Source organism: Geobacillus sp. FSL W8-1251 (assembly GCF_038005945.1).
GTDB classification, from domain to species: Bacteria; Bacillota; Bacilli; order Bacillales; family Anoxybacillaceae; genus Geobacillus; species Geobacillus stearothermophilus.
Map to the genome: position 1 here is coordinate 1,460,172 of NZ_JBBOUF010000001.1, position 55,793 is coordinate 1,515,964.

Genomic DNA, 55,793 nt, shown 5'->3' on the forward strand with positions numbered 1-55,793 from the left:
ATTAGGATAATTCTTTAGGCTCTTCAAGGTAAAAGGGCTAACATTATAAAACGGCGCATTCGCTACACGGTATAAAATCCTTTGATTAAACAAGGTTAAAGGTTCTTGCATCGTTTTATATTTTTCTAATACTGCATCCTTAGTAGGCTCAAGAACACAATCTAATCGACGAATGACCGTAAGCGGTAAAATGACTTTACCATAATCGGATTGTTTATAATCACCACGTAATAATTCGGCAGTATTCCAAATTAAACTTACTTTATCAGAAAAATTCATAACACCCTCACTCCCTTTATATCAGCATAATCCTTTTAAATGCTTCTTCGTTTTTAGTATAGACCCCTTCATTTTGGGTTTCCATATGAATTTAACCGATTTATTTTAAAAAACAATAAAAGTGTTGGCAATGCTTTATTGCCAACACTTTTATCTTGGTTACCAACTTTATTTTTCAGTTACCATCTTTATTTTCTAGTTACCAACTTTATTTTCCGCGGACAACAGCCTTTCCGACCAACGAACCGCTCACTCCACCGTCACGCTCTTCGCCAAGTTGCGCGGTTTGTCGACGTCGCAGCCGCGGTGCAAGGCGGCATAGTATGCGATCAGCTGCAACGGCACGACGGACACAAGCGGCGTAAGATCCGGATGGACAGCCGGGATGATGAAGCGGTCGCCGTCGCCTTCCAGGCCGCGCATCGAGATGACGCACGGGTTCGCGCCGCGGGCGACGACTTCTTTTACGTTGCCGCGAATGCTTAAGTTGACGTGCTCTTGGGTGGCGAGGGCAATCACCGGCGTGCCGTCCTCAATCAAGGCGATCGTGCCGTGTTTCAGCTCGCCGCCGGCGAACCCTTCCGCTTGGATGTAAGAGATCTCCTTCAGTTTCAGCGCGCCTTCTAGGCAGACATAGTAGTCAACGGCGCGGCCGATGAAGAAGCAGTTGCGCGTCAGGGTCAAGTAGTCGCTCGCGATTTTCTCCATTTCCTCTTTCGCATCGCACAGCATTTCCATCACATTGGCGACGATGGCAAGCTCTTTCGTCAAGTCAAAGTCCAGCTCAAAGCCTTTCGCTTTTGCCGCCGCGGCGGCCAAAATCGCAAGCACAGCAATTTGCGCCGTATAGGCTTTTGTCGAGGCAACGGCGATTTCCGGGCCGGCGTGCAACAGGAGCGTATAATCGGCTTCCCGCGACAGCGTCGAACCTGGGACGTTCGTGATCGTAATCGCTTTATAGCCGAGTTTGTTCGTTTGCACGAGCACGGCGCGGCTGTCGGCCGTTTCGCCGCTTTGCGAGATAAAGATGAAGAGCGGCTTTTCCGACAACAGCGGCATGTTGTACGAAAATTCGCTGGCGATATGCACTTCCACCGGAATTTTCGCCCACGATTCGATCAACTGCTTGCCGACGAGACCTGCATGGTAGCTCGTTCCGCACGCGACAATGTACAGGCGGTCAGCGTTCAGCACTTCGTTGATGATCGCTTGGTCAATCGTCAATCCGCCGTTTTCGTCTTGGTATTTTTGAATGATGCGGCGGATGACGAACGGCTGCTCGTCAATTTCTTTCAACATGTAATGCGGATACGTTCCTTTTTCAATGTCGCTTGCATCGAGCTCGGCCGTAAACGACTTCCGTTCGACTGTCTCGCCGTTGAGCGTTTGAATCGTGACGTTCTCGCTCGTGACGATAACGAGCTCCCCATCCATCAGTTCGACGAATTGATTCGTCACTTGAAGCATCGCCATCGCGTCGCTCGCCACGACGTTAAACCCATCGCCCAAGCCGACGAGAAGCGGGCTTTTGTTTTTCGCCGCATAGATGGTGTTTTCGTCTTGCGCATCGATCATGGCGATGGCGTACGATCCTTTTAGCAGCGAGAGCGTTTTTCGGAACGCCTCTTCCGTTGTCAGCCCGTCACGGACGAATTTTTCCACGAGCTGGACGATGACTTCCGTGTCCGTGTCGCTTTGAAACGTAACATCGGCTAAATAATCGCGCTTGACCATTTCATAGTTTTCAATGACACCGTTATGCACAAGCGTAAAACGGCCTGAAGCGCTTTGATGCGGGTGGGCGTTCACTCGGCTTGGCGCCCCGTGTGTCGCCCAGCGTGTATGGCCAATGCCGACCGTCGCGTTGACGTTCGGGTCGACGATGCGGCGCAAATCAGCAATCCGTCCTTTTTCCTTAAACACATGCACGCCGCTTTCGTTCAACACAGCGATCCCCGCCGAATCGTAGCCGCGATACTCGAGTTTTTCCAATCCGCGCAATAAAATTTCCTTCACATCTTGATTACCGATATAGCCAACAATGCCGCACATGGCAAATGTTCCTCCTTTTCATCTTGGAGGCTGCCGCTAATGAGATCCTTCCATGTTCAGTTGTCAAAGAACAACGGGGCCTCGCCGATCCACGGGCGGCAGACTCCCTTCTTCGTTTCGCGCGATGACATCCTCCCCTTTGTGCAAAGGGTCACCCCTTTGTTTTAAGAGAGGACTTGCGGCTGTCATCGCTCCAGCCGGGAGGCATCCGCCGAAAACCTCGATAAACCTCCTCCTCGTCAACTAAGCGTTCTTCCGTCCAACGCTTAGTCCAGGCGCTTTTGTCGTCAAAACGATTGCAACAACCAACCGGTTTTTCTTTTTGAAACGTTCCATCCGCTGGAACAACTGCTGTTCCTGATCTCCTTGTTCCGCCCTGCCATCGCCTCCTTTCAAGAAAAAAGCAACAATGTTAATATTACAGGACATTCCCAGCGGCGTCAACTATCATCTATCCATCCCTTTATATAAAATAACCTATGCATAAACGGAAGCGAACGTTCCGTCTATGCATAGGGTGGTTGTCCAAGCGGTCGGTTATTCCACTCCCATTTCACGGCGAACGACATCCGCGATCCGCTCCACGTAGGCGCGGCACGCTTCTTCGGTCGGGGCCTCCGCCATAATGCGCACAAGCGGCTCAGTCCCCGATGGGCGGACAAGAACGCGGCCGTTGCCGTTCATCTCTGCCTCCACTTCCTGGATCACTTTTTTCACTTGCTCATTTTCCATCGCTTTTTCTTTATCTTTTACCCGGACGTTCACAAGCAGCTGCGGGTATTTTTTCATTTCCCCCGCCAATTCGGAAAGCGGCTTGCCTTTGATTTTCATGATGTTGACAAGCTGGAGCGCCGTCAACATTCCGTCCCCCGTCGTGTTGTAGTCAAGGAAAATGATGTGTCCGGACTGCTCGCCGCCGAGATTATAGCCGTTCTTCTTCATTTCCTCGACGACATAGCGGTCGCCAACGGCCGTTTGTACACTTTTGATTCCCTGCGCCTCAAGCGCCTTGTAAAACCCAAGGTTGCTCATGACGGTTGAGACGACGGTTTGGTGCTTGAGGCGGCCGGTTTCTTTTAAATATTTGGCGCAAATGTACATAATTTGGTCGCCATCGACGATGTTGCCGTTCTCATCGACGGCAATGAGACGGTCGCCGTCGCCGTCAAAGGCGAGCCCGACATCCGCTCCTTTTTCTTTGACAAATGCGGCGAGCGCTTCCGGATGGGTGGACCCGACCCCTTCGTTAATGTTGAGCCCATTGGGCGAAGCCCCCATTGTCACGACATCCGCATCCAAATCGGCAAATAAGTACGTCGCAAGCGATGACGTCGCCCCGTGCGCGCAGTCGAGGGCGATTTTCATCCCGGAAAAATCTTCTTCATCAATCGTTTGTTTTAAATACTGCAAGTACTTTTGCCCGCCTTCGAAATAGTCGTTTACTTGCCCAAGCCCAGCCCCGATCGGCCGCGGCAGCATATCCTCCGCGCTGTCGATCAGCGCCTCAATTTCCGCTTCCTGCTCATCCGACAGCTTGAACCCGTCCGGACCGAAAAATTTAATGCCGTTATCTTGCACCGGGTTGTGGGAGGCGGAAATCATAATGCCGGCCTGCGCTCCAAGCGCCTTCGTCAAATAGGCGACGCCTGGCGTGGAAATGACACCAAGGCGCATCACTTCCGCCCCGATCGACAAAAGCCCGGCGACAAGGGCGCCTTCCAACATATGGCCGGAAATGCGGGTGTCGCGCCCGATCAGTACTTTCGGGCGCTCAGCGCTTTTGGTCAGCACGTATCCGCCGCAGCGGCCGATTTGAAACGCCAACTCTGGCGTCAATTCACGATTTGCGACTCCTCGTACACCATCAGTGCCAAAATATTTGCCCATTCGTTCACTCTCTCCTTACTATGCAGTTTATTGTGCAGTTGCTTTGTCGCGAATATGGACCATCGCCGTTTCCGCCGACGGTTGCCATTGGACTTGTTTAGGGTGGTTCCATTGAATGGGAACTTGATGTTCGCCGGTGTCAAGTCCACCGACATCGACATACAAACGAATATCGTCTTTTGTCAACCCGCGGACGACATCGGGCGGACCGACAAGGCGGACCGTAATTTTGCCTTCAAGCGGTTTGACAAATTCAGCTTTGTATGAATCCGGCAAGCCGACGACAGCGATCGGCACGTCTTTCCACGTTTGCGTGACGTCTTTTTCCACATCAATATGGACCTTGATTTTGTCTGGGTTGACGCTTTTTGCGCCATCAGGGAGCGGAGCGTCAAGTTCTACCGTCGCATCATCCGTAATATCGTCCAAATCAACGGTCAATCCTTCCAGCTTGTCAATATGGTTCAACACTTCCTTCGGTCCATAAATCGTCACTCGATCCGGCTCCGGCGTGATGCTGACAAGATGCACACCATCCGGCAACTCCCCAGTTGTTCGCACTTGAACCGGCACCGTCTTGCTCGGGCTTTTCACCGGCACGGTTACTTCCACCGACGATGGCTCTGGCTCAATATCCAACTCATTTCCCCGTCGATCGTACACCCGAACGCGCGCTTCTCTCGTCAGCGTTTCCGTCGCCCCATCTAAGTCGACGATGGCTTTGACAAACGCAATCTCGTCGATTAGTTCCTTCGCCCCGGTAATCGTCACGGCATCTGGTTTCACAGTCGGTTCTCCAACGGAATAGCCATCCGGCATTTTGTTTCGATTGAAAAATTCAACACCGACAGGAAACCGTTTCGACACTTTTTCACGAATCGTCACTTTGGCCGAGGAAGGCTGAATCGTCACTTTCAACTTGTCAGAGATGTCCCTGTATTTGATCGGCACCGTGTATGTCCCTAACGGCAATTCCGTTAAATCGACATACACCTCGAAATTTCGCTGCAGAGCCGTCGGTTTGACAATGCTGGCCGGCCCTTGGAGCGTAACGTTCACGTATTTCGGGACGCCAGATACGACCAAGTTGTCTTCATCATAGTAAGCGACCACCGGAATATCGATCAACGTTTCCGTATCTTCCTGGCCAAACGTGTTGCGCGTTTCACCGGTTTTCGCCCCGACATTGGCTGACATATACAGCATAATCGCCAGCAATAAGGAGACAACGCGAATAAACCAAGGATGGTCCATCAACTTATCCATGTTTCTTCCCCCTCCATTGCCAACGGGAAGAAGCGGGCGCCTTCGTCGCTGGAGCAAGTTCGCCGGTCAACAGCTCCCGAAACTCATCGATCGTTAAATCGCGGTGCAGCTCGCCGTTTTTCGTCAACGATACTGCTCCCGTCTCTTCCGACACGACGACGGTGACGCTGTCCGTCACTTCGCTGATGCCGAGCGCCGCCCGATGGCGTGTTCCGAGCTCTTTCGAAATAAACGGACTTTCCGATAATGGTAAATAACAGGCCGCCGCAGCGATTTGGTTTTTTTGAATAATGACCGCCCCGTCATGAAGCGGCGTGTTCGGAATGAAAATATTAATGAGCAGTTCCGACGACACATGAGCGTTTAACATAATGCCGGTTTCGATATAATCGTTCATTCCGGTTTCCCGCTCAATGGAAATCAGCGCGCCGATGCGTCGCTTCGCCATATACTCGGTCGCTTTGACAATGGCTTCCACCATTCGCATCCGCTCTTCATCTTCATTGACCGTATTGCGGGTGAACAGCCGTCCGCGGCCGAGCTGCTCCAGGGCGCGCCGCAATTCTGGTTGGAAAATGATGATGATCGCGAGAAATCCCCAAATGATCGCCTGATCCATCAGCCATTGCAACGTCGTCAATCCGAGGTAATTGCTCACGAAACGAACCAAAATAATTAAAAAAATGCCTTTTAACAGCTGAATGGCCTTCGTCCCGCGAATCATCATGATCAACTTGTAAATCACATACCAAACGACAAGGATATCAACCACTTTTAACAAATATGACACGATGGGGAGCTCTCCGAAGGACATCTTCACACTTCCTTTATCTCTAATTCCAATCTGTTGATGGCCACGGAAAAAGCCATCGAACGATGGCTGCCATCATTCAATCGATTGGAGCGCACGATTGAACCTTTCTTTAATATTATACCAAATCCATTCAAACACTTGATTAATTTCCTCCACTTCCCCTGTCACTTGCCCGGCGGACGCCATATATTTCTTTCCATGGATCACAGTCACGTCCCCATCAACCGTTCCTTCAATCCGAATCGAGCCATTGCGGACGACAATATCCCCTTTGACCGTTTCTCCTTTCGGCACGATGACAGTATGATCGCGGATGATGACATGTTCATCAGCTGAGACGGAAAACGCGCCTCTTTCCCCCCATGAAGAAGCTAAGCTGCCGAAAGTGAGCGCTAAAAACAACGAGGCAGCCGTAAGCAGCGGGTGGCGATGCAGGAAGCGGCGCAGCCGCGCGGTCTTTCTCTCTTTCGGCATCGCCTCCATAACCTTGGCTGCAAACGACGACGGCGGCGCAACGTGGGCGGCATATTGGAGGAAAGCAACCGTCTTTTTCAGCTCGTGAAAATGGGCAGCGCACGCAGCGCACGAACGCAAATGTTCTTTCAGCTGCTGCTCTCCTTCTGGCTGGAGATCTCCATCAAAATAGCTGTGCATGAGCAACACGATTTCTTTCGGACATTCCATAGTCTCCCACCCTCTTATAAATGACCCAATTGCCTGCGCAACGCTTCGCGGCCGCGATGCAGCCGCGTTTTCACCGTGCCGACCGGCAACCCTAAAATCTCGCTGATTTCTTGCAACGACAAATCTTCCATATATTTCAACACGATCACGCTCCGGTATTTTTCCGGCAACTGCTCAATCGCTCGCTGCACCGTCTCTTGCAGCTCCAGGCTTTCCACTGCCTCCTCCGGGGATGTTTCGAGGGAAGGAAGCTGAGCCTGCATCGTCAACCCGTCCGTGCCTCCGACCTCTTCATCTAAATACACGTCCGGCTTCCGTTTCCGCAATTTATCGATCGTCAAGTTCGTCGCGATCCGGTACAGCCAAGTGGAAAACTTCATTTCAGGATTGTACGTATCAATATGGATGTAGGCGCGGATGAACGCCTCCTGCGCCGCATCTTCCGCCTCATGCCGATTGCCCAACATTCGATAGCAAAGGCGGTAAATCTTGTCCTTATACAAATCGACAAGATCCGCGTATGCGTTTTGATCCCCTTTTTGGATCGCCTTAATTCTCTTTTTAATAAATAGATCCATAAAATACAATACCCCCGCCTCACGGCTTACTGTATATTACGGCGCTCGATCAAGAAAAGTTTCATGCAACATATTTATTGTATCATACAACTGAAAAAGAGGAGACACCAAACAAATGGCAGCCCCTCTTTCACAAACAGCGGGAACAAATCATCATCAGGCGTGTTGATTATCCAATAAAATCCAAAGGGTATAGAAAAAAGAGCACCTTTCCTGTAGAATGTGAGTAGCAACACAAACAAACCCAGGAGGTGCTCTCTATGAACAAGCATACCACACTCCCGAATTTGATGCAAAAACTTGTTTCGGATGAAGAGATTCAACTGATTGCCGAAGCGGTTGGGTATCGTGATTCGTCTCGAACCTTTACGTTGCGCGAGTTGATTCACTTCTTCCTGCTGGCCGCCATGCATCAATGGAAAAGCTTTCGCCACGGAGCCGATGTGGGGCCTCTGTATGGATTGCCGCGATTCCATTATTCCACAGTATCCAAGAAAGCGAAAGAAGTTCCCTATGACATCATGAAACGCTTGTTGGCGTTGATCATTTCCAAGTGCAACCGCCAAACCCGCCGTTCGCTTCGGTTTCCCAAACCGCTTCGGGTGGTGGATTCGACGACCGTCACGGTCGGGAAAAACCGCCTCCCATGGGCTCCGTATCACGGCGAACGCGCCGGAGTGAAGCTGCACGTCGCGTATTCGCCGGAATCCTCGTTGCCGGCAGACGTGGTGGAAACCATCGGACTGCGTCATGATGGCCCGGTGGGAGAACAGTTGACGAACGCTCAACAAGTGCTCGTGGAAGACCGGGCGTATTTCAAAATCGAACGCCTCGATCGATTTGTGGAGCAGCATCAGCTCTTTGTCATTCGGATGAAGGACAACATCGAACTTCATCAGAAAAAAAGCTTGAACCGCCTTCCGAGCGCATCTTCATCGGTTCAAGCCGACTTCACGTGCCAGTTGGGAACGAAACAATACCGCTCCACCAAGCGTCACCGGGTAGTGATCTTTCGAGATGCGAATGGCCGCGACATTCGGGTCGTGACGAACCTCTTCCATGCGTCTGCGGAAACCATTGCCGACATGTACCAACAACGTTGGACTGTTGAGATCTTTTTCCGTTGGGTGAAGCAATATCTGAATGTCCCGACCTTGTTTGGCACGACGGAAAATGCGGTATACAACCAACTGTTTGCGGCGTTCATCGCGTATGTGTTGCTGCGATGGCTGTATGATCAAACCAAAAAACGGACGAACGTCTCTCTTTCCTTCATTTCGTTTGTTCGCCGTTTTTTCTCTGGGCAGCTTCCTCTCGATTGGAAATCCGGGATGGCCGCTGCTTTGTTTGAGTATGCCCAAATTTATGGAAGGCGTATGTCTAATTTTGGATAATCAACACTCGTGAATCATCATCATATCCGTAAATCCCGCAACCAACCCTCTTTGCTCACATGCATTAAATGAGTTTTTCACCAAACAACGACCCCATCAGCGCTACAGCCACTGATGCTGTTTTGTTCCGCTCATCCAAGATCGGGTTCACTTCGACAAATTCCGCTGAAGTGATGATTTGTGCTTCGGCCAGCATCTCCATCGCCAAATGGCTTTCGCGGTATGTCAATCCTCCAATGACAGGCGTTCCGACTCCTGGTGCGTCGCTTGGGTCAAGGCCATCCAAGTCAAGCGACAAATGAACGCCATCCGTTCGTTCTTTTAAATAGGTGATCGTTTCTTCCATCACCCTTGTCATTCCGAGCCGATCAACCTCATGCATCGTGTAAATTTTGATTCCTTTTTCGCGAATAAACTTCTTCTCCCCTTCATCAAGGGAACGGACGCCGATCAACACGACATGTTCCGGCTTGATTTTGGGGCTGTATCCGCCGATTTGCGTCAGCGCCGGATGGCCAAACCCGAGGCTCGCCGCCAGCGGCATGCCATGAATGTTTCCAGACGGCGACGTTTCCTCGGTGTTGACGTCGCCGTGCGCGTCATACCAGATCACTCCAAGCCGCTCATAATGTTTCGCCACCCCGGCAAGCGTGCCAATGGCGATGCTATGGTCGCCGCCCAGCACAAGTGGGAAGCGCCCCCGCTGAACGACTTGGTCAACCGCCGCCGCGAGTTTCTCATTCGCATCCGCAACCGCTTTCAAATTGCGCAACCGTGAATCTCCTTGCTCGTGCAACCGCTCTGCTTTCCCAATTGGAATATCTCCCAAATCTTCAATATCGTAATGAAGACGTTCCAGACGTTCGATGATGCCTGCATAACGCATTGCGCTCGGCCCCATATCAACGCCGCGGCGTGTCTGCCCTAAATCCATCGGAACCCCGATAATTGAAATTGGCTTCATGCTGTCTCCCACTCCTTTCGTTACGTCTTTATTGTAGAGGAAAGAAAGGGGATGACTCAACTTGACAAAATTTTGAATATTTATACCGATATAACAAAAAAGAGCAGACTGCTTGTGGTTGTCAAGCAGTCTGCTCTTGATGGAGCCTATCGGGATCGAACCGATGACCTCCTGCGTGCAAAGCAGGCGCTCTCCCAGCTGAGCTAAGGCCCCGCCCAAGCGGAAGACGGGACTCGAACCCGCGACCCCCACCTTGGCAAGGTGGTGTTCTACCACTGAACTACTTCCGCGCTATGGTGAGCCATGGAGGACTCGAACCTCCGACCCTCTGATTAAAAGTCAGATGCTCTACCTACTGAGCTAATGGCTCATGGTTAGGTATACACTCACAGTGAACGATGCCCCTTCCTCTACAAGCTTATTCGAAGATGTCAGATGCGTCGGGACAACTCGTAGCCAACTCGATGATGCAACGCTCGTTGCTCTACCTACTGAGCTAATGGCTCATGGGTTCAATAACACTCCGAGACAACGATGCCCCTTCCTCTACTAGCATATTCGAAGATGTCAGATGCGTCGGGGCAACTCGAAGCCAACTCGATGATGTAACGCTCGTTGCTGAACTAATGACCCATAGCATGTAAATTTTATGTACAAAAAATAATGGCTGGGCTAGCTGGATTCGAACCAGCGCATCACGGAGTCAAAGTCCGTTGCCTTACCGCTTGGCTATAGCCCAACGCTGTGAAACGATTCGATATCCGGTAATTATTATGTCACTGTTGCCATGTGGCTATACATTTTCAAATCAACCGCCCTTCGAAGGGCGGTTGATTTGAACGAAAGTGACCCGTACGGGATTCGAACCCGTGTTACCGCCGTGAAAGGGCGGTGTCTTAACCACTTGACCAACGGGCCAGTGAGAAATGGAGCTTCCAACCGGGCTCGAACCGGTGACCTCTTCCTTACCATGGAAGTGCTCTACCTACTGAGCTATGGAAGCATAAAAATGGCTCCGCAAGTAGGATTCGAACCTACGACCTACCGGTTAACAGCCGGTTGCTCTACCGCTGAGCTATTGCGGAATGATGAATAAACTATATGTCATGCACATCTTCTCAATGTGCTTGTTGCCTCTTCCTCTGCCAGCCAATTCATAAGGAGTCAGATACATCGGGACAACTCAAAGTAAATTCAACGATGCTAAAGCTCGTCGCTGAGCTATTGCGAAGTGAATAACATTGCCTAGCAGCGACCTACTCTTGCAGGGGCGCTGGCCCCAACTACCATCGGCGCTGGAGGGCTTAACTTCCGTGTTCGGGATGGGAACGGGTGTTTCCCCTCCGCTATCACCACTAGGCAATGGATGATCGATTTGCTTTAGACAATAATTATTATATCCACCTTGCTTTATTTGTCAACAGGAAGTTCATTCCTTCAAAACTAGATAACCGTTTCAGGAAGAAGCCGGGGCGCTTTCACTTTTCATTGTCTAGCTCCGGCTCGCCGCCGCTCGCCTGCGCTTTTCGCTGTCTAGTTCCGGCCGCCATCGGCTCGCGACGCTTCGGTCCTGCTGCGGCGGGCTAAGCCCGCTCGCAGGCCCTCCAGCGCGCCTCGCCGATAAGCAGGCGGCCTCCACTTTTCTTGTTAGGTTAAGCCCTCGATCGATTAGTATCCGTCAGCTCCACGTGTCGCCACGCTTCCACCTCGGACCTATCGACCTCGTCATCTTCGAGGGATCTTACCCGCCTGACGCGGTGGGAAATCTCATCTTGAGGGGGGCTTCACGCTTAGATGCTTTCAGCGCTTATCCCGTCCGCACATAGCTACCCAGCGGTGCCCCTGGCGGGACAACTGGTACACCAGCGGTGCGTCCATCCCGGTCCTCTCGTACTAAGGACAGCTCCTCTCAAATTTCCTGCGCCCGCGACGGATAGGGACCGAACTGTCTCACGACGTTCTGAACCCAGCTCGCGTACCGCTTTAATGGGCGAACAGCCCAACCCTTGGGACCGACTACAGCCCCAGGATGCGATGAGCCGACATCGAGGTGCCAAACCTCCCCGTCGATGTGGACTCTTGGGGGAGATCAGCCTGTTATCCCCGGGGTAGCTTTTATCCGTTGAGCGATGGCCCTTCCATGCGGAACCACCGGATCACTAAGCCCGACTTTCGTCCCTGCTCGACCTGTCCGTCTCGCAGTCAAGCTCCCTTGTGCCTTTGCACTCTCCGAATGATTTCCAACCATTCTGAGGGAACCTTTGGGCGCCTCCGTTACCTTTTGGGAGGCGACCGCCCCAGTCAAACTGCCCGCCTGACACTGTCTCCCACCCCGCTAAGGGGTGCGGGTTAGAACTTCAATACCGCCAGGGTGGTATCCCACCGCCGCCTCCACCGAAGCTGGCGCTCCGGCTTCCCAGGCTCCCACCTATCCTGTACAAGCGATACCAAAATTCCATATCAGGCTGCAGTAAAGCTCCACGGGGTCTTTCCGTCCTGTCGCGGGTAACCTGCATCTTCACAGGTAGTATAATTTCACCGGGTCTCTCGTTGAGACAGCGCCCAAGTCGTTACACCTTTCGTGCGGGTCGGAACTTACCCGACAAGGAATTTCGCTACCTTAGGACCGTTATAGTTACGGCCGCCGTTTACTGGGGCTTCGGTTCGCACCTTCGCTTCCGCTAAGCGCTCCCCTTAACCTTCCAGCACCGGGCAGGTGTCAGCCCCTATACGTCGCCTTTCGGCTTCGCAGAGACCTGTGTTTTTGATAAACAGTCGCTTGGGCCTTTTCACTGCGGCTCGTTCGGGCTCTTCACCCAAACGAGCACCCCTTCTCCCGAAGTTACGGGGTCATTTTGCCGAGTTCCTTAACGAGAGTTCTCCCGCGCGCCTTAGGATTCTCTCCTCGCCTACCTGTGTCGGTTTGCGGTACGGGCACCTCTTCCCTCGCTAGAGGCTTTTCTTGGCAGTGTGAAATCGGGGACTTCCGGATGACTCCGTCGCCATCACCGCTTGGCCTTACAATCCGCGGATTTGCCTACGGATCAGCCTTGCGGCTTGGACAGGCTCTTCCAGCCGCCTGCTCGCCCTATCCTCCTGCGTCCCCCCATCGCTCAAACGGGAAGGAGGTGGTACAGGAATCTCAACCTGTTGTCCATCACCTACGCCTTTCGGCCTCGGCTTAGGTCCCGACTAACCCTGAGCGGACGAACCTTCCTCAGGAACCCTTAGGCTTTCGGCGCAGAGGATTCTCACCTCTGTTTTCGCTACTCATACCGGCATTCTCACTTCTAAGCGCTCCACCAGTCCTTCCGGTCTGGCTTCAACGCCCTTAGAACGCTCCCCTACCGATGACCAACGGTCATCCCGCAGCTTCGGCGGCACGTTTAGCCCCGGTACATTTTCGGCGCAGAGTCACTCGACCAGTGAGCTATTACGCACTCTTTAAATGGTGGCTGCTTCTAAGCCAACATCCTGGTTGTCTTTGCAACTCCACATCCTTTTCCACTGAACGTGCACTTTGGGGCCTTAGCTGGCGATCTGGGCTGTTTCCCTCTCGACCACGGATCTTATCACTCGCAGTCTGACTCCCGGGCATAAGTCGTTGGCATTCGGAGTTTGACTGGGTTCGGTAACCCGATGAGGGCCCCTAGCCCAATCAGTGCTCTACCTCCAACACTCTCCATCCCGAGGCTAGCCCTAAAGCTATTTCGGGGAGAACCAGCTATCTCCAAGTTCGATTGGCATTTCACCCCTACCCACACCTCATCCCCGCACTTTTCAACGTGCGTGGGTTCGGGCCTCCAGCCGGTGTTACCCGGCCTTCACCCTGGACATGGGTAGATCACCTGGTTTCGGGTCGACGACGACGTACTTTTCGCCCTGTTCAGACTCGCTTTCGCTGCGGCTCCGCCTCTTCGGCTTAACCTCGCACGCCATCGTCACTCGCCGGTTCATTCTACAAAAGGCACGCCATCACGCATGAACGCGCTCTGACTACTTGTAGGCACACGGTTTCAGGTTCTCTTTCACTCCCCTTCCGGGGTGCTTTTCACCTTTCCCTCACGGTACTGGTGCACTATCGGTCACTAGGGAGTATTTAGCCTTGGGAGATGGTCCTCCCTGCTTCCGACGGGATTTCCCGTGTCCCGCCGTACTCAGGATCCGCTCGGGAGGGAACGAAGTTTCGACTACAGGGCTGTCACCTTCTCTGGCCGGCCGTTCCAGACCGGTTCGTCTACCCCGTTCCTTTCTCACTCCCACAATGAGCGGTCCTACAACCCCAAGAGGCACGCCTCTTGGTTTGGGCTGTTCCCGTTTCGCTCGCCGCTACTCAGGGAATCGCGTTTGCTTTCTTCTCCTCCGGGTACTAAGATGTTTCAGTTCCCCGGGTGTGCCCTCCATGCCCTATGGATTCAGGCATGGATACTGCCCCATTACGGACAGTGGGTTCCCCCATTCGGACATCTCCGGATCAACGCTTGCTTACAGCTCCCCGGAGCGTTTCGGCGTTTGCCCCGTCCTTCATCGGCTCCTAGTGCCAAGGCATCCACCGTGCGCCCTTTCTAGCTTAACCTACAGCGCTCTCGGCTTCTTCCTTATTGTCTAGCGTCGGCTCGCCGCCGCTCGGGGTCAAATAACCTTCGCCTTCCGGGTGCAAGCACCCTTGCAGGCGAAGAACATTTGCCCATCGCGGCGACCCGCGAGCCTCCGCTTTTCCGGTTATCTAGTTTTCAAGGAACGAGACTGCTTCTTGAATTTGCTTCTCTGCAGTCTTGCGTCGAGGAATTCGGCTTCTCCGAATCCGCTTGTAGACGCAGACGCAAACGAAGCTACTTCCCCGAACCTGCTAGCAGACGCAGGCACAGGCGCTTTTGAAGGAATTTCTCATTCCTTCAAAACTGAACGAAACGAAAGCGCTGTGTATCGACAGTTGGCCATTGCGGCCTCCACTTTTCGTCTTGTCTAGCTCCAGCGCCTGGCTCTCTTCTGCCAAATAACCTTCCCCCTCGGGGTGCCAGCACCCCTCCGGGTGAAGAACATTTGGCTTCGAGAGCCGAACGCGGCGCTTCCGCTTTTCGTCCTTAGAAAGGAGGTGATCCAGCCGCACCTTCCGGTACGGCTACCTTGTTACGACTTCACCCCAATCACTTGCCCCACCTTCGGCGGCTGGCTCCCTTGCGGGTTACCTCACCGACTTCGGGTGTTGCAAGCTCTCGTGGTGTGACGGGCGGTGTGTACAAGGCCCGGGAACGTATTCACCGCGGCATGCTGATCCGCGATTACTAGCGATTCCGGCTTCATGCAGGCGAGTTGCAGCCTGCAATCCGAACTGAGAGCGGCTTTTTGGGATTCGCTCCCCCTCGCGGGTTCGCAGCCCTTTGTACCGCCCATTGTAGCACGTGTGTAGCCCAGGTCATAAGGGGCATGATGATTTGACGTCATCCCCACCTTCCTCCGACTTGTCGCCGGCAGTCCCTCTAGAGTGCCCAACCGAATGCTGGCAACTAGAGGCGAGGGTTGCGCTCGTTGCGGGACTTAACCCAACATCTCACGACACGAGCTGACGACAACCATGCACCACCTGTCACCCTGTCCCCCCGAAGGGGGAACGCCCAATCTCTTGGGTTGTCAGGGGATGTCAAGACCTGGTAAGGTTCTTCGCGTTGCTTCGAATTAAACCACATGCTCCACCGCTTGTGCGGGCCCCCGTCAATTCCTTTGAGTTTCAGCCTTGCGGCCGTACTCCCCAGGCGGAGTGCTTATCGCGTTAGCTGCAGCACTAAAGGGTGTGACCCCTCTAACACTTAGCACTCATCGTTTACGGCGTGGACTACCAGGGTATCTAATCCTGTTTGCTCCCCACGCTTTCGCGCCTCAGCGTCAGGTGCAGGCCAGAGAGCCGCCTTCGCCACTGGTGTTCCTCCACATCTCTACGCATTTCACCGCTACACGTGGAATTCCGCTCTCCTCTCCTGCCCTCAAGTCCCCCAGTTTCCAATGACCCTCCACGGTTGAGCCGTGGGCTTTCACATCAGACTTAAGAGACCGCCTGCGCGCGCTTTACGCCCAATAATTCCGGACAACGCTCGCCCCCTACGTATTACCGCGGCTGCTGGCACGTAGTTAGCCGGGGCTTTCTCGTGAGGTACCGTCACCGCGCCGCCCTCTTCGAACGGCGCTCCTTCGTCCCTCACAACAGAGCTTTACGACCCGAAGGCCTTCTTCGCTCACGCGGCGTCGCTCCGTCAGGCTTTCGCCCATTGCGGAAGATTCCCTACTGCTGCCTCCCGTAGGAGTCTGGGCCGTGTCTCAGTCCCAGTGTGGCCGGTCACCCTCTCAGGCCGGCTACGCATCGTCGCCTTGGTGAGCCGTTACCTCACCAACTAGCTAATGCGCCGCGGGCCCATCCGCAAGTGACAGCCCAAAGGCCGCCTTTCAACCGAAGACCATGCGGTCTTCGGTGTTATCCGGTATTAGCTCCGGTTTCCCGGAGTTATCCCGGTCTTGCGGGCAGGTTGCCCACGTGTTACTCACCCGTCCGCCGCTGACCGAATCAAGGCAAGCCCCAATCCGGTCCGCTCGACTTGCATGTATTAGGCACGCCGCCAGCGTTCGTCCTGAGCCAGGATCAAACTCTCCAAAGAAAGTTGATTGGCTTTTGCTTCGGCCCATGCGGACCTCTGCTTTTCGTATTGTCCAGCTTCGATTGTCCAGCTTCGGTCCGCCGCCGCTCGGGGTCAAATAACCTTCGCCTTCCGGGTGCAAGCACCCTTGCAGGCGAAGAACATTTGCCCATCGCGGCGACCCGCGGACCTCCGCTTTTCGTCGCGCTTCGTTTCGTTCAGTTTTCAAGGAACGCTGTAAATTGTCCTTTGTAAACAGCTCTTTTATATTATCATAACAATTTTTTGATGTCAACCACTTTTTTGCTTCGCTGTTGCCAAGCTGCTTTTCCGAACAGCGACGTTTAAAAATATACCACTTTACCTCCAAAAATGCAAGATAATATTTTTAGGAAGTTTGCGGATCCCAATCCATGTTTATCCTCACCCCCGCTTTTGCCTACTCTGGCGCCAAGGAGTGGCAATTATGTTTCATAACCGCCATAGACCGCCGCATAAGATGTACATAGGACAACTGTTTAGGGAGGGATGGAAGCCATGTTTTACGCACTAAATGGGCGGACATTGAAAAAAGCTCTCATTATTATTTGTTCTGCTTTTTTCACTGCGTTCATCCTATACGCTTATGAAATGAACCGACCCGTGTTTTCGCTTTCCTCTGGGCCTAAGGCCGTGTACAAGGTGGACAATGACCGCGATGAGGTGGCATTGACGTTTGACATTAGCTGGGGGGATGAGAACGCGGAAAAAATTTTGGACGTATTGAAGCAACACGGGATTAAAAACGCAACCTTTTTTTTATCAGCCTCATGGGCTGAACGCCATCCGTCCGTCGTAAAGCGGATCAAAGAGGAAGGGCATGAAATCGGCAGCATGGGGTATAATTTTGTCAATTATGCAGAACTCGAGAACGCTAAAATCCGCCAAGATTTAATGATGGCGGAGAAAGTGTTCGACATGTTAGGTGTGAAAAACGTCGAGTTGCTGCGCCCCCCGGGAGGGAATTTTAACAAAAAGGTGCTAAAAGTTGCGGAGTCTCTCGGCTACACGGTTGTGCATTGGAGCGTTGACTCGAAGGACTGGCTGAATCCCGGTACAGAGCAAATTGTCGCCAACGTTACAAGCGATTTGGAGCCGGGCGATATTGTGCTCCTTCACGCGTCCGACTCAGCCAAACAAACGGCAAAGGCGCTGCCGAAAATTATTGCAGCCATGAAAGAAAACGGCTATAAAAACGCCAGCCTCTCTGAGCTGCTGGCCAACGGTGAAGCAGAAAGCAAAGGGATCGACTAAAAAGGGCGGGAGGCGGGTTTTCGCCTAAAAGCCGCCAGCCTTCCCTCAAGACTTTAGCATGGCCGTTGCAGTTGGATGATATCCTGATCATGTTTCCTTTTAGAATGAGCGGCCCGACAAAAAAGAACAGGCGGCGCTTTACGCGGACGATCCTGCGCCGCCTGTCAATTTATGCAGTATAAGAAGTTGATATGCATTGCATACTAATAACGGAATCAGCATCAAATATAACCAGTCTCGGTCATTGATGCGCAAAACGGGAAACCATTCAATCACCGTTACCACGACCATAAAGAACAGCGCCGGGACGAATGCCCCTTTGTTCGTCTGCGCGCTTTTTATGTAGGCAACGGCTAAGCCAACCGCCAAAATAAACAAGGCGGTCAATACATACGGGATGATCGAATCGCCTTTATCCGCAAACACCATGTAGCGGAAATAGACTAGATCGAACAGCACGAATATGATCAAAACAAGCTGGACAGCGTTCCAGAGGGAACGGAACATGCCAAGTCCGAACCGATGGACGGTCAAATAGGCAAAAAAGCCCGCCTGGCTGATGACGCTGAAAATAAAGCCGACGCCGACATGCCAAAGCAATACGGCAAGAAATTCAATGACCTCGAAACGTACAAGGAGATGTCCAAACTCTTTCCAATTCAAAACTATCCCGACGGCTGTTGTCGCGATTCCGCCGATCAGCAGCGTGGTCAAAAATAAACGCACCCATTTGCGGCTGTTCACAGCTTCATCCTCCATCGTTTCAGCATAACCCGCTTACCATTTTACCAGCGCCCTTGTGAAAAAGCCAGCTCCGATCTCCCCCATGTATATTTTTTTCGCCAACATTCATATTAAGGGTGAGGGATTTTTGCAGAAAGGAGCTCACTTTCATGAACAAATGCCTACCGCTCCTCTTGCTCAGTTTTCTCGTTCTTGGTTCCTGTGCCCCTCAAGAAACCAGCCCCCCTCCCCCGGATTATGACGAAACGAAAAAGATGGTTGTTGACATTTTAAAAACCGACGAGGGGAAAAAGGCGATTCAAGATATTATGTCGGAAGATCAGATGAAGCAGCAACTAGTCATAGATCAAAAAGCTGTAAAAGAAACGCTGCAACAAATGCTGACATCCGATCAAGGAAAAAAGTTCTGGGAAAGTGCGTTAAAAGACCCGAAATTCGCTGAAAGTTTTGCCAAAGGGCTGCAAGCAGAACATGAAAAAATGATGAAGGCGCTCATGAAAGATCCCGATTACCAGGCGCTGATGATCGATATTTTAAAAGATCCAGAAATGGAAAAAGCCATGGTCGATGTCTTAAAAAGCAAAGAGTTCCGCCAGCATTTGCAAAAGGTGATCACGGAAACGTTGAACAGCCCGCTGTATCAGGCGAAAATTCAAGATATGTTGATGAAAGCAGCTGAAAAGGTTCAGCAAGGCGGAGAAAAACAAGAAGAAGGCGAAGGGGAAGGGGGAGAGTGAGAAGAAAGCACCGGCAACCAACAAGGCGGAGGAGATTAATCAAGCAAAAAGCGTCCGTGCGCTGAAAACCGCCAACGCTCTAATCGGCGGTTTCTCGCCATCGGACGCTTTTTGTGAAACCGATTAATATTTTGCAACGATTTTGCGGGCGATATCCATATAAATTTTCCCGATCGGATGATCTTCTGCGTAAACGGACGGAGCGAAGTCGTCGTCGTTCCAATCCGGCTGCTGAAGCGGCAGCTGCCCTAACAGCTCGGTTTGCAGCTCTTTGGCCAGCTTTTCTCCGCCACCCTTGCCGAAGACATACTCCCGCTCTCCTGTTTTCCGGCTCTCGTAGTACGACATATTTTCGATCACGCCGATAATTTCATGTTCGGTGCGCAGCGCCATTGCCCCAGCGCGGGCAGCGACAAACGCGGCGGTCGGGTGCGGAGTGGTGACGATAATTTCTTTGCATGACGGCAAAAGCGTGTGCACGTCTAACGCGACATCGCCGGTGCCTGGAGGCAAGTCGAGCAGCAAGTAATCCAAGTCGCCCCACTCAACTTCTTTGAAGAAGTTGTTCAGCATTTTTCCAAGCATCGGGCCGCGCCAAATGACCGGAGCATTGTCCTCGACGAAAAAGGCCATCGAAATGACTTTCACCCCAAACCGCTCGACGGGGATGATTTTATCGCCCCGCACTGTCGGACGCTGAGTAATTCCCATCATGTCTGGAACGCTAAACCCATAAATATCGGCGTCGATCAACCCGACTTTTTTGCCAAGCCGGGCGAGCGCGACCGCTAAGTTGACGGAAACCGTTGATTTTCCGACGCCGCCCTTGCCGCTGGCGATGGCGATATACGTCGTTTTTTGCGGATTGTCGCTATATTTCTCAACCACTTCGCGCGGCAGTTCGGCAAACCGCAAGCCGACGGATGCAGCGCCAGCCTCTTTCAGCTGCTGGACGATCGCCGTTTGCACGCGCAGTTGGTCAGGCGTGCCGGTTTTGGCAAGCGCGATCTTTACGCTGACATGGTTTTTCTCTTCCTTAATTTTAATTTCTTGAATGGCGTTTGTTTCCTTAAAGGTCTTGTTTAAAAACGGGTCTTTCATGTTTTCAAGAATGGCTCGCACTTCGTTTTCCGTCAGCATCGTATTCACCAACCCTTTTTCAAATCAATAGTTCCCTTATATATTTACTATACCATAAACCGCCAGATGGCTTCCATTTCGGCCCCCTGCCTGTCCCGGCTTTTCGACATTCGTTACATTGAGTGTTCTTTTCAGATGTATGAATGGCGATGGCGCGCTTTTGGACGGGGGAGAACGGTTCTCTCGCCTTGGCCGTTCTTCCCCGCTTGGAAGCAGGGCCTTTCCCGCTTCGGGACGATAAAAAACCTCGCTATTCGCGAGGGGTAGGTTCGTTCGAAAAGTAACGCAGCACTCCTTTGTAAATCGAGGCGGCGAGTTTCGTCTGGTAATGGTCATAGGCGAGCAGCTCCCGCTCGTCCGGATTCGATAAAAATCCAACTTCAACGAGCGCTCCGGGCTTTTTGGCATGCTTTAGCAAATAAACGGTATCAATCATTTTCGCTACCCGGTGGGTGTTTTCCAAGTTGCGCCGCAACTCGGCTTGGATGAATTTGGCGAGCCGCTCGTTTTCGATGAGCGAGCCGTAATAAAACGTCTGTGCCCCCCGCCAGTGCGGGGATGGAATGGCATTGAGGTGAATGCTGATAAACAAATCCGCATCGGAATGGTTAATGAATGATGTTCGTTCGTGCAAATCTTCCGTTTTCCGCCGGCTGTAGCCGCGCGTGGACGGGCTGGCCAAATCGCGGTCTGTCTCCCGCGTCATCAGAACGAGCGCTCCTTGTTGCTGCAAGTAGTCCCGCAATTTTTTCGCGACGTTGAGCGCGATTTCTTTTTCCAGCACCTCGCCGCCGACCGCCCCGCCATCCGGCCCGCCATGGCCGGGGTCTAGGACGATAATTCGCCCGGACAATGGGAGATTCCACGGTTTTGTTGAGGTCAGATCAGAAAATAAAGACGGAAATAACAAAATTCCCGCAATGGCAGCCGCGGTAAAGGCGACAAGCCACTTCCATTTTTCTTTCATCGTTTCTCCTCCCGCACGTTTCCCTTCTCTATCTTATATGGGACAAGGGGCGGGAATAGAACTTATTCAGTGAAGTTTTAGGCGGCGCCGTTTTTTTCCCCGTTCAAACCCTTCGGTCCACCAGTCGACGATATATTGCTCGCAGGCGTAATAGAGCGACTGGCCGAGCAGATCGTCGTCGATGTTGCCCCAAAAGCAGAGAAAATCAAAAAGTGTGTCAATTAAATATTTCTCCTCTTGCGCGCAACGTCGGCGCACGCTGTCCACAGACTCCCCATAATAGCCGAACCGGCTGTAATGGGCGCCGAGCAAATACGCTTCAATGGCCAGGTCAATGCAGCCTTCCTCAACAGTAGATGGGAAAATCCGGTACATTTGATAGAAAGGGGCAAAATGTTCCAACACTTTGGCCCGCAATTTCTCCAGCGACAACTCCCGCAGCATTTTCCGCTCATAGCGGAGCTGCTTTTCCTGCCTTTTTTCCGCGAATGAAGTGATGACTGTCATCGTGTTTCACGCTCCTTTACGATGTAGTGTTTAACGATCGAACGCAAACATGCGCGCGGGCCAAAGGCAGAAATAAGCAAAAAACCCAGCCAAACTGGCTGGGTTGGACAACACGGTTAACGTTTCGAGAACTGCGGAGCGCGGCGGGCGCCTTTGAGCCCGTATTTTTTCCGCTCTTTGACGCGGGCATCGCGCGTCAGCAAGCCAGCGCGCTTCAATACGGTGCGGAATTCCGGATCGACTTGAAGCAACGCGCGGGCGATGCCGTGGCGAATGGCGCCCGCTTGGCCGGCAAATCCGCCGCCGTGAACGTTCACCAACACGTCGTAGCTGCCGAGCGTTTCTGTCAGTACAAGCGGTTGCTTTACCATTTCGATAAGCGCTTCTGTCGGAATATATTCACGAATGTCTTGTTTGTTGACGATGATGCGTCCATCGCCCGGGACGAGGCGGACGCGAGCAACCGAGCTTTTGCGACGACCTGTACCGTAATATTGTACTTGTGCCAAAATAAATACCCTCCCTTGTCAATTATCCGCGAAGTTCGTATACTTCCGGTTTTTGCGCTTGATGCGGGTGTTCGCTTCCGCGGTAAACATGCAGTTTTTTGAACATTTGACGGCCAAGGCTGCCTTTTGGAAGCATGCCGCGCACCGCCCGTTCAATCATTTTTTCCGGATAATTCGTGCGCATTTCGAGCGCCGTTCTCACTTTCAAACCGCCTGGATATAAGCTGTGGCGATAGTACAATTTTTTCGTTAACTTTTTCCCTGTCAGTTCCACTTTGTCAGCATTGATGACGATCACATGATCCCCGCAGTCAACGTGCGGAGTGAATGTCGGTTTATGTTTGCCGCGCAACAGCGCTGCGACTTCGCTGGCCAGACGACCCAACGTTTTGCCGGCTGCGTCGACAACGTACCATTTACGCTCTACTTCATTCGGTTTCGCCATATAAGTCGTACGCAATGTAGTTCCCTCCTAAAAAGAAAAATGAACAAGTAAAGTTGTTTATTTCAACACGATTGCTGTCCGGGGCTAATCGTGGAAAATACATGCCATATGATATAATAGCTTGCCGGAACGCCAATGTCAAGAAGATGTTACACGGGGACTCGTTGTCTTCACTTATGGCGCCCCGGTTTTTTGTCATCTAAAAGCGTGAGACGACTTTCGAACACGGTGTTTACCACCGGTCAACTGACGGCGAAAAACTCATCATCATAGTACACCCGCCATAAATACAATCCTTCCGCCGGCGCCGTCGGGCCAGCGAGTCTCCGGTCTTTGGCTGCAAGCAATGCTGCAATGTCTGCCGGGGACCGCCTCCCTTGGCCAATTTCAAGCACTGTGCCGACGATGATGCGCACCATGTTGTACAAAAAGCCGCTGCCGATGAACCGGAATTCCATCATCGAACCGTCGGTTTCCACCTCTGCCTGGTAAATGGTGCGTATGCGATCCTCCATTTCCGTTTTGGCGGAGCAGAAGCTCGTAAAGTCATGCGTCCCGATCAGTTGGCGAAGCGCTTCATCCATGGCGCCGATATGCAGCGGGTATGGATGCCACGCGCAGTAATGGCGGCGAAAGACGTCGCGGTCGGCGGCAGTCCACACTTTGTAGCGGTACTCTTTTGCCTTGGCCGAAAAGCGGGCATGAAAGGTGCTGTCTGCCTCCTCTGCCGAACGAACGGCGATATCGTCCGGAAGCTGGGCGTTTAACGCTCTTTTCCACTGTTCAGGAGAAAGCACAAGCGCCGTATCGAAGTGGATGACTTGCCCATAGGCGTGAACCCCGGCATCCGTCCTCCCGGAAGCCGTTACACGCACGGCTTTCCCTTTATGCATCCGTTTGAGCACTTCCTCAATCTCGCCTTGCACCGTCCGTTTTCCCGGCTGAATTTGATAACCGGAAAAATGGGTGCCGTCATACGCTACCACGCATTTGATCCGTCTCGTCATGGCCTTCCTCCGCTATGAGCGTAATAAAAAGAGCAACAGCGCCAGCAGGGCCGTAGCGGCTAACAACACGGTGTCTGCCGGCTTCCAAGCAAGCTGGCGGAGTTTCGTCCGCCCTTCGCCGCCGCGGTAGCCGCGCGCTTCCATCGCCGTCGCCAGCTCATCCGCCCGCTTGAACGAACTGATAAACAGCGGCACAAGAAGCGAGACGATCGCCTTCATCCGCTCAGAGAACCGGCCGCCGGAAAAGTCGACGCCGCGGGCGGCTTGCGCTTTCATAATTTTTTCTGTTTCTTCCATTAAAGTTGGAATGAAGCGGAGCGAAATCGCCATCATTAAGGCGAGCTCATGAACCGGCACGCGCCATTTTTTCAATGGACTAAGCAAGCTTTCGACGCCATCGGTCACTTCAATCGGCGTTGTCGTCAGCGTCAGCATCGTCGTTATGAGCACAAGGAGCAAAAATCGCATGGAAATAAAAATTCCTTGCCGAATGCCGCCTTCGTAAACGGACAGCGCGCCAATCCGGTAGAGGACATCCCCTTCTTTCGTCATCAATACATGCAATAACAACGTAAACAACACGACCCATAAAATCGGCTTTAAACCGCGCAAAATGAAAGAAAACGGGATGCGCGACAGGGCTGCAAAAGCAAACGTAAACAACGACAGCACCGCATACGTCACTGCATTATTCGCCAAAAAAACGATGAAAACATAGGCGAATACGATCAGCAGCTTCGCCCGCGGATCTAAGCGGTGAATGAGCGAATGGCCAGGCACGTATTGGCCGATAATGAAATGATTAGTCATGAATGCTCACCCTAGAAAACAGTTGCTGGATGGCCTCCACCGTCTGTTCGATCGTCAAACACGGAGAGGGAATGGCGACCCCAAACCGCGCTTCCAGCTCCCGCTTCAACTTGACCGTCTCCGGTACGCTAAGGCCAATGGCGGCAAGCCGATCGGCATCGCGGAACACCTCTTCCGGCGCTCCCTGTCCCCACACCGTCCCTTCATGCATGACGATGATTTGGTCGGCATAGCGGGCGGCATCTTCCATACTATGAGTCACGAGCACCGTTGTTAACCGTTTTTCGCAATGAAGACGGTAAAACATCTCCATAATCTCTTTCCGCCCGCGTGGGTCCAGCCCAGCGGTCGGTTCATCAAGCACCAGCACTTCCGGTTCAAGCGCCAGCACGCCGGCAATGGCGACGCGCCGCATTTGCCCGCCGCTTAAATCGAACGGCGATTTGGCCAACACATCCTCGCTGAGCCCGACTAGTTTGATAAGCTCTCGCGCTTTCCGTTTCGCCTCTTCTTCGGAAACGCCGAAATTAAGCGGGCCAAAACAAATATCCTTCTCGACCGTTTCCTCAAACAACTGGTGTTCCGGAAATTGGAACACAATCCCAACCTTTTTGCGCAGCGGTTTGAGCTGCTTCGGCCGCTTGTCGCCGGTGATGATCTCATCGCCGATTTTTATCGTGCCGCTTGTCGGTTGCAGCAAGCCGTTTAAGTGTTGAAGGAGCGTCGATTTGCCCGAACCGGTGTGGCCAACGATGGCGACGTATGCCCCGCTGGGAATCGACACATTCACATTATACAGCGCCCGGCGGGCGAGCGGCGAACGGGCATTGTATACATGTTCTACTTTTTCGAATACAATGTCCATAGCTCTTCGACCAACTCCTCCGTCGTCAAGTGTGCGGAACGAAGCGGAATGCCTTGTTCCCGCAAACGGCTGCCCATTTTCACGGCAAACGGCAAATCAAGGCCGATGCGCTCGAGCTTGCCCCCAAGCCGAAAGATTTGCTCCGGCGTTCCTTCCGCCATGACCTCACCTTTGTTCATCACGATGATGCGGTCGGCTTTCGCCGCTTCCTCCAAATCGTGCGTGATCGACAATACTGTAATGCGCTGTTGCCGGTTCAAGCGGCGAACCGTCTCGAGCACCTCTTCCCTTCCCCGCGGGTCGAGCATCGATGTCGCTTCATCCAAAATGATCATATCAGGGTGAAGCGCCAAAATGCCGGCGATAGCGACACGCTGCTTTTGCCCGCCGGAAAGCCGGTGCGGCTCGTGTTCGAGAAACGCCTCCATATGCACCAGGCGGATGGCTTCACGGATGCGCTCAATCATTTCATCGCGCGGAACACCATTATTTTCAAGGGCAAAGGCGATATCATCCTCGACAGTTGTCCCGACAAATTGGTTATCTGGATTTTGAAACACCATGCCGACGCGCCGGCGCACCTCCCAGACAGTCGTTTCATCGAGAGGGCGCCCAAACAGGCGAATGACGCCCCTCTCCGGCCGAAGCAAACCGATTAACAGCCGGGCAATGGTCGACTTGCCGGATCCGTTATGGCCGACAATCGCCAGCCACTCCCCGCGTCCGGCCTGGAAGCTCACGTTTTGCACTGCATACTCCGATTGGTTCGGATAACGGAAATACACTCCTTCGATCGAAAGGATCGGTTCGGCCATGATTGTTTCTCCTCGCCTTGGCACGTTCCCGGCCGTGCCTTGCTAAATGATGGTAAACAAAAAAAGGGCATAGATCCAGTTCAAACGAAACTGTCTCGCCCTTGTTGAAATGAAACCGTTACACGAGCTCAATAATGACCATCGGCGCCCCGTCTCCGCGGCGAGGACCAAGTTTCATAATGCGCGTATAGCCGCCTTGGCGGTCTTGGTAGCGCGGCGCAATGTCACTGAACAGCTTTTGCAGTGCATCTTGGCCGGTTTCACTGTTGGCGACTTCCTTGCGGATAAATGCCGCTGCTTGACGACGGGCATGCAAATCGCCGCGTTTGCCGAGCGTGATCATTTTTTCGATAACCGCGCGCAATTCTTTTGCTCGCGCTTCCGTCGTTTCGATGCGTTCATTGATGATTAAATCTGTCGCTAAATCGCGAAGCAATGCTTTCCGTTGAGAAGTCGTGCGTCCTAGTTTTCTGTACGACATCAAATGTCCCTCCCTTTTAAAATGATGTGTTCCTCATTGCTGTCGTAGTCGATCGGCGCTTAACGCCAAATCTATGGCCAACGCGCATGTCCGCCCCACCGGGCGGGGCTGGCGCTTAATCGTCTTTACGGAGGCTAAGCCCCAGTTCCGCTAACTTCGCTTTCACTTCTTCGAGCGATTTGCGGCCGAGGTTGCGCACTTTCATCATATCCTCTTCCGTTTTTTGCGTCAGCTCCTGAACGGTGTTAATGCCGGCACGCTTCAAGCAGTTGTAGGAACGGACAGACAGATCGAGCTCCTCGATCGTCATTTCCAGCACTTTTTCTTTTTGATCGTCCTCTTTCTCTACCATGATTTCAGCATTTTGCGCTTCATCCGTCAAGCCGACAAAAATGTTCAAGTGCTCGGTTAAAATTTTCGCCCCAAGGGAAATGGCTTCTTTCGGCCCGATGCTCCCATCGGTCCAAACGTCGATCGTCAATTTGTCATAGTCGGTCACTTGGCCGACCCGTGTATTTTCGACCTGATAGGAAACACGGGAGACCGGCGTATAGATGGAGTCGATCGGAATCACGCCGATGGGCTGGTCCTCGCGCTTGTTCTCCTCGGCCGGGACATACCCACGTCCCCGTCTGGCGGTCATGCGCATGCGCAGGCGACCGCCTTCCGCCAGCGTAGCAATATGAAGGTCCGGGTTTAAAATTTCTACATCGCTGTCGTGAGTAATATCGGCAGCCGTGACAACTCCTTCACCCTGCACATCAATTTCCAACGTTTTCTCTTCATCTGAATAAATCTTCAACGCCAATTTTTTGATATTCAAGATGATGGCTGTCACATCCTCGACGACGCCGTCAATCGTTGAAAACTCGTGCAGTACACCGTCGATTTGCACCGATGTCACAGCCGCACCAGGGAGTGAAGACAATAGGATACGACGTAAGGAGTTCCCTAAAGTTGTACCATATCCACGCTCAAGCGGTTCGACGACGAATTTGCCGTATTTGGCATCTTCGCTCAGTTCGACCGTTTCAATTTTCGGCTTTTCAATTTCAATCATCGATTATTATACCCTCCTTCAAAACGTCGAGACCCCGACCAAACGGTACACGCCTAACAACATTCCCCCATGAATCTCTCTCTTTCAGCTTGCCGGCGGCCAAAGCCGGCTTCCCTGTCACGGTCTTTATCATATCCCATTATTGACAGTGGTTCAAATTCTATACAGGGGCGTTACACGCGGCGACGTTTTGGCGGACGGCATCCATTGTGCGGGATTGGAGTGACGTCTTTGATCGCCGTAATTTCCAATCCGGCTGCCTGCAACGCCCGGATCGCTGCCTCACGGCCAGCCCCCGGACCTTTGACGTTCACTTCGACCGTTTTCATGCCGTGTTCCATCGACGCTTTCGCTGCCGCTTCGGCTGCCATTTGCGCCGCAAACGGCGTCGATTTACGCGAGCCTTTGAATCCGAGCGAACCAGCGCTCGCCCAGGCGATGGCGTTGCCATGAACGTCCGTAATCGTCACGATCGTGTTGTTGAAAGTCGAACGGATATGAGCGATGCCAGTGTCAATATTTTTTCTCACCCGGCGTTTGCGAGTGTTTGTTCTGCGTGCCATTCGTCAAATGACCTCCTTTGCGTGATTATTTTTTCTTATTCGCTACCGTACGGCGCGGACCTTTGCGCGTGCGGGCATTGTTTTTCGTGTTTTGGCCGCGAACCGGCAATCCGCGGCGATGGCGGAGTCCGCGATAGCAACCGATTTCCATCAGCCGTTTAATGTTTAACGATACTTCGCGGCGCAAATCCCCTTCCACTTTTAAGCGGCCAACGATTTCGCGAATGCGGCCAAGCTCTTCTTCCGTTAAGTCACGGACGCGCGTGTCTTCCGATACTCCTGCTTCTTTTAAGATTTTTTGCGCCGTTGGTTTGCCGATCCCGTAAATGTATGTCAACGAAATGACTACGCGCTTGTCGCGCGGAATGTCAACACCTGCAATACGTGCCATCGTAGTACACCTCCTTGGAAATTACCCTTGACGTTGTTTGTGTTTTGGGTTTTCACAAATGACCATGACTTTTCCGCGTCTGCGAATAACTTTGCATTTTTCGCAAATCGGTTTGACAGATGGTCTCACTTTCATGTTGTTTACCTCCTTATTAAACGGAGTGCAATCTTTTATTTATACCGATACGTGATTCGTCCACGCGTCAAATCATAGGGCGACAATTCCACCGTCACTCGGTCGCCGGGCAAAATGCGGATGAAGTGCATGCGGATTTTGCCGGACACATGGGCCAATACCGTATGCCCATTTTCTAATTCTACACGAAACATCGCATTTGGCAATGTTTCAATGACGGTGCCTTCTACTTCAATGACATCGTCTTTTGCCATCGAGCGGCTCCCCCTCCTTCGAATGAGTAACATTGTGTTACGCAAAACCGGACGGACATAAGGCGGCGCAATTGTCCACGGTGAACGGGAAGGTCGGTAAGCGGACGCCTTGATCGCGGAATCGGCGAAACAGCTTTAGACAACTGCAAACGTTGAAAACGGTTCGCCGATCTGCCCGAGCGCCTCGAGGCGGCTCTGCCTCGATCCGTTCACGTTAAAATTTCATAGCCATTTTCCGTAATCACAATCGTATGTTCAAAATGGGCACACCGTTTTCCGTCCGCCGTCACGACGGTCCAGTCATCAGCCAACGTTTTGACATGGCGGCTGCCCGCATTAACCATCGGTTCGATGCATAGCGTCATCCCCGGACGCAAAATCGGCCCTTTATTCGGCGGCCCATAATGTGGGACTTGCGGGTCTTCATGTAAGTGTTGACCAATTCCATGCCCCACATACTCGCGAACGACGGAAAAATGGTGCGCTTCAACATACGTTTGAATCGCATGAGAAATGTTCGTCAAACGAGCGCCTGGCTTCGCCTCGGCGAGTCCGACATACAACGATTGTTCTGTTACGTCGAGCAGCCGCTTTGTCTCCGCATCGATCTCCCCAACGGGATACGTCCAGGCGGAGTCGGCGTGATACCCTTCATACTGGGCGCCCACATCGATCGTAATAATGTCGCCCTCGCATAACACACGGTCGCCGGGAATGCCGTGCACAAGCTCCTCATTGACTGAAGCGCAAATGCTTCCCGGGAACCCTTGGTATCCTTTAAACGATGGAACGGCGCCATGGGAACGAATCACTTCCTCCGCGATGGCATCCAGTTCCTTTGTCGTGACCCCGGGGCGAATATGGTTTTTCAACTCTTCCAACGTAGCGGAAACAATTTTTCCAGCCTCGCGCATGAGGTTGATTTCGTGCGCGGTTTTGCAAATGATCATCGAGCAAGTCCCCCGAGCAATTCACGAATATCGGCAAACACCTTTTCCATGTCCTGTTCGCCGTTAATGTTGCGCAAATAGCCTTTTTGTTCGTAAAAGTCAACGAGCGGCTTCATTTGTTTCATATTCACTTCGAGCCGGTTCGCCACTGTCGCTTCGTTATCATCGGCGCGCTGGTACAATTCCCCCCCGCACTTATCGCAAACACCCGGTTTCGCCGGCGGATGAAAAACAAGATGGTACGTCGCTCCGCAGTTGCGGCAAATCCGTCTGCCGGTCAAGCGCTCCATTAAAACGTCTTGGCGGACATCGATATGGATGACATAGTCAAGTTTGCGGCCAATGTCGGCCAACATCGTTTCCAGCGCCTCCGCTTGAGCGACCGTGCGCGGGAATCCATCGAGCAAAAAACCGTTTTGGCAATCGTCTTTGCTCAGCCGTTCACGGACAATGCCGATCGTCACTTCATCCGGAACAAGGTCGCCGCGGTCCATATATTGCTTCGCTTGAAGCCCTAGCGGCGTTCCTTCCTTCATCGCCGCCCGAAACATATCGCCCGTTGAAATGTGCGGAATACCGTAAGCCGCTACGATTTTCTCGGCCTGCGTGCCTTTGCCGGCACCCGGCAGCCCCATCAGCACTAAATTCATCCTAACTCCCCCTATCGGCAAGGGACGCCCGCTCTTGCCTTCTTTATTTGATGAATCCACGGTAATGGCGTTTCACCAGCTGGCTCTCAAGCTGTTTCATTGTCTCCAGCGCCACGCCGACGACAATGAGCAAGCTCGTACCGCCAATTTTCGCAGAAGGTGGCAAGTTCGCAACGTTCACGAAGAACACCGGCAGCACGGCAATGACCGCTAAAAAGACAGAGCCGACGAGTGTCAGCCGGTACAAAATTCTCGTTACATACTCTTGTGTATTCTTTCCAGGACGGATGCCTGGAATATAGCCGCCTTGCTTCTTCAAATTCTCCGCCATTTGCTCCGGGTTGACTTGGACGAACGCATAAAAGTACGTAAACGCGATAATAAGCACGACGTAAATCGTCATGCCAATCGGATGGGTATAATCAAACGTTCGGCGAATCCACAATGTTACATCATTCGTGCCAAAAAACGATGCAATGGTCGGTGGTGCAATCAAAAACGATACAGCAAAAATGACCGGAATGACTCCCGCTGGGTTCACTTTGAGCGGCAAATGAGTCGAGTGGCCGCCCACCGGGCTTCGGCCCTCAAGCCGCTTTGCGTATTGAATCGGAATTTTCCGGAACGCCTGCTGGATGTAAATGACACCAACAATGACGGCAACGATCGCCAACGCCACAAGCAGGAGCCGGACGATGCGCAAAAACACATCTTCCCCGACATTTTCAAACTGTTGAGCGTAAATTTGGTTCAAGACCGTCGGAATGCCTGAGACAATCCCGGCGAAAATAATGATCGAAATGCCATTGCCCACGCCTTTCGCGGTGATCTGTTCGCCGAGCCACATTAAAAATGCAGTGCCGGCGGTCAAGACAACCGCGATCAACAAATACGTGCCGATGCCCGGATTTCGAATGAGCATCCCGCCAGCTAAATTGTTGAAGCCGTACGACATGCCAAGCGCTTGGATAAACCCGAGCACGACCGTGAAATAGCGGGTAAACTGAGCTAATTTACGCCGGCCAACCTCGCCTTGCTTCGACCACTCCGTAAATTTGGGAACAACGTCCATTTGCAGCAGCTGGACGATAATCGACGCGGTGATGTAGGGCATAACCCCCATGGCAAAAATTGAAAAATTTCGCAGCGCCCCGCCGCCAAAAATGTTCAGGACGCCGAACGAATTTAATTCATCTTGCAACTTGAGCACATCGGTGTTCACGCTCGGAACCGGGATGAACGTTCCGATGCGGAACACGATCAGCATAAGAAGAGTGAAAATGATTTTGTTTCGAATATCACTGACGCGCATAAAGTTGGAGATTGTCCGAAACATTAAATCACCTCAGTTTTACCGCCAGCCGCTTCAATGGCCTCTTTCGCCGATGCTGAGAATTTATGTGCTTTGACCGTCAGTTTTTTCTCGATTTGGCCTTTGCCTAAAATTTTCACACCCGATTTCAACTTGCTAATAACGCCCGTTTCAAGGAGCAATTCCGGCGTTACTTCCGTTCCGTCTTCAAAACGGTTCAGTTTTTCCAAGTTCACAACTGCATATTCTTTCCGGTTGATGTTCGTGAAGCCGCGCTTCGGCAAACGGCGGAACAACGGTGTTTGACCGCCCTCAAAACCGAGGCGAACCCCCCCACCCGAGCGGGCATTTTGACCTTTTTGACCACGTCCGGACGTTTTGCCGTTACCTGACCCGATCCCGCGGCCGACACGAACCGCTTTCTTCCGGGAACCCGGCGCTGGTTGCAATTCATGAAGTTTCATGGCGAAGCACCTCCTTACGATTATTCCTCAATTTCTTTCACTTTGACCAGATGAGCGACTTTGTTGATCATCCCGCGGATGGCAGGATTGTCGTTATGGACGACCGTTTGATGCATTTTCCGCAAGCCGAGCGTTCTGACGGTAATGCGCTGATCTTCCGGACGGCCAATCACGCTGCGCGTGAGGGTAATCGCCAGTTTTTTTGCCATGATCGTTCCCTCCTTATCCTAACAGTTCCTCGACTGTTTTGCCGCGCAATTTTGCTACGTCTTCGGCGCGTTTTAATTGTTTCAACCCATCGAACGTGGCGCGCACCATGTTGATTGGCGTGTTCGAGCCGATTGATTTTGACAAAATGTCGCTGATGCCCGCCAGCTCTAATACGGCACGGGCCGGACCGCCGGCGATAACCCCGGTACCTTCAGAGGCCGGTTTTAAAATGATTTCCCCAGCGCCGAAGTGGCCGATGACTTCATGCGGAATCGTTGTGCCGACGATCGGCACTTCAATTAAGTTTTTCTTCGCATCTTCAATGGCTTTGCGGATCGCTTCCGGAACTTCTTGCGCTTTCCCGGTGCCAAATCCGACGTGGCCGTTTTTATCGCCGACGACGACGAGAGCTGAAAAGCGCAGGCGACGTCCGCCTTTCACGACTTTTGCTACACGGTTGACCGCGACTACACGCTCTTCGAGTTCGAGTTTATTTGGATCGATACGACGCATCGTTGTCCCTCCTTTGTGATTAGAATTCCAGACCGGCTTCGCGGGCGGCATCCGCTAGTGCTTTCACCCGGCCATGGTACAAATATCCGCCGCGATCGAAAACGACTTGTTTGATGCCTTTTTCCAACGCCCGTTTGGCGACAAGTTCGCCGACTTTTTTCGCCGCCTCAATGTTGTTCGTCGAATCTAAGCCGAACTCTTTATCCAATGTCGACGCGCTGACAATCGTTGCTGATTTTGTATCATCAATAATTTGTGCATAAATATGTTTGTTCGAACGGAACACGCTCAACCGCGGACGTTCAGTCGTGCCGAAGATTTTTTTCCGGATGCGCGCGTGTCTTTTTTTGCGGACCGCGTTTCGGTCAACTTTTGTGATCATCGAGTGTCACTCCTTTCGCTTCGCTATGCCGCGTTATTTACCAGTTTTGCCTTCCTTCAGGCGCACCAATTCGCCTTCGTAGCGAATGCCTTTGCCTTTATACGGCTCCGGCGGACGTACAGCACGAATGTTGGCTGCCAATTCGCCGACGCGTTGTTTGTCTGCCCCTTTGACGATAATTTTCGTTTGGGACGGCACTTCGATTTCGAGCCCTTCCTCTGGCTCAATTTCTACCGGATGGGAGTAACCGACGCTCAACACAAGCTTTTTCCCTTGTTTGGACGCCCGGTACCCGACACCAACGAGTTCGAGCGCTTTTTCATACCCTTTCGAAACGCCTTCGACCATGTTGGCGAGCAAGCTGCGCGTCGTGCCGTGGAGCGCGCGGTGATGTTTTTCATCGCTTGGGCGCGTAACAGTGATCACATTGCCCTCAACGGTGATCGTCATATCCGGATGGAACGTGCGGGTTAATTCCCCTTTCGGCCCTTTGACCGTAACGGTATTGCCGTTCACAGTAACGGTGACACCGGCAGGAATTTCAATTGGTTTTTTGCCGACACGTGACATGTCAAACACACCTCCATTCTTGAGCAAATAAATTACCAAACGTAGGCGATTACTTCGCCGCCCGTGCCTTTTTGCCGTGCTTCTTTGTCCGTTAAGACGCCTTGCGATGTCGAAAGAATCGCGATGCCTAAGCCGTTTAAGACGCGCGGCACTTCATGAGCCTTGACGTATACGCGCAAACCGGGTTTGCTGATGCGTTTCAGCCCTGTAATGACGCGTTCATTGTTCGGGCCGTACTTCAAGAATATGCGGAGAATGCCTTGTTTGTTGTCTTCGATATATTCATAATCACGAATAAACCCTTCGCGCTTTAAAATTTCGGCGATTTCCCGCTTGATTTTCGAAGCCGGGACTTCGAGCTTTTCGTGACGAACCATATTCGCATTCCGAATGCGGGTCAGCATATCAGCAATTGGATCTGTCATCACCATTTTGTTTTACCTCCTTCCCAATCAATGGGTTGATTACCAGCTGGCTTTTTTGATGCCAGGAAGTTGACCTTTATATGCGAGTTCACGGAAACAAATACGGCAAAGTTTAAACTTTCGGTAAACCGAATGCGGGCGGCCGCAGCGCTCGCAGCGGGTATACGCTCTTACTTTAAACTTCGGCGTCCGTTTTTGTTTCGCGATCATCGATTTTTTAGCCACGATTTCGCCTCCCTTGCCTTATGGGATCATTATTTTTGGAATGGCATGCCCAGCAACGCCAGCAGTTCACGCGCTTCTTCGTCCGTGTTGGCCGTTGTGACGATCACGATATCCATGCCGCGCACTTTGTTCACTTTATCGTAGTCAATCTCCGGGAAAATGAGCTGCTCTTTAATGCCGAGCGTATAGTTGCCGCGGCCATCGAACGCTTTTTTCGATACCCCGCGGAAGTCGCGCACGCGCGGGAGCGAGACCGAGATCAACTTATCAAGAAATTCATACATCCGTTCACCGCGCAACGTTACTTTTGCACCGATCGGCATCCCTTGGCGGAGACGGAAGCCCGCAATCGATTTTTTCGCGCGCGTCACAACCGGACGCTGGCCGGCGATCAACGTCAGCTCTTCAACGGCGCTGTCTAATGCTTTCGGGTTTTGCACCGCGTCGCCGACACCCATGTTGATGACGATTTTTTCGATTTTCGGCACTTGCATGATCGATTTATAGTTGAACTTGCTCATCAGAGCAGGAACGACTTCTTTTACATACTTCTCTTTTAGGCGGTTCATAAAGGTACCTCCTTTCCTGCGTCACGATTATTTATCTAAAATCTCTCCGGATTTTTTCGCGTAGCGCACTTTTTTACCGTCGACAATTTTGTAGCCGATGCGCGTCGGTTCGCCTGTTTTCGGATCTAACGGCATCACTTTCGACACATGGATCGGCGCCTCTTTTTCGATGATGCCGCCTTGCGGATTCGCTTGCGACGGTTTCGCATGCTTTTTCACAATGTTGACGCCCTCAACGATGACGCGGTTTTTCTTCGGAAACGCCGCCAGGATGACGCCTTGTTTACCTTTGTCTTTACCGGAGATTACTTGCACTTTGTCACCTTTTTTTACATGCATCGCATTCGCACCTCCTTGAAACGTGCTTCCGTCCCATTAGATAACTTCCGGGGCTAACGAAATGATTTTCATGAAATCTTTGTCGCGCAGTTCGCGGGCAACCGGCCCAAAAATACGCGTGCCGCGCGGGCTTTTGTCATCACGGATGATGACGCAGGCGTTCTCGTCAAAACGGATATATGAACCGTCCGGACGGCGCACCCCGCGTTTTGTACGGACGACCACCGCTTTTACGACTTGACCTTTTTTAACAACGCCACCTGGCGTCGCATCTTTAACCGTAGCGACAACAACATCGCCGATGTTCGCATAGCGGCGGCCCGAGCCTCCGAGCACTTTAATGACAAGCACTTCGCGTGCGCCAGAGTTATCAGCTACTTTTAAGCGAGATTCTTGTTGAATCATCGACGAAACCTCCTTTCGGACTTATCTCCCCGAACTGGAATGAAATGATTACAGAACAACTGCTTTTTCAACGATCTCGACGAGGCGGAATCGTTTCGTTGCCGACAGCGGGCGGGTTTCCATGATTTTGACGATGTCGCCCACTTTCGCTTCGTTATGTTCGTCATGCGCTTTATATTTTTTCGAATATTTCACGCGCTTGCCGTATAACGGATGTTTTTTGTACGTTTCAACCAAAACGGTAATCGTTTTGTCCATTTTGTCTGATACGACCCGTCCGACGTACACTTTTCGTTGATTGCGTTCGCTCATTCCGCAAACCTCCTCTCAAACATTATTTATTGGCAGCGAGCTCACGTTCGCGAATGATCGTTTTCATACGGGCGATGTCTTTGCGCACTTGGCGGATGCGCGCCGTGTTTTCCAGTTGGCCCGTCGCCAGCTGGAAGCGAAGGTTGAACAACTCTTCCTTCAACGCTTTAATTTTTTGTTCGATTTCGGCAGTGGTTAATTCACGGATTTCTTTCGCTTTCATTACGCTTCACCACCAGTTTCTTCACGTTTTACGAATTTGCATTTGATCGGAAGTTTGTGAGAAGCCAAACGCAACGCTTCACGTGCCACTTCCTCGGAAACACCGCCCACTTCAAACATCACTTTGCCTGGTTTGACAACGGCAACCCAGCCTTCCGGAGCCCCTTTACCGGAACCCATCCGCACTTCAAGCGGTTTCGCTGTGTATGGTTTCGAAGGGAAAATGCGAATCCATACTTTTCCGCCCCGTCTCATGTAGCGGGTCATTGCCCGACGGGCGGCCTCAATTTGCCGGTTCGTAATCCAAGCCGATTCCAGCGCTTGCAGGCCGAATTCACCAAAATGAACTTCCGTACCGCCTTTGGCGCGGCCTTTCATCCGTCCGCGATGTTCACGGCGATATTTGACGCGTTTTGGCATTAACATGATTATTTTCCTCCTTCCTCAGCTTTTTTCTTTGTCGGAAGGACTTCCCCACGGTAAATCCATACTTTCACGCCGATTTTTCCGTACGTCGTATCGGCTTCTGCCGTCGCATAGTCAATGTCAGCGCGCAGCGTATGGAGTGGAACCGTCCCTTCGCTGTAATGTTCCGAACGTGCAATCTCTGCACCGCCTAAGCGGCCGGACACCATCGTTTTGATCCCTTTCGCCCCGGCGCGCATCGCCCGTTGAATCGCTTGTTTTTGCGCCCGGCGGAACGATACGCGGTTTTCAAGCTGGCGGGCAATATTTTCCGCAACAAGTTTCGCATCCAAATCCGGTTTTTTGATTTCAACGATGTTGATGTGAACGCGTTTGCCGGTCAATTGCGTGAGCGCTTTGCGGAGCGCTTCCACTTCCGAACCGCCTTTCCCGATGACCATGCCCGGTTTCGCCGTATGGATCGTCACATTGACGCGGTTGGCGGCGCGTTCAATCTCTACGCGGGAAACGGCTGCGTCCTGCAAACGTTTGTTGATGTATTCACGGATTTTTAAGTCCTCATGCACGAGGTCTGCATAGTCTTTTTCCGCATACCATCTCGATTCCCAGTCACGAATGATGCCGATGCGCAGACCGATCGGATTGACCTTTTGACCCACGGATTATCCCTCCTTCTTTTCTGACACGACGATTGTAATATGGCTTGTGCGTTTATTAATGGCGCTTGCCCGGCCCATCGCACGCGGACGGAAACGTTTCAACGTTGGACCTTCATCAACGTACGCTTGGGAAATGACCAAGTTGTTGACGTCCATGTCATAGTTGTGTTCAGCGTTGGCAACAGCCGATTTCAACACTTTTTCAATGATCGGGGAAGCCGCTTTTGGCGTGTGGCGCAAAATCGCGAATGCTTCGCCCACTTCCTTCCCACGGATCAAGTCAATGACTAAGCGCGCTTTACGAGGAGCGATGCGAACGGTTCTCGCAACAGCTTTAGCTTGCATATCCAGAACCTCCTCTCATTACCGTTTTGTTTTCTTGTCATCGCCAGCATGGCCGCGGAACGTGCGCGTCGGCGCAAATTCACCCAATTTGTGCCCGACCATGTCTTCTGTGATGTATACCGGTACATGTTTGCGGCCGTCATATACGGCGATCGTATGGCCGACAAACTGCGGGAAGATCGTCGAACGGCGAGACCATGTTTTGATCACTTGTTTTTGCCCAGTTTCATTGAGCTTTTCGATTTTTTTCATCAAATGTTCATCGCAAAACGGACCTTTTTTCAAGCTGCGACCCATAAGTGAACCTCCCTTCTGAATTGCGCTCGTTCATTATTTCTTACGGCGGCGAATGATGAATTTATCCGATTTGTTTTTCTTTTTGCGCGTTTTGTATCCGAGCGTCGGTTTGCCCCACGGCGTCATCGGCGACTTGCGTCCGATCGGTGCTTTCCCTTCACCACCGCCGTGCGGATGATCAACTGGGTTCATAACCGAACCGCGAACAGTCGGACGGATGCCTAACCAGCGAGCGCGCCCTGCTTTCCCGATGTTGACAAGTTCGTGCTGCTCGTTGCCGACTTCACCGACAGTAGCGCGGCATTTGCCCAAAATCATGCGCACTTCGCCCGAAGCGAGGCGAACGATGACATATTTGCCTTCTTTCCCGAGCACTTGCGCCGACGTTCCGGCTGCGCGCACCAATTGCCCGCCGCGTCCCGGCTTCAATTCGATGTTGTGGACAAGCGTACCGACCGGGATGTTTTCAAGCGGCAATGCATTCCCGATTTTAATGTCCGCATCCGGACCCGACATGATTTCCATGCCGACTTTTAAGTTTTTCGGCGCGATGATGTACCGTTTTTCACCGTCTGCATAGTTGATGAGCGCGATGTTCGCCGAGCGGTTCGGATCGTACTCAATCGTAGCAACGCGTCCTGGAATTCCATCTTTGTCACGCTTAAAGTCGATGATCCGGTATTGACGCTTATGACCCCCGCCTTGATGGCGAACGGTAATTTTCCCTTGGTTGTTGCGGCCTGCTTTTTTCTTTAATGGAGCAAGCAGCGATTTTTCCGGCTGGTCTGTCGTGATCTCCGAGAAATCAAGCACCGTCATGCCGCGACGGCCGTTCGATGTCGGTTTGTATTTTTTAATCGCCATCGGAATGTCCCTCCTTCGCTTTTAGTCTTACACTTCAAACAGTTCGATTTCTTTGCTGTCTGGCGTCAGCGTAACGATCGCTTTGCGGCGGCGGTTCGTATAGCCGCTGTAGCGGCCGACGCGTTTAAATTTCCCTTTATAGTTCATGATGTTGACTTTCTCGACTTTGACGCCAAAAATTTTCTCGACCGCGTCTTTCACTTCCGTTTTGTTCGCTTTGACGTCGACCTCAAACGTATATTTCTTTTGCCCGATCAAATTCATTGTGTTTTCCGTGATGATGGGGCGCTTAATAATGTCGCGAGGGTCTTTCATTATGCAAGCACCTCCTCTACTTTCTCCACGGCCGCCTTCGTAATGACGAGCTTATCGTGATTTAACACGTCAAGCACGTTGATGCCGTTGGCTGGAACGACTTTGACGCCCGGGATGTTGCGCGCCGACAAATATACATTCTCATTGAGTTCGTCGGTCACAATGAGTGCTTTCCGATCCACCGAGAGATTGTTTAAAATTTTGACCATTTCCTTCGTCTTCGGTGCTTCAAGCGACAATTGGTCCAGTACCACGATGTCGTTTTCGAGCACTTTTGAAGACAATGCCGATTTGATCGCTAAACGACGGACTTTTTTCGGCAATTTGTAGCTGTAGCTGCGCGGAACCGGACCAAAGACCGTACCGCCGCCGCGCCATTGCGGAGCGCGAATCGAACCTTGGCGGGCGCGTCCTGTCCCTTTTTGACGCCACGGTTTGCGGCCGCCGCCGCTCACTTCCGCGCGGTTTTTCGTTTTGTGCGTTCCTTGGCGCATCGAGGCGCGCTGCATAATGACAGCTTCGAACAATACGTGTTTATTCGGTTCAATCCCAAAAACGGCATCGTTCAGCTCGATTTCTCCGACTGTCTGCCCGTTTTGGTTATATAATGCTACTTTTGGCATTACGTAGTTCCTCCTTTCTCGGCCAAATGTTATTTCGCCTTCGCTTTCGCTTTAACGGCGCTTTTTACGATCACTAATCCTTTTCTCGGGCCCGGTACGTTCCCTTTGATGAGCAACAAGTTACGTTCCGGATCGACCTTGACAATTTTCAAGTTTTGAATCGTCACACGCTCGCCGCCCATGCGTCCCGGCAAGTTTTTCGTTTTGAATACGCGGTTTGGCGCGATGGCACCCATCGAACCCGGGCGACGATGATAGCGAGAACCGTGAGCCATTGGCCCGCGCGACTGGCCGTGGCGCTTAATGGCCCCTTGGAATCCTTTCCCTTTGGAAATGCCTGTGACATCGACGATGTCGCCTTCGCTGAAAATGTCCACTTTTACTTCTTGGCCAACTTCATACTCATTGATGTTGGCGCCGCGAATTTCACGAATGAAGCGCTTAGGTGCCGTGTTTGCTTTGGCAGCATGGCCAATTTGCGGTTTGTTGGCGCGTTTTTCGCTAATATCTTCAAACCCTAATTGGATCGCTTCATAACCGTCGTTTTCGATCGTTTTCTTTTGCAACACGACGTTTGGCGTTGCATGGATGACAGTAACCGGAATCAAATCGCCATTTTCCGCAAATATTTGCGTCATACCGATTTTTCTGCCTAAGATTCCCTTCGTCATTCGTCACACCTCCTAATCGATTAAAGTTTAATTTCAATATCAACGCCCGACGGCAAATCCAGCCGCATCAACGAATCAACCGTTTGCGGAGTCGGATTGATAATGTCAATCAAACGTTTGTGTGTCCGCATTTCGAATTGTTCACGAGAGTCTTTGTACTTGTGAACGGCACGCAAAATCGTATAGACCGTTCTTTCCGTCGGCAGCGGGATCGGCCCCGACACTTTCGCCCCAGAACGTTTTGCCGTTTCGACGATTTTCTCTGCCGATTGATCTAAAATTCGATGATCATAAGCCTTTAAACGAATACGGATTTTTTCTTTTGCCATTTTGGTTTCCCTCCTTCTTCGCCTATTTTGAAAATAGACTTCTCCATGGAAATTTCCTGCACACCGCCGTGGCAAAGCGGCCGGGTGTGTCAGCAACCTTCCACTTCATCGCAGTCAAAGACCAACATTTGATATTATACTCGTATGTAAGCGAGATTGCAAGTGATTTCTTCGCTTTTCCCACACTTCCTCATTATACATAGCGGCGGCCTCATTTTCAACAAGACACCCAAACGGTGAAGTTTGGCAAAGCCGCGTCAAAGATTGAAAGAACGGTGATGAATAGGATTCTCTGGCAGCCAGGATAAAGAAAAAAGGATGTCCAATCGTTGGACATCCTTTTTTCTTGATTACTCGATGATTTCCGATACGGAACCAGCGCCAACTGTACGGCCGCCTTCACGGATCGAGAATTTCGTTCCTTCCTCGATCGCGATCGGTGCGATCAGCTCAACCGTCATCTCAACGTTGTCGCCAGGCATAACCATTTCAACGCCTTCCGGAAGCGTGATGATGCCTGTTACGTCCGTTGTGCGGAAGTAGAATTGCGGACGATAGTTCGAGAAGAACGGAGTATGGCGTCCGCCTTCCTCTTTCGTCAGAACGTAAACTTGTGCTTTAAATTTCGTATGCGGCGTGATTGAGCCCGGTTTTGCCAATACTTGGCCACGCTCAACTTCGTCGCGCGATACACCGCGGAGAAGCGCACCGATGTTGTCTCCAGCTTCTGCTTGGTCAAGAAGTTTACGGAACATTTCAACACCCGTAACCGTCGTGGCTTTCGGCTCGTCAGAAAGACCGATGATTTCAACCGGGTCACCGACTTTGAGCGTACCGCGCTCAACACGGCCCGTCGCAACCGTACCACGGCCTGTGATCGAGAAAACGTCCTCAATCGGCATCATGAACGGTTTGTCAACTTCACGTTGCGGAGTCGGGATGTACTCATCAACCGCGTTCATCAATTCAATGATTTTTTCTTCCCATTTCGGATCGCCTTCGAGCGCTTTTAATGCCGAACCTTTGATAACCGGCACTTCATCCCCCGGGAAGTCGTATTCAGAGAGAAGGTCGCGAACTTCCATTTCAACGAGTTCAAGCAATTCTTCGTCGTCCACCATGTCGCATTTGTTCAAGAAAACAACGATGTACGGAACGCCGACTTGGCGGGAGAGAAGAATGTGTTCGCGCGTTTGCGGCATCGGACCGTCAGCTGCCGATACAACAAGGATTGCACCGTCCATTTGCGCTGCGCCCGTGATCATGTTTTTGACGTAGTCAGCGTGGCCCGGGCAGTCAACGTGCGCGTAGTGACGAGCATCTGTTTCATACTCGACGTGGGCCGTCGAAATCGTGATCCCGCGTTCACGCTCTTCCGGAGCTGCGTCGATTTGGTCGTACGCTTTTGCTTCGGCTTTCCCTTGTTTCGCAAGAACCGTCGTGATCGCAGCTGTCAACGTCGTTTTCCCATGGTCAACGTGGCCGATCGTGCCAATGTTGACGTGCGGTTTCGTGCGCTCAAATTTCGCTTTAGCCATGAGAAAGATCCTCCTTAAAAGTAAAATATGAATTTGTATAGTTAGGTAAGTATAGGATGCTTGGGAACAAAATGTTCCCAAGTCTTACTTACATAAGTATTTATAGCGGAACTAGCAAGAGAAATCAATTATTCGCCTTTATTTTTTTTGATAATTTCATCGGCGATGTTTTTCGGAACTTCTTCGTAGTGATCAAATACCATCGAGAATGTTCCGCGCCCTTGCGTGTTCGAACGGAGCGATGTCGCATAACCGAACATTTCGGCCAGCGGTACCATCGCGCGCACGACTTGGGCATTCCCGCGCGCTTCCATCCCTTCAACGCGACCGCGGCGAGACGTGATGTCACCCATAATGTCGCCGAGGTATTCCTCAGGGATGACAACTTCGACTTTCATGATCGGCTCAAGGAGAACCGGCTCACACTTCGTCGCGGCGTTTTTCAGCGCCAATGAAGCGGCGATTTTGAACGCCATTTCACTCGAGTCGACGTCGTGGTACGATCCGTCGAACAGTTTCGCTTTAATGTCGACGATCGGATAGCCAGCTAAGACGCCATTTTGCATCGCTTCTTCCAAACCAGCTTGGACGGCCGGCACATACTCTTTCGGAACGACACCGCCGACAATGGCGTTTTCGAATTCGAAGCCTTTGCCGCGTTCGTTCGGCGAGAATTCGATCCAAACGTGACCGTATTGACCGCGACCGCCGGACTGGCGAACGAATTTGCCTTCGACTTGGGCCGATTTGCGGAACGTTTCGCGGTAAGCAACTTGCGGCGCGCCGACGTTCGCCTCAACTTTGAACTCACGGCGCATCCGGTCAACGATGATGTCAAGATGCAGCTCGCCCATCCCGGAAATGATCGTTTGCCCTGTTTCCGGGTCGGTGTGAGCGCGGAACGTCGGGTCTTCTTCTTGCAATTTTTGCAGCGCTTGACCCATTTTGTCTTGGTCTGCTTTCGATTTCGGTTCGATCGCGACCGAAATAACCGGCTCTGGGAACTGCATCGATTCTAGGATGACGAGGTTTTTCTCATCACATAGAGTATCGCCGGTTGTCGTATCTTTTAAACCTACTGCTGCCGCAATGTCGCCGGCGTATACTTTCGAGATTTCCTCCCGATGGTTGGCGTGCATTTGCAGCAAGCGGCCGATCCGTTCGCGTTTGCGTTTCGTCGAGTTCATGACGTACGAACCGGAATCGAGCGTTCCCGAGTATACGCGGAAGAACGTCAATTTCCCGACATACGGGTCGGTCATAATTTTGAATGCCAGCGCCGCAAACGGAGCGTCGTCGCGCGCTTCACGCGTTACTTCTTCTTCCGTATCCGGAATCACCCCGCGGATGGGCGGAATGTCTACCGGAGACGGCAAGTAGTCGACAACGCCGTCAAGAAGCAGCTGAACACCTTTGTTTTTAAACGCCGAGCCGCAGAAGACCGGGAAGAATTCAACGCTGATCGTCGCCTTGCGGATGGCGGCTTTCAGCTCTTCTTTCGTGATCTCTTCACCTTCCAAATATTTCATCATTAATTCTTCATCCAGCTCAGCGACCGCCTCAACCAACTTGTTATGGTACTCTTCTGCCATATCGCGATATTCTTCCGGAATCTCAATGCGCTCAATGTTTTTGCCGAGCTCATCGTGGTAATGGTATGCACACATTTCAACCAAGTCGATAATGCCAGAGAACTGGTCTTCAGCGCCGATCGGCAGCTGCACCGGGTGAGCGTTTGCTTGCAAGCGGTCATGGAGCGTTTTCACCGCATACAAGAAGTCCGCACCAATCTTGTCCATTTTGTTGACGAACACGATCCGCGGAACGCCATACGTCGTCGCTTGGCGCCAAACCGTTTCCGTTTGCGGCTCTACACCTGACTGCGCGTCTAAAACCGTGATAGCTCCATCCAATACGCGCAACGAACGTTCAACCTCAACCGTGAAGTCGACGTGCCCCGGCGTATCGATGATGTTGATGCGGTGGCCTTTCCATTGTGCCGTTGTCGCCGCCGACGTGATCGTGATCCCGCGCTCTTGCTCTTGCTCCATCCAGTCCATCGTGGCTGCGCCTTCATGCACTTCCCCGATTTTATGAACACGGCCTGTATAGAACAAGATCCGTTCGGTCGTCGTCGTCTTCCCGGCGTCAATGTGCGCCATGATCCCGATGTTGCGAGTATTTTCCAAGGAGAACTGTCTTGCCATAGTGGTTATTTTCTCCTTCCTTCAAAATAAAATAGATAGATGGCGCCTCCATCCTCTTGTTCTGCAGAGAAATGATCGCGCACGCGGCCAAAAAGCCGAAATATGTAGGAAGATAGGTGAACAGGCCGTCGATTGCGCCTTTTCACCTATTCCTTTCAAGCAGCTATTCTTACCAGCGGTAGTGGGCAAACGCTTTGTTCGCTTCGGCCATTTTGTGCGTATCTTCGCGTTTTTTCACCGCTGCGCCCGTGTTGTTGGCAGCATCCATAATTTCGTTCGCCAAGCGTTCTTCCATCGTTTTCTCTCCGCGAAGGCGGGCGTATTGCACAAGCCAGCGCAATCCGAGGGAGACGCGGCGATCTGGACGGACTTCGACCGGAACTTGGTAGTTCGCTCCGCCGACGCGGCGAGCGCGCACTTCCAACACCGGCATCACGTTTTTCAGCGCTTGCTCAAACACTTCCATTGGATCTTTACCCGTTCGTTCACGAATAATATCAAAGGCAGTGTAAAGAATTTTTTGCGCTTTTGATTTTTTTCCGTCGATCATAATTTTATTGATCAAACGGGTAACAAGTTTTGAATTGTAAATTGGGTCTGGCAATACGTCACGTTTAGCAACAGGGCCTCTACGTGGCATAGTTTTTCCTCCCTTCAGGAAAACATTCTCTTCACTTCATTACTTTTTCGCTGCTTTTGGTTTTTTCGCACCGTATTTCGAACGACCTTGCATCCGGTTGGCAACGCCAGCCGTATCAAGCGCACCGCGGATGATATGGTAGCGCACCCCTGGCAAGTCTTTAACACGTCCGCCGCGGATCAGCACAACGCTGTGTTCTTGCAAGTTATGGCCGATCCCCGGGATGTAAGCCGTTACCTCGATCCCGTTCGTCAGACGGACACGGGCATATTTCCGAAGCGCCGAGTTCGGTTTTTTCGGCGTCATCGTGCCGACACGCGTGCAGACGCCACGTTTTTGCGGAGACGCCACGTTTGTTTGTTCTTTTTTGAAGCTGTTGTACCCTTTGTTCAACGCAGGGGATTTCGATTTAAATACTTTTTTCTCGCGTCCTTTGCGGACTAATTGGTTGATTGTAGGCATGAAAAAGTTCCTCCTTTCACATGTATCGTTTAAGCCCACATATCCAGGTGGTTCATCATGTATGCAAACAAAGGTTTAAAGGCAAACTGGTCAACGGAGAATCGCCACCGCAGCCGCGCCGACTTGGATTTTGCATGCTTTGCCGAGCTTTTTCATCGAGTCGACTTTCGTGACCGGCACGTTCGCTTCATTGGCAGCAGCGGTCACTTTTTCGATAATCGGCAAATCGGCATCTTCCGCTACGATCACTTCCGTTACTTTCCCTTCCTTTAAAGCCCTTATCGTTTGTTTGGTTCCAATGACGATTTTCCCAGCCTGCAATACTTTTTCATAAGACATGTAACATATCCTCCAAAGTACCAGGTTGTTGGAACACCTTTATTAGACTACCATTTTCTTTGTTCATTGTCAACTGGATTTTTTTCATCAAGGACCGGCCGGTCAAAGGTTGCCTTGAACCGACCGATCTCTACTTTTTACTTCGATGGAACCGTATCGCCAGCCGTTTCCTTCTTGACGGCAGGTTTTACTTTTCGATAGCGGGCCATGCCCGTTCCGGCTGGGACAAGTTTGCCGATAATGACGTTTTCTTTCAAGCCGAGCAGCTCATCCCGCTTCCCTTTGATGGCGGCGTCGGTCAGGACGCGCGTCGTTTCTTGGAACGAAGCCGCGGACAAGAACGAATCCGTTTCAAGCGACGCTTTCGTAATACCCAGCAGCACCGGGCGGGCTGTCGCCGGTCGCTTTCCTTCGCGGATGGCTTGGGCGTTGACATCGGTAAACTGGTGGACGTCCAAAAGCGTGCCCGGCAGCACATCCGTATCGCCGGCATCGACAACGCGCACTTTGCGCAGCATTTGCCGCACCATCACTTCAATATGCTTATCGCTGATTTCAACCCCTTGCATCCGGTATACTTTTTGCACTTCGCGGAGCAAGTATTCTTGCACAGAAGTAATGTCGCGCACGCGCAACAACTGTTTCGGGTCGACCGAGCCTTCTGTCAGCTCCTGACCGCGCTCGACGCGCTGTCCTTCTTCCACTTTGATCCGCGCGTTGTATGGAGCAACGTACGTGCGCGTTTCGACCTCGCCTTGAACAACGATCTCATATTGGTTGTCGCGCGTTTCGTTCACGGAAATGACCGTGCCGTCGATTTCGGAAATGACCGCTTGCCCTTTCGGATTGCGCGCCTCAAACAGCTCCTGCACCCGCGGCAAACCTTGGGTAATGTCGTCCCCGGCGACGCCGCCCGTATGGAACGTCCGCATCGTCAGCTGCGTGCCCGGCTCACCGATCGATTGAGCGGCGATAATGCCGACCGCCTCGCCAACTTCCACATCCATGCCCGTCGCCATATTGCGGCCGTAGCATTTTTTGCATACGCCATGGCGCGTGTTGCAGGCAAAGACGGAGCGGATCCACACTTCCGTAATGCCCGCCTTAATAATTTCGTTTGCAATGTCTTCAGTGATCATTTCATCTTTGCGGACGATCACTTCACCGGTTTCCGGATGGCGCACCGTTTTGTGCGCATAGCGGCCGACAAGCCGTTCTTCCAGCTTGACGACGACCTCGGTGCCATCCGTCAATGCGCGTGCCAAAATGCCGCGGTCGGTGCCGCAATCCTCTTCGCGGACGATGACATCCTGCGCCACATCGACGAGACGTCTCGTCAAATATCCCGAGTCGGCCGTTTTGAGCGCCGTATCCGCCAACCCTTTTCGGGCGCCGTGCGTCGAGATAAAGTACTCCAATACCGTCAGCCCTTCGCGGAACGACGATTTGATCGGCAGTTCGATGATCCGGCCGGCCGGGTTGGCCATTAAGCCACGCATCCCGGCGAGCTGCGTAAAGTTCGACGCGTTCCCCCGCGCTCCGGAATCGCTCATCATAAAGATCGGGTTGCGCTTATCGAGCGATTTCATCAAGCGGTCTTGGATTTTATCTTTCGCCGCGCTCCAGATGGAGATGACACGCTCATACCGCTCTTCGTCGGTGATCAACCCGCGGCGGAACTGCTTTAAGACGGTATCGACCTTCGCTTGCGCCTCATCCAAAATTTCTTGTTTTTCCGGCAAGACGACAATGTCAGCGACGCCGATCGTAATCCCGGCTTTCGTCGAATATTGGAAACCGAGGTCTTTCATGCGGTCCAGCATTTTTGACGTCTCGGTGATTTTGAACCGCTTGAACACTTCAGCAATAATTTGCCCGAGCACTTTTTTCTTAAACGGCGGCACAGGCTCGCGCTTGCGAATCTCCTCGCGCACGTCGACCCCTTTGTCAAGGAAATACTTGTCCGGCGTCCGCCCTTCGATGTTTTCCGTTGTCGGCTCGTTAATGTACGGGAACGAGTTGGGCAAAATTTCGTTGAAAATCAGTTTGCCGACCGTCGTTAAGAGCAGTTTGTTGTTTTGCTCCTCGGTAAACGTTTCATTTTTCAGCGAGCCGGCATGGACGGCGATGCGCGAGTGGAGATGGACATAACCGTTATGGTAAGCGAGCAGCGCTTCGTCCGTATCTTTGAACACCATGCCTTCGCCGATCGCCCCTTCGCGTTCCATCGTCAAGTAATAGTTTCCTAACACCATGTCTTGGGAAGGTGTCACGACCGGCTTTCCGTCTTTCGGGTTCAAAATGTTTTGCGCCGCCAGCATCAACAGGCGCGCTTCCGCTTGTGCCTCGGCCGACAGCGGCACGTGCACCGCCATTTGGTCGCCGTCGAAGTCGGCGTTGTATGCCGTACAAACGAGCGGATGAAGGCGGATGGCCCGGCCTTCGACGAGCGTCGGCTCAAAGGCTTGAATGCCGAGACGGTGAAGCGTCGGGGCGCGGTTGAGCAGCACCGGATGCTCTTTAATGACGTCTTCAAGCACATCCCATACCTCAGGGTGGACGCGCTCAATTTTCCGTTTCGCGCTTTTAATGTTGTGCGCCAACCCCCGCTCCACAAGCTCCTTCATGACGAACGGCTTAAACAGCTCGAGCGCCATTTCTTTCGGCAGGCCGCATTGATACATTTTCAAGTTCGGACCGACGACAATGACGGAACGGCCGGAGTAGTCAACGCGTTTGCCGAGCAGGTTTTGCCGGAAGCGCCCTTGCTTCCCTTTCAGCATGTGGGAAAGCGATTTTAACGGGCGGTTCCCCGGCCCGGTCACCGGACGGCCGCGGCGGCCGTTGTCAATCAAGGCGTCGACCGCTTCCTGGAGCATCCGTTTCTCGTTTTGGACGATAATATTCGGCGCGCCAAGGTCAAGCAGGCGCTTCAGCCGGTTGTTGCGGTTAATGACGCGGCGGTACAAATCGTTTAAGTCCGATGTCGCAAACCGGCCCCCATCGAGCTGGACCATCGGGCGCAATTCCGGCGGAATGACCGGCAATACATCTAGCACCATCCACGCTGGGTCGTTTCCGGAGCTGCGGAACGCCTCAAGCACTTCAAGCCGTTTAATGATACGGGCGCGCCGCTGTCCTTGCGCCGTCTTTAGTTCTTCTTTCAACGCCGCCACTTCTTTATCCAAATCAATGTCCTGAAGCAGCTTTTTGATCGCTTCCGCCCCCATCGACGCTTGGAACGACTGGCCGTATTTCTCGCGATAGGCGCGGTATTCCTTTTCCGACAGCAGTTGTTTTTTCTCCAGCGGCGTATCGCCGGGATCGGTGACGACGTAAGAGGCAAAATAAATCACTTCTTCGAGCGCCCGCGGCGACATATCAAGCACAAGCCCCATCCGGCTCGGGATGCCTTTGAAATACCAGATGTGGGAAACCGGAGCAGCGAGCTCAATATGACCCATCCGTTCGCGGCGGACTTTTGACCGCGTCACTTCAACGCCGCAGCGGTCGCAGACAACCCCTTTGTAGCGGACGCGCTTATACTTGCCGCAATGGCATTCCCAGTCTTTTGTCGGGCCGAAAATGCGTTCGCAAAACAAGCCGTCTTTTTCCGGCTTTAGCGTCCGGTAGTTGATCGTTTCCGGCTTTTTGACTTCACCGTACGACCAAGAACGAATTTTCTCCGGGGAAGCGAGCCCGATTTTCATGTACTCGAATTTATTGACATCTAGCAAGGGGTATACCTCCCTCTTTGATCCGTCGGTTTTGCTCCATGGCTTGTTCGTCATCCGTTCGCCTCAATGGCCGCGGGCGGGGAAACGCTCCCCGCCTTTTCGCCATTGCCGGTTACTCTTTCGTTACCGCATCTTTTTCTTCGCTGGCTTCTTCCGGTTCAGCCGGTTTCACATCGACCATGATCGCATCCGGCGCATGATCATCATCGTCGTCAAAGTTTTCCATGTTGATTTCCTGTTCGTCGCTCGTCAAAATCGTGACGTCCATCCCTAGACTTTGCAGCTCTTTGATCAACACTTTAAACGACTCCGGCACGCCCGGTTCCGGAATGTTTTCCCCTTTGACGATCGCTTCGTACGTTTTGACGCGGCCAACCACATCGTCAGACTTGACGGTCAAAATTTCCTGCAGCGTATACGCCGCACCGTACGCTTCAAGCGCCCATACTTCCATCTCGCCAAAGCGCTGGCCGCCGAACTGCGCCTTACCGCCGAGCGGCTGCTGGGTGACAAGCGAGTACGGGCCGGTCGAGCGAGCGTGGAGTTTGTCGTCGACCATGTGGGCAAGCTTGATCATGTACATGATCCCGACCGACACGCGGTTGTCAAACGGTTCGCCCGTCCGCCCGTCATACAGCACCGTTTTGGCATCGCGCGCCATGCCGGCTTCTTCAAGAATGTTCCAAACATCTTCCTCCGTCGCTCCGTCAAAGACTGGGGAAGCGATATGCAAGCCAAGTTTTTTCGCCGCCATGCCAAGATGCAGCTCAAACACTTGCCCGATGTTCATCCGCGACGGAACGCCGAGCGGGTTCAACATGATGTCAATCGGCGTGCCATCCGGCAAGAACGGCATATCTTCTTCCGGAAGAATGCGGGAGATAACCCCTTTGTTTCCGTGGCGGCCTGCCATTTTATCGCCTTCGGAAATTTTCCGCTTTTGCACGATATAGACGCGCACCAACTGGTTCACGCCCGGCGGGAGTTCGTCGCCGTCTTCGCGGTTGAACACTTTGACGTCAAGGACAATGCCGCCGCCACCGTGCGGGACGCGCAGCGACGTATCGCGCACCTCGCGCGCTTTTTCGCCGAAGATCGCATGCAACAGCCGCTCCTCAGCCGTCAGCTCGGTCATTCCTTTCGGTGTCACTTTGCCGACGAGCAAATCGCCGTCTTTCACTTCTGCACCGATGCGGACGATGCCGCGCTCATCCAAGTTTTTCAACGCATCTTCACCGACGTTCGGGATGTCGCGTGTAATTTCTTCCGGACCGAGCTTCGTGTCGCGCGATTCGGCTTCATACTCTTCAATATGGATTGACGTATACACGTCTTCTTTGACGAGCCGTTCGCTCATGATGATCGCATCTTCGTAGTTGTAGCCGTCCCATGTCATAAAGGCAACAAGCACGTTGCGACCAAGCGCCAATTCGCCTTTATCCATCGACGGGCCATCGGCCAAAATTTCGCCCTTCTCCACGATATCGCCTTTTTTCACGATCGGCCGCTGGTTGTAGCACGTGCCTTGGTTCGACCGGACGAATTTCAGCAACCGATATTTATCTAGATCACCCTTGACTTCTTTGCCGTCCACTTCAATCAGCCGACGCACCCAAATTTCCTTTGCTTCGACGCGCTCGACGATGCCGCGATGCTTGCAAATCACCGCCGCGCCCGAGTCTTTCGCCGAAACATACTCCATGCCTGTGCCGACGATCGGCGCTTCGGGTTCCAACAGCGGCACGGCTTGCCGCTGCATGTTCGCCCCCATCAAGGCGCGGTTCGAGTCGTCATTTTCCAAAAACGGGATGCACGCCGTCGCCGCCGAGACAACTTGCTTCGGCGAAACGTCCATGTAGTCGACGCGATCGCGCTTGACGACGATGTTCTCGCCGCGGAAACGGGCGATGACGTTTTCTTCAAGGAACGTGCCGTCCTCCGCAAGCGGTACGTTCGCCTGCGCTACAACGTAATTGTCCTCTTCATCGGCTGTCAAATAATCGATTTGGTCCGTTACCCGACCTGTTTCCGGATCGACGCGCCGGTATGGCGTTTCAATAAAGCCGAACTTGTTCACTTTCGCGTAAGTGGACAGCGAGTTGATGAGTCCGATGTTCGGACCTTCCGGCGTTTCAATCGGACACATCCGCCCGTAGTGCGAATAGTGAACGTCGCGCACTTCAAACCCGGCGCGCTCGCGCGTCAATCCACCGGGGCCAAGCGCGGACAGACGCCGCTTGTGCGTCAGTTCGGCCAATGGGTTCGTTTGATCCATGAACTGCGACAGCTGCGAGCTGCCGAAAAACTCTTTGATCGCTGCGATCACTGGGCGGATGTTGATCAGCTGCTGCGGCGTGATCGTGTTCGTATCTTGAATCGACATGCGCTCGCGCACGACGCGTTCCATGCGCGACAAGCCGATGCGGAATTGGTTTTGCAGCAGTTCGCCGACCGAACGGAGGCGGCGGTTGCCCAAATGGTCGATGTCATCCGTATCGCCGACGCCGTGGAGCAAGTTGAAGAAATAGCTGATCGATGCAATGATGTCCGCCGGCGTAATATGTTTGACATCTTCCGCAATAAAGCCGTTGCCGATGATGTTGATTACCTTTTCGTTGTCCGGATCATTCGGTGCATAAATTTTCACGGTCTGCACCTCAATCGGACCATCCGCCACTCCCTCAGCCGGACGGTACGTCCGCAGCCCGACTCCTTTTTCCAAATACGGCAGCAGGCGGTTCAGCGTCCGGCGGTCGATCATCGCTCCAGCTTCAGCGATGACTTCTCCCGTTTCCGGATCGACGATCGTTTCCGCTAGCCGCTGGTTGAACAAACGGTTTTTAATATGAAGCTTTTTGTTGATTTTATAGCGCCCGACGCTCGCCAAGTCATAGCGCTTCGGATCAAAAAAGCGCGACGCCAGCAAATTTTTCGCATTCTCAAGCGTCGGCGGTTCTCCCGGACGAAGACGCTCGTAAATTTCAATCAACGCTTTTTCCGTGCTGTCGGTATTATCTTTTTCAAGCGTATTGCGCAAGTATTCGTTGTCGCCGAGCAGATCGATGATTTCTTGGTCGGAGCTGAACCCAAGCGCACGGAGAAGCACCGTAACGGGCAGTTTACGGGTACGGTCGATGCGAACGTAAACGACGTCTTTCGCATCGGTTTCATATTCAAGCCATGCGCCGCGGTTCGGAATCACTGTCGCCGAGTAGCCGCGTTTGCCGTTTTTATCAACTTTGTCGCTGTAATAGACGCTTGGCGAACGGACGAGCTGGGAAACAATGACGCGTTCCGCCCCATTGATAATAAACGTTCCGGTTTCCGTCATGAGCGGAAAATCGCCCATAAACACGTCTTGTTCTTTCACTTCGCCCGTTTCTTTATTAATCAAGCGAACTTTGACGCGAAGCGGCGCCGCATATGTAACGTCGCGTTCTTTCGCCTCTTCGACCGTATATTTCGGTTCTCCTAAACTATAGTCGATAAATTCAAGCGAGAGATTGCCGGAAAAGTCTTCAATCGGGGAAATTTCCCTAAACATTTCCCGCAGCCCTTCATCGAGAAACCATTGGTAGGAGGACGTTTGAATTTCGATCAAGTTCGGCAATTCCAGCACTTCGCTGATGCGTGCATAGCTTCTGCGTTGGCGGTGTCGCCCGTATTGAACTAGTCGGCCTGTCAAGAGTGATTCACCCCTCAAATGTAGACATTAGTGAAAACCGGAAGCGGAACATCGCATTGATCCAGCCGCCTTGGCGGCATATGCCGCCAAGGCCGTCGGCCGCTCCGCCATTCCGGGGCAAAGCGCTAGGCATGCATGCGGCTGGCCCCCGCCATCCGGACGGAAACGGTTCAGCTATGACGCCGCCGTTTCGGTAAGGGGATTTCACACGCTCCCGGTGCGAGGAAACCAGGCGTTGGATGGAGAAAAAAAGAAAATGGTTTCTATCCAGTAGAAAACCATATGTTTAGCTGTATATTGATTTTATCATTTTTTCCATCATATCCAAAAATATACGTCATCCCCTCATGTGGGAAATGTGCATATTTAGCATTTTATAATGTTACCACAACCAAAAAAGAGTGTCAACATTTTTTTGCCTTTATGATATAATATCCTTTTTTCTTGGAAGCCACCTCAACAAACGGAAACAGTTCTTTCAGCTTTTCAAGCGCTGATGGCGCCCCTTGTTTTTTTTGAATGACGACCCATAGCTCCCCGCCGTCAAGCAAGTGGTCCCGGCTTTGTTCAAAAATCGCGTGGACAACCCGCTTGCCGGCCCGGATCGGCGGATTGGTGACAACGGCCGCAAACCGCTGTTCCCCGACTTCTGAAAACAAGTCGCTCTGGTAAATGCGCACATTATCGATATGGTTTGCACGCTTGTTTTCCCGCGCCAGCTCCAGCGCCCGCTCATTCACATCGATCATTTGGACGAGCCGGTTCGGAAACGATTTGGCCAGAGCGAGGCCGATCGGTCCGTATCCGCAGCCGACATCCAATAGGTCGCCGGCCACTTCCGGCTCCTCAAACGTTTCGATCAGCAGCTGCGTGCCAAAATCGACACCGCGTTTGGAAAACACCCCGCTGTCGGTTGTAAAGCGAAATTCATGCCCCCGGAGCGTAAACGTCCACGTTTGCGGGTTTCGCTCCGACGTGGGAGCAGCTGAATAATAATGTTCGCTCACCATCATCCCTCCTCTGTCGGCAAGCCGCTTCGGCTCCCGATATATAGTGTAACAAAAAAGAGGCTTTCCCTTGCTTGGGTCAGCCTCTTTTTTGCAATGACGCCATTACTTCACTTCAACTTTTGCGCCAACTTCTTCAAGTTTGGCTTTAATTTCTTCTGCTTCTTCCTTCGAAACGGCTTCTTTGATCGGTTTCGGCGTGTTGTCAACCAAGTCTTTCGCTTCTTTCAAGCCGAGACCAGTGAGTTCGCGGACAACTTTAATAACTTTGATTTTTTGCGCGCCAGCATCAGCGAGAATGACATCAAATTCTGTTTTCTCAGCTGCTGCTTCAGCGCCGGCTGCCGCACCGCCAGCGACAACAACCGGAGCTGCCGCCGTTACGCCGAATTCTTCCTCGATTGCTTTTACCAGTTCGTTTAATTCCAATACCGTCATATTTTTCACAGCTTCAATGATTTGTTCTTTCGTCATCATCATTTCCTCCTTGTTTGGTTGATGGTGTGTTACGCACATCGGTATACACGATTACGCGCCTTGTTCTTCTTGCTTGTCAGCCACCGCTTTGACCGCAAGCGCAAAGTTGCGGATCGGGGCTTGGAGAACGCTAAGCAGCATCGAAAGCAACCCTTCGCGGGACGGGAGCTTCGCCAACGCATCGATTTCTTCTTTGCTGGCGATGTTCCCTTCGATGACGCCGCCTTTGATCTCCAACGCCTCATGCGTTTTCGCAAACTCGCTTAAAATTTTTGCCGGCGCCACAACATCTTCATTGCTGAACGCGATGGCGTTCGGGCCGGTAAACATCTCATCCAATCCTTCCAGGCCGACTTC

61 protein-coding genes, 7 tRNA genes and 3 rRNA genes (2 of these 71 cut by a window edge) are annotated in these 55,793 nt (G+C 52.3%); 3 read left to right on the forward strand and 68 right to left on the reverse strand.

The window, feature by feature from the left end; translation table 11 throughout:
- The 7 genes from NSS88_RS07630 to sigW all read right to left on the reverse strand — a co-directional run.
- Window positions 1-279, reverse strand: partial view of a type I restriction-modification system subunit M gene (locus tag NSS88_RS07630; RefSeq protein ID WP_049625735.1) — the beginning only. 1,692 nt of this gene lie to the left of the window's left edge; the window shows 279 of its 1,971 coding nt (coding positions 1-279); it begins with the start codon at window positions 277-279; its stop codon lies off the left edge, out of view.
- 249 nt (window positions 280-528) lie between these two features.
- On the reverse strand, window positions 529-2,331 hold the full coding sequence (glmS, locus tag NSS88_RS07635; protein ID WP_049625214.1) for a glutamine--fructose-6-phosphate transaminase (isomerizing): 1,803 nt from the start codon (window positions 2,329-2,331) through the stop codon (window positions 529-531).
- Between the two features lie 537 nt (window positions 2,332-2,868).
- Window positions 2,869-4,218 (reverse strand): phosphoglucosamine mutase, encoded by a 1,350-nt coding sequence (gene glmM, locus NSS88_RS07640; protein WP_033016922.1) that lies wholly within the window; start codon window positions 4,216-4,218, stop codon window positions 2,869-2,871.
- A gap of 27 nt (window positions 4,219-4,245) precedes the next feature.
- Window positions 4,246-5,484, reverse strand: a complete 1,239-nt coding sequence (locus NSS88_RS07645) for a CdaR family protein (protein ID WP_055358312.1) — start codon at window positions 5,482-5,484, stop codon at window positions 4,246-4,248.
- Window positions 5,477-6,298 (reverse strand): diadenylate cyclase CdaA, encoded by an 822-nt coding sequence (cdaA, locus tag NSS88_RS07650; RefSeq protein ID WP_033016924.1) that lies wholly within the window; start codon window positions 6,296-6,298, stop codon window positions 5,477-5,479. The genes NSS88_RS07645 and cdaA overlap by 8 nt, the downstream gene beginning before the upstream one ends.
- 72 nt (window positions 6,299-6,370) lie before the next feature.
- On the reverse strand, window positions 6,371-6,982 hold the full coding sequence (gene rsiW / locus NSS88_RS07655; protein ID WP_055358311.1) for an anti-sigma-W factor RsiW: 612 nt from the start codon (window positions 6,980-6,982) through the stop codon (window positions 6,371-6,373).
- Window positions 6,983-6,996: 14 nt separating this feature from the next.
- Window positions 6,997-7,560, reverse strand: a complete 564-nt coding sequence (sigW, locus tag NSS88_RS07660) for an RNA polymerase sigma factor SigW (RefSeq protein ID WP_055358310.1) — start codon at window positions 7,558-7,560, stop codon at window positions 6,997-6,999.
- 260 nt (window positions 7,561-7,820) lie between these two features.
- Between sigW and NSS88_RS07665 the strand changes: the two genes are divergently transcribed.
- The gene (locus tag NSS88_RS07665) at window positions 7,821-8,954 is read left to right on the forward strand and encodes an IS4 family transposase (RefSeq protein ID WP_121678437.1); all 1,134 of its coding nucleotides are present in this window, start codon (window positions 7,821-7,823) and stop codon (window positions 8,952-8,954) included.
- Window positions 8,955-9,018: 64 nt separating this feature from the next.
- Here the strand turns inward: NSS88_RS07665 and rocF are convergent, their stop codons facing one another.
- The 11 genes from rocF to NSS88_RS07720 form a co-directional block, all read right to left on the reverse strand.
- Window positions 9,019-9,918: an arginase gene (rocF, locus tag NSS88_RS07670; RefSeq protein ID WP_055358309.1), complete on the reverse strand. Its 900-nt coding sequence runs from the start codon at window positions 9,916-9,918 to the stop codon at window positions 9,019-9,021.
- 140 nt (window positions 9,919-10,058) lie between these two features.
- Window positions 10,059-10,131, reverse strand: a tRNA-Ala gene (locus tag NSS88_RS07675).
- Between the two features lie 5 nt (window positions 10,132-10,136).
- Window positions 10,137-10,208: transfer RNA gene (locus tag NSS88_RS07680), tRNA-Gly, on the reverse strand.
- 4 nt (window positions 10,209-10,212) lie between these two features.
- A tRNA-Lys gene (locus NSS88_RS07685) sits at window positions 10,213-10,288 on the reverse strand.
- Window positions 10,289-10,582: 294 nt separating this feature from the next.
- Window positions 10,583-10,657 (reverse strand) — tRNA-Gln (locus NSS88_RS07690).
- Window positions 10,658-10,764: 107 nt separating this feature from the next.
- Window positions 10,765-10,836: transfer RNA gene (locus NSS88_RS07695), tRNA-Glu, on the reverse strand.
- A 9-nt stretch (window positions 10,837-10,845) separates the two neighbouring features.
- A tRNA-Thr gene (locus tag NSS88_RS07700) sits at window positions 10,846-10,921 on the reverse strand.
- 7 nt (window positions 10,922-10,928) lie between these two features.
- A tRNA-Asn gene (locus NSS88_RS07705) sits at window positions 10,929-11,003 on the reverse strand.
- Between the two features lie 158 nt (window positions 11,004-11,161).
- Window positions 11,162-11,278: ribosomal RNA gene (gene rrf / locus NSS88_RS07710) — 5S ribosomal RNA — on the reverse strand.
- Between the two features lie 288 nt (window positions 11,279-11,566).
- Window positions 11,567-14,494, reverse strand: a 23S ribosomal RNA gene (locus tag NSS88_RS07715).
- A gap of 512 nt (window positions 14,495-15,006) precedes the next feature.
- A 16S ribosomal RNA gene (locus NSS88_RS07720) occupies window positions 15,007-16,565 on the reverse strand.
- The 16S, 23S and 5S rRNA genes sit together here with 7 tRNA genes alongside, the layout of an rRNA operon.
- A gap of 516 nt (window positions 16,566-17,081) precedes the next feature.
- Here NSS88_RS07720 and pdaB point away from each other — a divergent pair.
- A complete protein-coding gene (gene pdaB, locus NSS88_RS07725; protein ID WP_050368743.1) occupies window positions 17,082-17,837 on the forward strand; it encodes a polysaccharide deacetylase family sporulation protein PdaB in 756 nt (251 codons plus the stop codon).
- A 138-nt stretch (window positions 17,838-17,975) separates the two neighbouring features.
- Here the strand turns inward: pdaB and NSS88_RS07730 are convergent, their stop codons facing one another.
- Window positions 17,976-18,581, reverse strand: coding sequence for a KinB-signaling pathway activation protein (locus tag NSS88_RS07730; RefSeq protein ID WP_055358236.1), 606 nt, complete (start codon window positions 18,579-18,581; stop codon window positions 17,976-17,978).
- 149 nt (window positions 18,582-18,730) lie between these two features.
- Here NSS88_RS07730 and gerD point away from each other — a divergent pair, with 149 nt between their 5' ends.
- Window positions 18,731-19,318 carry a spore germination lipoprotein GerD gene (gene gerD / locus NSS88_RS07735; protein WP_033017230.1) on the forward strand — a complete coding sequence of 196 codons (588 nt, stop codon included), beginning with the start codon at window positions 18,731-18,733 and terminating at the stop codon, window positions 19,316-19,318.
- A 123-nt stretch (window positions 19,319-19,441) separates the two neighbouring features.
- On the opposite strand, the gene NSS88_RS07740 is transcribed toward gerD, so the two are convergent.
- From NSS88_RS07740 to rplJ, 49 genes are all read right to left on the reverse strand, one after another.
- Window positions 19,442-20,458 carry an Mrp/NBP35 family ATP-binding protein gene (locus NSS88_RS07740; RefSeq protein ID WP_055358235.1) on the reverse strand — a complete coding sequence of 339 codons (1,017 nt, stop codon included), beginning with the start codon at window positions 20,456-20,458 and terminating at the stop codon, window positions 19,442-19,444.
- A gap of 250 nt (window positions 20,459-20,708) precedes the next feature.
- Complete coding sequence (gene cwlD / locus NSS88_RS07745) at window positions 20,709-21,425, reverse strand: N-acetylmuramoyl-L-alanine amidase CwlD (RefSeq protein ID WP_055358234.1); 717 nt, start codon at window positions 21,423-21,425, stop codon at window positions 20,709-20,711.
- A 66-nt stretch (window positions 21,426-21,491) separates the two neighbouring features.
- Window positions 21,492-21,932: a YbaK family protein gene (locus NSS88_RS07750; protein WP_055358233.1), complete on the reverse strand. Its 441-nt coding sequence runs from the start codon at window positions 21,930-21,932 to the stop codon at window positions 21,492-21,494.
- Window positions 21,933-22,048: 116 nt separating this feature from the next.
- Window positions 22,049-22,441: a 30S ribosomal protein S9 gene (gene rpsI / locus NSS88_RS07755; protein ID WP_033008697.1), complete on the reverse strand. Its 393-nt coding sequence runs from the start codon at window positions 22,439-22,441 to the stop codon at window positions 22,049-22,051.
- A 22-nt stretch (window positions 22,442-22,463) separates the two neighbouring features.
- Window positions 22,464-22,901 carry a 50S ribosomal protein L13 gene (gene rplM, locus NSS88_RS07760; RefSeq protein ID WP_033017233.1) on the reverse strand — a complete coding sequence of 146 codons (438 nt, stop codon included), beginning with the start codon at window positions 22,899-22,901 and terminating at the stop codon, window positions 22,464-22,466.
- 227 nt (window positions 22,902-23,128) lie between these two features.
- Complete coding sequence (gene truA / locus NSS88_RS07765) at window positions 23,129-23,893, reverse strand: tRNA pseudouridine(38-40) synthase TruA (RefSeq protein WP_033008695.1); 765 nt, start codon at window positions 23,891-23,893, stop codon at window positions 23,129-23,131.
- A gap of 12 nt (window positions 23,894-23,905) precedes the next feature.
- Window positions 23,906-24,703: an energy-coupling factor transporter transmembrane component T family protein gene (locus NSS88_RS07770; protein WP_033017235.1), complete on the reverse strand. Its 798-nt coding sequence runs from the start codon at window positions 24,701-24,703 to the stop codon at window positions 23,906-23,908.
- Entirely contained in the window at window positions 24,696-25,568 is an 873-nt protein-coding gene (locus NSS88_RS07775; RefSeq protein WP_033008692.1) for an energy-coupling factor ABC transporter ATP-binding protein, read from the reverse strand. Before NSS88_RS07775 ends, NSS88_RS07770 begins: the two co-directional genes overlap by 8 nt.
- On the reverse strand, window positions 25,544-26,383 hold the full coding sequence (locus NSS88_RS07780) for an energy-coupling factor ABC transporter ATP-binding protein (protein ID WP_033017236.1): 840 nt from the start codon (window positions 26,381-26,383) through the stop codon (window positions 25,544-25,546). The genes NSS88_RS07775 and NSS88_RS07780 overlap by 25 nt, the downstream gene beginning before the upstream one ends.
- A 118-nt stretch (window positions 26,384-26,501) precedes the next feature.
- Window positions 26,502-26,864, reverse strand: a complete 363-nt coding sequence (rplQ, locus tag NSS88_RS07785) for a 50S ribosomal protein L17 (protein WP_033017237.1) — start codon at window positions 26,862-26,864, stop codon at window positions 26,502-26,504.
- A gap of 115 nt (window positions 26,865-26,979) precedes the next feature.
- Window positions 26,980-27,924 carry a DNA-directed RNA polymerase subunit alpha gene (locus tag NSS88_RS07790; protein WP_033017238.1) on the reverse strand — a complete coding sequence of 315 codons (945 nt, stop codon included), beginning with the start codon at window positions 27,922-27,924 and terminating at the stop codon, window positions 26,980-26,982.
- Between the two features lie 173 nt (window positions 27,925-28,097).
- Window positions 28,098-28,487, reverse strand: coding sequence for a 30S ribosomal protein S11 (rpsK, locus tag NSS88_RS07795; protein ID WP_011229644.1), 390 nt, complete (start codon window positions 28,485-28,487; stop codon window positions 28,098-28,100).
- A gap of 25 nt (window positions 28,488-28,512) precedes the next feature.
- Window positions 28,513-28,878 carry a 30S ribosomal protein S13 gene (gene rpsM, locus NSS88_RS07800; protein ID WP_008881920.1) on the reverse strand — a complete coding sequence of 122 codons (366 nt, stop codon included), beginning with the start codon at window positions 28,876-28,878 and terminating at the stop codon, window positions 28,513-28,515.
- Window positions 28,879-28,899: 21 nt separating this feature from the next.
- On the reverse strand, window positions 28,900-29,013 hold the full coding sequence (gene rpmJ / locus NSS88_RS07805; protein WP_003247619.1) for a 50S ribosomal protein L36: 114 nt from the start codon (window positions 29,011-29,013) through the stop codon (window positions 28,900-28,902).
- Between the two features lie 35 nt (window positions 29,014-29,048).
- A complete protein-coding gene (infA, locus tag NSS88_RS07810) occupies window positions 29,049-29,267 on the reverse strand; it encodes a translation initiation factor IF-1 (RefSeq protein ID WP_011229642.1) in 219 nt (72 codons plus the stop codon).
- Between the two features lie 209 nt (window positions 29,268-29,476).
- Complete coding sequence (map, locus tag NSS88_RS07815; RefSeq protein ID WP_053532696.1) at window positions 29,477-30,217, reverse strand: type I methionyl aminopeptidase; 741 nt, start codon at window positions 30,215-30,217, stop codon at window positions 29,477-29,479.
- Window positions 30,214-30,867 (reverse strand): adenylate kinase, encoded by a 654-nt coding sequence (locus NSS88_RS07820; protein ID WP_049624206.1) that lies wholly within the window; start codon window positions 30,865-30,867, stop codon window positions 30,214-30,216. Before NSS88_RS07820 ends, map begins: the two co-directional genes overlap by 4 nt.
- Before the next feature lie 43 nt (window positions 30,868-30,910).
- Window positions 30,911-32,203, reverse strand: a complete 1,293-nt coding sequence (gene secY / locus NSS88_RS07825) for a preprotein translocase subunit SecY (protein ID WP_341083909.1) — start codon at window positions 32,201-32,203, stop codon at window positions 30,911-30,913.
- On the reverse strand, window positions 32,203-32,643 hold the full coding sequence (rplO, locus tag NSS88_RS07830) for a 50S ribosomal protein L15 (RefSeq protein WP_011229638.1): 441 nt from the start codon (window positions 32,641-32,643) through the stop codon (window positions 32,203-32,205). Before rplO ends, secY begins: the two co-directional genes overlap by 1 nt.
- 20 nt (window positions 32,644-32,663) lie before the next feature.
- Entirely contained in the window at window positions 32,664-32,852 is a 189-nt protein-coding gene (rpmD, locus tag NSS88_RS07835; RefSeq protein WP_033008683.1) for a 50S ribosomal protein L30, read from the reverse strand.
- A gap of 13 nt (window positions 32,853-32,865) precedes the next feature.
- On the reverse strand, window positions 32,866-33,366 hold the full coding sequence (rpsE, locus tag NSS88_RS07840) for a 30S ribosomal protein S5 (RefSeq protein ID WP_033008682.1): 501 nt from the start codon (window positions 33,364-33,366) through the stop codon (window positions 32,866-32,868).
- 19 nt (window positions 33,367-33,385) lie between these two features.
- Window positions 33,386-33,748, reverse strand: coding sequence for a 50S ribosomal protein L18 (gene rplR / locus NSS88_RS07845; protein WP_033008681.1), 363 nt, complete (start codon window positions 33,746-33,748; stop codon window positions 33,386-33,388).
- Between the two features lie 33 nt (window positions 33,749-33,781).
- Window positions 33,782-34,318: a 50S ribosomal protein L6 gene (rplF, locus tag NSS88_RS07850; RefSeq protein ID WP_011229634.1), complete on the reverse strand. Its 537-nt coding sequence runs from the start codon at window positions 34,316-34,318 to the stop codon at window positions 33,782-33,784.
- Window positions 34,319-34,350: 32 nt separating this feature from the next.
- A complete protein-coding gene (rpsH, locus tag NSS88_RS07855) occupies window positions 34,351-34,749 on the reverse strand; it encodes a 30S ribosomal protein S8 (RefSeq protein WP_033008676.1) in 399 nt (132 codons plus the stop codon).
- Between the two features lie 33 nt (window positions 34,750-34,782).
- Window positions 34,783-34,968, reverse strand: coding sequence for a type Z 30S ribosomal protein S14 (locus NSS88_RS07860; RefSeq protein WP_003247599.1), 186 nt, complete (start codon window positions 34,966-34,968; stop codon window positions 34,783-34,785).
- A gap of 29 nt (window positions 34,969-34,997) precedes the next feature.
- Complete coding sequence (gene rplE / locus NSS88_RS07865) at window positions 34,998-35,537, reverse strand: 50S ribosomal protein L5 (protein ID WP_033008675.1); 540 nt, start codon at window positions 35,535-35,537, stop codon at window positions 34,998-35,000.
- A 27-nt stretch (window positions 35,538-35,564) separates the two neighbouring features.
- On the reverse strand, window positions 35,565-35,876 hold the full coding sequence (gene rplX / locus NSS88_RS07870; protein WP_011229631.1) for a 50S ribosomal protein L24: 312 nt from the start codon (window positions 35,874-35,876) through the stop codon (window positions 35,565-35,567).
- A 36-nt stretch (window positions 35,877-35,912) separates the two neighbouring features.
- On the reverse strand, window positions 35,913-36,281 hold the full coding sequence (rplN, locus tag NSS88_RS07875) for a 50S ribosomal protein L14 (protein WP_011229630.1): 369 nt from the start codon (window positions 36,279-36,281) through the stop codon (window positions 35,913-35,915).
- 48 nt (window positions 36,282-36,329) lie between these two features.
- On the reverse strand, window positions 36,330-36,593 hold the full coding sequence (gene rpsQ / locus NSS88_RS07880) for a 30S ribosomal protein S17 (protein WP_033008672.1): 264 nt from the start codon (window positions 36,591-36,593) through the stop codon (window positions 36,330-36,332).
- A gap of 22 nt (window positions 36,594-36,615) precedes the next feature.
- Entirely contained in the window at window positions 36,616-36,816 is a 201-nt protein-coding gene (gene rpmC / locus NSS88_RS07885; RefSeq protein WP_011229628.1) for a 50S ribosomal protein L29, read from the reverse strand.
- Window positions 36,816-37,241 carry a 50S ribosomal protein L16 gene (gene rplP, locus NSS88_RS07890; RefSeq protein WP_011229627.1) on the reverse strand — a complete coding sequence of 142 codons (426 nt, stop codon included), beginning with the start codon at window positions 37,239-37,241 and terminating at the stop codon, window positions 36,816-36,818. Before rplP ends, rpmC begins: the two co-directional genes overlap by 1 nt.
- A gap of 2 nt (window positions 37,242-37,243) precedes the next feature.
- A complete protein-coding gene (gene rpsC, locus NSS88_RS07895) occupies window positions 37,244-37,900 on the reverse strand; it encodes a 30S ribosomal protein S3 (protein WP_033008670.1) in 657 nt (218 codons plus the stop codon).
- A gap of 3 nt (window positions 37,901-37,903) precedes the next feature.
- Entirely contained in the window at window positions 37,904-38,245 is a 342-nt protein-coding gene (gene rplV / locus NSS88_RS07900) for a 50S ribosomal protein L22 (protein ID WP_033008668.1), read from the reverse strand.
- Window positions 38,246-38,263: 18 nt separating this feature from the next.
- Window positions 38,264-38,542: a 30S ribosomal protein S19 gene (rpsS, locus tag NSS88_RS07905; RefSeq protein ID WP_003247570.1), complete on the reverse strand. Its 279-nt coding sequence runs from the start codon at window positions 38,540-38,542 to the stop codon at window positions 38,264-38,266.
- Window positions 38,543-38,575: 33 nt separating this feature from the next.
- A complete protein-coding gene (gene rplB, locus NSS88_RS07910; RefSeq protein ID WP_011229623.1) occupies window positions 38,576-39,406 on the reverse strand; it encodes a 50S ribosomal protein L2 in 831 nt (276 codons plus the stop codon).
- Between the two features lie 27 nt (window positions 39,407-39,433).
- Window positions 39,434-39,721 carry a 50S ribosomal protein L23 gene (gene rplW / locus NSS88_RS07915; RefSeq protein ID WP_033008663.1) on the reverse strand — a complete coding sequence of 96 codons (288 nt, stop codon included), beginning with the start codon at window positions 39,719-39,721 and terminating at the stop codon, window positions 39,434-39,436.
- Complete coding sequence (rplD, locus tag NSS88_RS07920; RefSeq protein ID WP_033008661.1) at window positions 39,721-40,344, reverse strand: 50S ribosomal protein L4; 624 nt, start codon at window positions 40,342-40,344, stop codon at window positions 39,721-39,723. The genes rplW and rplD overlap by 1 nt, the downstream gene beginning before the upstream one ends.
- A gap of 29 nt (window positions 40,345-40,373) precedes the next feature.
- Window positions 40,374-41,015 carry a 50S ribosomal protein L3 gene (gene rplC / locus NSS88_RS07925; protein ID WP_033008659.1) on the reverse strand — a complete coding sequence of 214 codons (642 nt, stop codon included), beginning with the start codon at window positions 41,013-41,015 and terminating at the stop codon, window positions 40,374-40,376.
- A gap of 20 nt (window positions 41,016-41,035) precedes the next feature.
- Complete coding sequence (rpsJ, locus tag NSS88_RS07930) at window positions 41,036-41,344, reverse strand: 30S ribosomal protein S10 (RefSeq protein WP_008881945.1); 309 nt, start codon at window positions 41,342-41,344, stop codon at window positions 41,036-41,038.
- A gap of 350 nt (window positions 41,345-41,694) precedes the next feature.
- The gene (gene tuf / locus NSS88_RS07935) at window positions 41,695-42,882 is read right to left on the reverse strand and encodes an elongation factor Tu (RefSeq protein WP_055358130.1); all 1,188 of its coding nucleotides are present in this window, start codon (window positions 42,880-42,882) and stop codon (window positions 41,695-41,697) included.
- Window positions 42,883-43,010: 128 nt separating this feature from the next.
- A complete protein-coding gene (gene fusA, locus NSS88_RS07940; RefSeq protein ID WP_055358131.1) occupies window positions 43,011-45,089 on the reverse strand; it encodes an elongation factor G in 2,079 nt (692 codons plus the stop codon).
- 169 nt (window positions 45,090-45,258) lie between these two features.
- Window positions 45,259-45,729 (reverse strand): 30S ribosomal protein S7, encoded by a 471-nt coding sequence (gene rpsG, locus NSS88_RS07945; RefSeq protein ID WP_033008652.1) that lies wholly within the window; start codon window positions 45,727-45,729, stop codon window positions 45,259-45,261.
- Between the two features lie 39 nt (window positions 45,730-45,768).
- A complete protein-coding gene (gene rpsL, locus NSS88_RS07950; RefSeq protein WP_033008650.1) occupies window positions 45,769-46,191 on the reverse strand; it encodes a 30S ribosomal protein S12 in 423 nt (140 codons plus the stop codon).
- A 90-nt stretch (window positions 46,192-46,281) separates the two neighbouring features.
- Window positions 46,282-46,530 (reverse strand): 50S ribosomal protein L7ae-like protein, encoded by a 249-nt coding sequence (locus NSS88_RS07955; protein ID WP_033017245.1) that lies wholly within the window; start codon window positions 46,528-46,530, stop codon window positions 46,282-46,284.
- A 137-nt stretch (window positions 46,531-46,667) separates the two neighbouring features.
- The gene (gene rpoC, locus NSS88_RS07960; protein WP_033017247.1) at window positions 46,668-50,267 is read right to left on the reverse strand and encodes a DNA-directed RNA polymerase subunit beta'; all 3,600 of its coding nucleotides are present in this window, start codon (window positions 50,265-50,267) and stop codon (window positions 46,668-46,670) included.
- A 112-nt stretch (window positions 50,268-50,379) separates the two neighbouring features.
- Window positions 50,380-53,952 carry a DNA-directed RNA polymerase subunit beta gene (rpoB, locus tag NSS88_RS07965; RefSeq protein ID WP_328212359.1) on the reverse strand — a complete coding sequence of 1,191 codons (3,573 nt, stop codon included), beginning with the start codon at window positions 53,950-53,952 and terminating at the stop codon, window positions 50,380-50,382.
- A 404-nt stretch (window positions 53,953-54,356) separates the two neighbouring features.
- Entirely contained in the window at window positions 54,357-54,959 is a 603-nt protein-coding gene (locus NSS88_RS07970; protein WP_033008715.1) for a class I SAM-dependent methyltransferase, read from the reverse strand.
- A gap of 105 nt (window positions 54,960-55,064) precedes the next feature.
- Window positions 55,065-55,433, reverse strand: a complete 369-nt coding sequence (rplL, locus tag NSS88_RS07975) for a 50S ribosomal protein L7/L12 (protein WP_033008641.1) — start codon at window positions 55,431-55,433, stop codon at window positions 55,065-55,067.
- Window positions 55,434-55,487: 54 nt separating this feature from the next.
- Window positions 55,488-55,793, reverse strand: partial view of a 50S ribosomal protein L10 gene (rplJ, locus tag NSS88_RS07980; RefSeq protein WP_055358133.1) — the 3' portion only. It continues 195 nt past the right edge of the window; 306 of the gene's 501 nt are visible here — the last part of the coding sequence; its start codon lies off the right edge, out of view; its stop codon occupies window positions 55,488-55,490.

What these genes read in the sequence shown, in the direction of transcription:
- glmS (WP_049625214.1), bottom strand. Translation starts at nt 2,331, where the DNA reads ATGTGCGGCATTGTTGGCTATATCGGTAATCAAGATGTGAAGGAAATT.
- glmM (WP_033016922.1), bottom strand. Translation starts at nt 4,218, where the DNA reads ATGGGCAAATATTTTGGCACTGATGGTGTACGAGGAGTCGCAAATCGT.
- NSS88_RS07645 (WP_055358312.1), bottom strand. Translation starts at nt 5,484, where the DNA reads ATGGATAAGTTGATGGACCATCCTTGGTTTATTCGCGTTGTCTCCTTA.
- cdaA (WP_033016924.1), bottom strand. Translation starts at nt 6,298, where the DNA reads ATGTCCTTCGGAGAGCTCCCCATCGTGTCATATTTGTTAAAAGTGGTT.
- rsiW (WP_055358311.1), bottom strand. Translation starts at nt 6,982, where the DNA reads ATGGAATGTCCGAAAGAAATCGTGTTGCTCATGCACAGCTATTTTGAT.
- sigW (WP_055358310.1), bottom strand. Translation starts at nt 7,560, where the DNA reads ATGGATCTATTTATTAAAAAGAGAATTAAGGCGATCCAAAAAGGGGAT.
- NSS88_RS07665 (WP_121678437.1), top strand. Translation starts at nt 7,821, where the DNA reads ATGAACAAGCATACCACACTCCCGAATTTGATGCAAAAACTTGTTTCG.
- rocF (WP_055358309.1), bottom strand. Translation starts at nt 9,918, where the DNA reads ATGAAGCCAATTTCAATTATCGGGGTTCCGATGGATTTAGGGCAGACA.
- pdaB (WP_050368743.1), top strand. Translation starts at nt 17,082, where the DNA reads ATGTTTTACGCACTAAATGGGCGGACATTGAAAAAAGCTCTCATTATT.
- gerD (WP_033017230.1), top strand. Translation starts at nt 18,731, where the DNA reads ATGAACAAATGCCTACCGCTCCTCTTGCTCAGTTTTCTCGTTCTTGGT.
- NSS88_RS07740 (WP_055358235.1), bottom strand. Translation starts at nt 20,458, where the DNA reads ATGCTGACGGAAAACGAAGTGCGAGCCATTCTTGAAAACATGAAAGAC.
- cwlD (WP_055358234.1), bottom strand. Translation starts at nt 21,425, where the DNA reads ATGAAAGAAAAATGGAAGTGGCTTGTCGCCTTTACCGCGGCTGCCATT.
- NSS88_RS07750 (WP_055358233.1), bottom strand. Translation starts at nt 21,932, where the DNA reads ATGACAGTCATCACTTCATTCGCGGAAAAAAGGCAGGAAAAGCAGCTC.
- truA (WP_033008695.1), bottom strand. Translation starts at nt 23,893, where the DNA reads ATGACGAGACGGATCAAATGCGTGGTAGCGTATGACGGCACCCATTTT.
- NSS88_RS07770 (WP_033017235.1), bottom strand. Translation starts at nt 24,703, where the DNA reads ATGACTAATCATTTCATTATCGGCCAATACGTGCCTGGCCATTCGCTC.
- NSS88_RS07775 (WP_033008692.1), bottom strand. Translation starts at nt 25,568, where the DNA reads ATGGACATTGTATTCGAAAAAGTAGAACATGTATACAATGCCCGTTCG.
- NSS88_RS07780 (WP_033017236.1), bottom strand. Translation starts at nt 26,383, where the DNA reads ATGGCCGAACCGATCCTTTCGATCGAAGGAGTGTATTTCCGTTATCCG.
- rplQ (WP_033017237.1), bottom strand. Translation starts at nt 26,864, where the DNA reads ATGTCGTACAGAAAACTAGGACGCACGACTTCTCAACGGAAAGCATTG.
- NSS88_RS07790 (WP_033017238.1), bottom strand. Translation starts at nt 27,924, where the DNA reads ATGATTGAAATTGAAAAGCCGAAAATTGAAACGGTCGAACTGAGCGAA.
- rpsK (WP_011229644.1), bottom strand. Translation starts at nt 28,487, where the DNA reads ATGGCACGCAGAACAAACACTCGCAAACGCCGGGTGAGAAAAAATATT.
- rpsM (WP_008881920.1), bottom strand. Translation starts at nt 28,878, where the DNA reads ATGGCACGTATTGCAGGTGTTGACATTCCGCGCGACAAGCGCGTAGTC.
- rpmJ (WP_003247619.1), bottom strand. Translation starts at nt 29,013, where the DNA reads ATGAAAGTGAGACCATCTGTCAAACCGATTTGCGAAAAATGCAAAGTT.
- infA (WP_011229642.1), bottom strand. Translation starts at nt 29,267, where the DNA reads ATGGCAAAAGACGATGTCATTGAAGTAGAAGGCACCGTCATTGAAACA.
- map (WP_053532696.1), bottom strand. Translation starts at nt 30,217, where the DNA reads ATGATCATTTGCAAAACCGCGCACGAAATCAACCTCATGCGCGAGGCT.
- NSS88_RS07820 (WP_049624206.1), bottom strand. Translation starts at nt 30,867, where the DNA reads ATGAATTTAGTGCTGATGGGGCTGCCGGGTGCCGGCAAAGGCACGCAG.
- secY (WP_341083909.1), bottom strand. Translation starts at nt 32,203, where the DNA reads ATGTTTCGGACAATCTCCAACTTTATGCGCGTCAGTGATATTCGAAAC.
- rplO (WP_011229638.1), bottom strand. Translation starts at nt 32,643, where the DNA reads ATGAAACTTCATGAATTGCAACCAGCGCCGGGTTCCCGGAAGAAAGCG.
- rpmD (WP_033008683.1), bottom strand. Translation starts at nt 32,852, where the DNA reads ATGGCAAAAAAACTGGCGATTACCCTCACGCGCAGCGTGATTGGCCGT.
- rpsE (WP_033008682.1), bottom strand. Translation starts at nt 33,366, where the DNA reads ATGCGTCGTATCGATCCAAATAAACTCGAACTCGAAGAGCGTGTAGTC.
- rplR (WP_033008681.1), bottom strand. Translation starts at nt 33,748, where the DNA reads ATGATCACAAAAGTTGACCGAAACGCGGTCCGCAAAAAAAGACACGCG.
- rplF (WP_011229634.1), bottom strand. Translation starts at nt 34,318, where the DNA reads ATGTCACGTGTCGGCAAAAAACCAATTGAAATTCCTGCCGGTGTCACC.
- rpsH (WP_033008676.1), bottom strand. Translation starts at nt 34,749, where the DNA reads ATGGTGATGACAGATCCAATTGCTGATATGCTGACCCGCATTCGGAAT.
- rplE (WP_033008675.1), bottom strand. Translation starts at nt 35,537, where the DNA reads ATGAACCGCCTAAAAGAGAAGTATGTAAAAGAAGTCGTTCCTGCTCTG.
- rplX (WP_011229631.1), bottom strand. Translation starts at nt 35,876, where the DNA reads ATGCATGTAAAAAAAGGTGACAAAGTGCAAGTAATCTCCGGTAAAGAC.
- rplN (WP_011229630.1), bottom strand. Translation starts at nt 36,281, where the DNA reads ATGATTCAACAAGAATCTCGCTTAAAAGTAGCTGATAACTCTGGCGCA.
- rpsQ (WP_033008672.1), bottom strand. Translation starts at nt 36,593, where the DNA reads ATGAGCGAACGCAATCAACGAAAAGTGTACGTCGGACGGGTCGTATCA.
- rpmC (WP_011229628.1), bottom strand. Translation starts at nt 36,816, where the DNA reads ATGAAAGCGAAAGAAATCCGTGAATTAACCACTGCCGAAATCGAACAA.
- rplP (WP_011229627.1), bottom strand. Translation starts at nt 37,241, where the DNA reads ATGTTAATGCCAAAACGCGTCAAATATCGCCGTGAACATCGCGGACGG.
- rplV (WP_033008668.1), bottom strand. Translation starts at nt 38,245, where the DNA reads ATGCAAGCTAAAGCTGTTGCGAGAACCGTTCGCATCGCTCCTCGTAAA.
- rpsS (WP_003247570.1), bottom strand. Translation starts at nt 38,542, where the DNA reads ATGGGTCGCAGCTTGAAAAAAGGTCCGTTTTGCGATGAACATTTGATG.
- rplB (WP_011229623.1), bottom strand. Translation starts at nt 39,406, where the DNA reads ATGGCGATTAAAAAATACAAACCGACATCGAACGGCCGTCGCGGCATG.
- rplW (WP_033008663.1), bottom strand. Translation starts at nt 39,721, where the DNA reads ATGAAAGACCCTCGCGACATTATTAAGCGCCCCATCATCACGGAAAAC.
- rplD (WP_033008661.1), bottom strand. Translation starts at nt 40,344, where the DNA reads ATGCCAAAAGTAGCATTATATAACCAAAACGGGCAGACAGTCGGAGAA.
- rplC (WP_033008659.1), bottom strand. Translation starts at nt 41,015, where the DNA reads ATGACGAAGGGAATCTTAGGCAGAAAAATCGGTATGACGCAAATATTT.
- rpsJ (WP_008881945.1), bottom strand. Translation starts at nt 41,344, where the DNA reads ATGGCAAAAGAAAAAATCCGTATTCGTTTAAAGGCTTATGATCATCGA.
- tuf (WP_055358130.1), bottom strand. Translation starts at nt 42,882, where the DNA reads ATGGCTAAAGCGAAATTTGAGCGCACGAAACCGCACGTCAACATTGGC.
- fusA (WP_055358131.1), bottom strand. Translation starts at nt 45,089, where the DNA reads ATGGCAAGACAGTTCTCCTTGGAAAATACTCGCAACATCGGGATCATG.
- rpsG (WP_033008652.1), bottom strand. Translation starts at nt 45,729, where the DNA reads ATGCCACGTAGAGGCCCTGTTGCTAAACGTGACGTATTGCCAGACCCA.
- rpsL (WP_033008650.1), bottom strand. Translation starts at nt 46,191, where the DNA reads ATGCCTACAATCAACCAATTAGTCCGCAAAGGACGCGAGAAAAAAGTA.
- NSS88_RS07955 (WP_033017245.1), bottom strand. Translation starts at nt 46,530, where the DNA reads ATGTCTTATGAAAAAGTATTGCAGGCTGGGAAAATCGTCATTGGAACC.
- rplL (WP_033008641.1), bottom strand. Translation starts at nt 55,433, where the DNA reads ATGACGAAAGAACAAATCATTGAAGCTGTGAAAAATATGACGGTATTG.